The sequence below is a fragment of the Streptomyces sp. NPDC014861 genome, assembly GCF_043081625.1.
Taxonomy (GTDB): Bacteria; Actinomycetota; Actinomycetes; order Streptomycetales; family Streptomycetaceae; genus Streptomyces.
Genome location: NZ_JBIBWV010000004.1, coordinates 192458 through 249766, shown reverse-complemented (window position 1 = coordinate 249766; position 57309 = coordinate 192458). Strand labels below are relative to the sequence as shown.

Here is a 57309-nt window from a genome sequence, read left to right as displayed (position 1 = left end):
CTGCGCGGGCCGCGCCTGGATCGAGTACATGCGCGTCGACGAGGCGCACCACATCCTGGGCCTGCGCCTGAACGTGTGGACCGCGATCATCGTCTTCGTCCTCGCCGTGGTCTACATGGTGGTCTCGGCGCGGATCCGGCCGGGCCGCGAGGAGATCGTGGAGCCGCGCTCCCGCAAGAAGGCGTCCACCGAGGACGCGGACGCCGCGGAGCAGGCGGAGCGCGACGGGGCGGACGCGGAGCCGGAGGCGGCGGACGCCGCCGACGAGGACGTGGAGAACGGCGCCGGGAACGGCGCGGGATCGGCCGCCAAGAGCTGACGCCGACCCCTCACGCACACGAGGGCCGCCGGGACCGGAGAGGTCGCGGCGGCCCTCGCGCGTGCCCGGGCAGCGGTCAACCGGCGCGGTCCGCGAGGGCGAGGACCCGGTGGGCGCCCGCCACCACCGCCGCGTCCACGAACCGGCCGTCCGCCAGGGCCAGCGCGCCCCGGTCGGTCGTGGCCGCCGCCACCACCGCGCGGGCCGCGTCGACCTCCTGCGGGGTCGGCAGATAGGCCCGCTCGATGACCGGGAGCTGCCGGGGGTGGATGGCCGCCCGTCCGAGGAAGCCCAGCGCCCGACCCCGGGCGCAGTCGGCGGCCAGCGCCTCCAGGTCGCCGATGTCCGGGTGGACCGACTGGACCGGTGGCGGCAGCGCGGCGGCGCGGGCGGCGACCACGACCCGGCTGCGCGGCCAGTCCAGGCCGCTGTCGTCCCGTACGCCCAGGTCGGCGCGGAGGTCGGCCTCGCCGAGGGAGAGGCCGCGGACCGCCGGGTGGGCGGTGGCGATCGCGTACGCGTGCTCCACGGCCAGGGCGCTCTCCAGGAGCGGGTGGAGCGGGAGGCCGGGGGCGAGCTCGGTGATCCGGTGGATGTCGGAGGCGTGGGTCACCTTGGGGACACGGAGGCCGGAGAGGCCGGGGAGGGAGGCCAGGACGGGGATGTCGCGCGGGGTGTGGATGCGGACGTGCACCGGGACGGGGTGGACGTCGGAGAGCAGATCGACGGTGGCGTCGAGGGCGTACGCCTTGCGGTCCGGCGCGACCGCGTCCTCCAGGTCCACGATGACCACGTGGGCGCCGGAGCCGAGCGCCTTGCGGACCACCTCGGGGCGGTCCCCGGGGGCGTACAGCCAGGTGAGGGCGGGGCGACGGGGGACGCGGGGCCGGACGTCGGCGCCGGTGCCGGCGGCGGGGACGCTCATACCGACCCCCGCGCGCGCAGGTGGTCGATCTCGTCCGGTGTGAGGCCGGCCGCCGTGAGGACCTCGTCGGTGTCGGCACCGTGCGGGCGGCCTGCCCAGCGGATGGCGCCCGGGGTCTCGGAGAGCCGGAAGAGCACGTTCTGCATGCGGATCGGCCCCAGCTCCGGGTCAGGGACCTCGGTGACGGTGCCGAGCGCCTGGTACTGCGGGTCGGCGAGGACGTCCCGGACGTCGTAGACCGGGGCGATCGCCGCCTCCGCCTTCTCGAAGGCGTCCATGGCCTCGTCGCGGGTGTGGCGGGCGATCCAGGTGCCGACGGCCTCGTCGAGGACCTCGGCGTGCGCGGCCCGGCCGCTGCCGTCGGCGAACCACGGCTCGTCGATCAGCTCGGGGCGGCCGACCAGGCGCAGCACGCGCTCGGCGATGGACTGCGCCGAGGTGGAGACGGCGACCCAGGAGCCGTCGGAGGTCCGGTAGGTGTTGCGCGGGGCGTTGTTGCGGGAGCGGTTGCCGGTGCGCGGCTGGACGTAGCCGAGCTGGTCGTACCAGAGGGGGTGGGGTCCGATGACGGACAGCATCGGTTCGATGATGGCCATGTCCACGACCTGGCCGTGGCCGGTGGCGGTCCTCGCGGTGAGCGCGGTCATCACGGCGTACGCGGTGGCGAGGGCGGCGATCGAGTCGGCGAGGCCGAAGGGGGGCAGGGTCGGCGGGCCGTCCGGTTCGCCGGTGATGGCGGCGAAGCCGCTCATCGCCTCGGCGAGGGTGCCGAAGCCGGGGCGGTGGGCGTACGGGCCGAACTGGCCGAAGCCGGTGACCCGGGCCAGCACCAGGCGGGGGTTGACCGTGGACAGCTCCTCCCAGCCCAGACCCCAGCGCTCCAGCGTGCCGGGGCGGAAGTTCTCCACGATCACGTCGGCGTCGGCGGCCAGCCGGAGCAGGGTGTCCCGGCCGCCGGGGGTGGACAGGTCGAGGGTGATGGTCCGCTTGTTGCGGCCCAGGACCTTCCACCACAGGCCCACCCCGTCCTTGGCGGGGCCGTGGCCCCGGGACGGGTCCGGCTTGCGGGGGTGCTCGACCTTGACGACGTCGGCGCCGAAGTCGCCGAGCATCATGGCGGCCAGCGGCCCGGCGAAGAGCGTCGCCAGATCGAGGACGCGCAGCCCCTGGAGGGGCGGGGCCTGGGCGGCGGGAGGTGCGGTGGTCATACGGGATCGGCCTCCAGGGACTCGGGCGAGCCGAGGGCGGACTCGATCTCGGTGCGGTACGGCATCGAGGTCGAGGCGCCCTCGCGGCGGACGGAGAGGGCGGCGGCCGTGCCCGCCCAGGCGAGCGCGTCCGGCACCGGGCGGCCCTCGCCGAGGGCGACCGCCAGCGCCCCGACGAAGGTGTCGCCGGCCGCGGTGGTGTCGACGGCCCGCACCCGGGGGGCGGGCACGGTGAGCGGATCCCGGCCGCGCGCCGCGTAGAGGCAGCCGGCCGAGCCGAGGGTGACGACGACCTCGGGGACGGCTTCGAGAAGGGCGAGCGCGGCGGCGCGCGGGTCGGAGCGGCCGGTGAGGGTGGCGGCCTCGTGCTCGTTGGGCACCAGCAGGTCGGTGACGTCGAAGAGGTCGGGCGGGAGCGGCTGGGCGGGGGCCGGGGTGAGGACGGTGCGCACGCCGCGGGCGCGGGCGTGGGCGGCGCCGGCGACGACGACGGAGAGGGGGAGTTCGAGCTGGAGGAGGAGCAGGTCGGCCGTGTCGATCAGGGCCTCGTCGCCGTGGGTGAGGGAGGTGACGGTGGCGTTGGCGCCGGGGACGACGACGATCGCGTTGCCGCCCTCGTCGTCGACGACGATGTGCGCGGTGCCGGAGGCGCCCTCGACCGTGCGGAGCAGGTCCGTGTCGACGGAGCAGTGCTCCAGGACGTCCCGGAGCCGGTAGCCGAACTCGTCCGAGCCGACCGCGCCGATCATGGCGACCTCGCCGCCCGCGCGGGCGGCGGCGACCGCCTGGTTGGCGCCCTTGCCGCCGGGGATCGTGCGGAACGACCGGCCGGTGACCGTCTCGCCGCGCTGCGGGGCCCGTCGTACGTAGGCCACGAGGTCCATGTTGGTGCTCCCGAGCACCACGATGCTGGTCATGGGCGTACTGCCTCCAGGTGGGTCAGGTCGGCGAGGGCGTCGAAGCCGATGCCGTCGAAGGTCGGCACCGAGGTGGCGAGCCGGTTCTTCAGGGGGGAGGTCCAGCGGTCCGGGATCCGGTCGGGGTGCCCGGCGAGGAGGCCGGCGACCGAGCCGGCGGTGGCGCCGTTGGAGTCGGTGTCCCAGCCGCCGGAGACGGCCGCGCAGACGGAGCGGGTGAAGTCGCCTTCCGCATGGGTGAGGGCGGCGGCGAGCAGCGCGCTGTTCGGTACGGCATGGACCCAGTGGTACCCGCCGTACCGGGCGTGCAGCCGGTCGACGACGGTGTCGAGGTCGGGGGTGGCGCGGGCGGCGCGGATGCCGTACCGGACGGCCTCGGCGAGCCGCGAGCGGGGCGGGACGACGGAGAGCCCGGCGGCCAGCGCCCGGTGGACGTCGGTGCCGCCGCCCGCGGCGGCGGCCACGGTCGCGGCGACGAACATGGCGCCGTGGACGCCGCACCCGGTGTGGCTGAGGACGGCGTCCCGGTGGACCTGGGCCGCGGCGGCGGCCGGGTCGCCGGGGTGGGTCCAGCCGTGGACGTCGGCCCGGATCTGGGCGCCGATCCACTCCCGGAAGGGATTGCGGCGGACGGCGGTCAGCGGCGGCTCGACGCCGTCGAGGAGGTTGCGGTAGGCGATCCGCTCGGCGGTGAAGGTGCGTCCCGCGGGGAGTTCGTCCAGCCAGAGGCGGGCCAGGTCGGCGGTGGTGAAGCCGCGGCCGTGGCGGCGGAGGAGGAGCAGGGCGAGGAGGGGGTGGTCGAGGTCGTCGTCCTCCGGCATGCCGTCGATGGTCTCGGCGAGCGAGGTGGCGGCGGAGCGGCGGTTCCAGGGGTGGGCCGCGAGGAGTTCCGGCGGGACCCCGCGCGCGGTGAACCAGTCGTCGAGCGGCCAGTTCCCGGCGGCCCGGGCGAGCGCGCGGATCGCGTCGAGCGGCAGCTTCTCGACGGGCTTCCCGAGCAGGCACCCGGCGGCCCGCCCGAGCCAGGCCGCGTGCAGCCGGTCGCGGAGGGCGGGGTCGGCGCGGGCGCCGGGGACGGTCGGGCCCGCGGGCCGGTCGGGGCAGGCGGCGAGGATCGCGTCGAGTGCGGTGGGCTCGTCGGCGGCGAGGGGGGAGGGGAGGGCGGCGAGTTCGTCGAGCAGTTCCTCGGCGAGCGGCCGGAGGTCGGGCCGGGGGACGGGGGAGGCGCCGGCGGCGGGCGGTGCGGCCTGCCCGCCGGCCGCCGACCACCGCGCCGCGATCTCCCGGGCGTCCCGTCCGTCCTCGGCGGCCTGGCGCAGCTCGTGCCCGACCAGATCCTCGGGCTGCACCCAGGTGAGGCGGACGGGCGCGCCGCCTTCCCGGCGGGGTGCCTCCGCGGGCGGGCCCGCGCGCGACGTCCGCCCGGGGCCGCTCCTGCCGGGCGGCTCGCAGACGGTGCCACGGTTGCCGGGGCGGGCGGGGGCGGCGAGGGAGGGGGAGAGGGAGGTGGTCGGGGGTGTGGCCGGGCCGGGCTCGCGCGCTGTGCCGGTGCCGGGGGCCGGGGCGGGGGCGGGGGTCGGCCGGGGGCCGGTGCCGGTGCCGGTGCCGGGGCCGGGGTTCGGGGGTGCGGTGGTCGGGCCGGGGTTCCGGGGTGCGGTGGTCGGGGTGGGGTTCGTCATCGGGCGGGGCCCGTCAGGGCGGCGCGGGCGGACTCGTGGGCGCGGCGGCGGGCGGTGTCGCGGGCGAAGACCTCGTGGGCCACGGCGGCGAGGGCGGTCGCCGGGGCGCGCAGGTCCAGGCGGCTGGCGTCCGCGACCCGCTTCGCCCAGTCGGCGGGGACGGCCGCCTCGCCGTGCAGGGCGCCGGCGATCGCGCCCGCCATGGTGGCGATGGAGTCGCAGTCCCGCCCGTAGTTGACCGCGCCCAGGACCGTACGGCGGTAGTCGCCCTCGCCGACCAGCAGCATGCCGAGCGCGATCGGCAGCTCCTCGATGGAGTGGAGGCGGGAGGGGCGACGGGCGTCGAGACCCGGGGCGCGGTAGTCGGGGCCGACCGAGTCGTACGGGGCGACCGCGCGGCGCAGCGGGGCCAGGGCGGACTCGAAGTCGTGGTGGCGGTCGGCGACTTCGGCGACCGCCTCGATCGCGGCGCGGGTGCCGTCCTTGGCGAGGGCGAGCGCGGTGTCGACGACCGTGCGCGGGGTGGCGCCGGGGACGCAGGCCGCCGCGACCGCCGCCGCGAGGACCCCCGCCGCCTCGCGGCCGTACGAGGACTGGTGGGCGCCGGCGATGTCCAGGGCCTCGGCGTAGGCGCCGTGCGGGTCGGCCGCGTTGACCAGGCCGACCGGGGCCATGTACATCGCGGCGCCGCAGTTGACGATGTTTCCGGTGCCGGCCTCGCGCGGGTCGGCGTGGCCGTAGTGGAGGCGGGCGACGATCCACTTCTCGGCGAGGAAGACCCGCTGGAGGGGGAGGGCCTCCGCCTCCAGCTCGGGGATCCACACGGGCGTGCCCATGAGTTCGGGGACGAGGTGGTCGGCGACGGCGTACGCGTCGAGGTGGTCGCGGACCCGTTCGTACACCCGGATCAGGGCGTGGGTCATCAGGGTGTCGTCGGTGACGTGCCCGTCGCCCTTGTGGTACGGCGCGATGGGGCGGGCGGTGCGCCAGGAGTCGCCGTTCCAGGGCCCGACGATGCCGGTGACGCGGCCGCCGTGGCGCTCGGTGATCTGCTCGGGGGTGTACCCCTCGACGGGGCCGCCGAGGGCGTCGCCCACGGCGGCCCCGAGGAGACTTCCGGTGATCCGCTCATCCAGTGTGGGTGTCATGTCTGAATTGTCCACCTGGGGGTGCCGGTTCCGTGGTTCCCAGGAGCCCGGCGAGTTCCACCAGATCGGTGCCGGCGAGGCGGGGGAGCGCACAGCCGGAGAGCGTCCGGCAGGCGTCCCGCCAGCTCGCCGGCACCGAACGGCCGCCGCCCAGCGCGCCGGTGAGCGCGCCGGCCAGGGCGGGCGCGGAGTCGGCCACCCGGGAGAGGCAGGCCGCCGCCGGGACCGCGGCCGTCATCGCGCCGCGCGCCGCGACGGTCAGCGCGAGCGCGACGGGGACGGTCTCGGCGGCGGCGATGCCGTAGCTGTAGACGTGGTCGACGATCTGGTGCTCCAGGAGCGGGACGAGCTCGAAGGCCGAATCGGCGGTACGGGCCAGCTTCACGGCGTGCCGGGCGTTGCGGCCGATCTCGGTGACGGGCGGGAGTTCGGCGAGCGCGGCGGCCACGGCGGTGTCGGCGTCCGCGCCGCCGAGGGCCGCGGCGACGGCCGCGGCGGTGGCCCGGGCGCCGTGCACACCGTCGCCGTCCTGGGTGTACCGGGCGTCGAACTCGGCGAGTTCGGCGGCGGCGCGCGGGTCGCCGGGGTGGACGACCGCGAGGACGGCGGCCCGGACGCAGGCGGCGTCGTCGAAGTAGTGCGGGTTGTCGTGGCCGGTGGCGGGCGGACGCAGGCCGGTGGCCAGATTGCCCAGGCCCGCGCGGACCGAGATGCGGGCGCGGAGCGGGAGGACGGCGGACTCGATCTCGGGGGCGCGGTCGGCGGCGGCCGCGATCTGGCCCGCGAGGAGGTTCCAGGCCACGTCCACGGCGGCGCGGAGCCGGCGCTCGCGGGGGAGGGAGGCGAAGAGGGGGCCGGCGGCGGCCAGTACCGCCTCCGCCGTGAAGGCCGCCCACTCGGCGTCGTCGGAGGGCCCGAGGCGGAGGGGCTCGGGGGGCTGGTTCAGGGCGATCGGGACGGGGAGGGTGGTCGTGGCGTTCTGCTCCGCGAAGGTGTCGAGCTCGCGGGTGAGGCGGCGGGTCCACTCGGGCATCCGGGCGGCGCGGTGCCGCGCGGCGGGCCACCCGGCGGCGTCGCCCGCGGCGAGGCCCAGCAGGAGGCCCTCGATCCGGTCGCGGACCGCGGGGGCCCGGTCGGCCGGCCGGTCGGCGGCGGCAGCCCGCGGCGAGGGCTTCCGCGCGGCACGGGGGCCGGGGCCGGGGCCGGTGGCGGTGCGGGTGCGGGTGCTGGTGTCCGGCGCCGGGGGCTCCTGCGTGGCGAGGCCCGTGGTGTCCGCGTCCCTCGCCGGGGGCGCCTGCGCGGCCAGGACCGAGGTACCGGCGCCCGGCACCGGGGCGAGGTGGGGTGCGGCGTCGGTCGCGGGGGTGGGGTGGGGTGCGGTGCCGGTCGTCGGGGTGAGGTGTGGTGCGGCCTCGGTCGTCGGGGCGAGGCCCGGCGCGGTGCCGGCTGCCGGCGCGGTGCCGGCTGCCGGGGCGGTGCCCGGCATCGGGGGGCGCGCCCGCCCTCCGCCGAGCTCTCGGCCTCGCTCGGTCAGGAAGAAACCCCATCGCCCCGCCGAACGATCGCCCCGGGCGGGGGCGTCGGGCGGGGCGTCGTGCCCCGGGTGGGCGGCGGCGGCCGTGGAGAGGACTGTGAGGGTGTCGGCGGGGGTGCGCTGGGTGGTCGGGGTGCCTTGGCCGGTCGGGGTGGTCGGGGTGGCCGGCACGTCGGCGTCGGCTGAGGTGGTGAGGGCCGCGGGGACGGCGGAGGTGGTGGAGCCGGGCGGAGCTGCGGAGGCGGTGGAGCCGGGCGGGGCTGCGGGGGCGGCCGTGGCGGCGGAGCCGGTGGGGGCCGCGGAAGCGGCGGCGCAGGCTGGGGCGGCCGTGGGGTCGGTGGTCATCAGGGGGTCTCCTCTTCCGTCAGGAGGTCGGCGATGTCCAGGACGTGGTGGCCGCGCATGGTGGGCAGGCAGCTCCCGGTCACCGGGGTGATCGCGGAGGCCCATTCCTCCGGGATGGCGCCGATGCCGCCCGCCGCTCCGGCCAGCGCGCCGGCCACCGCCGCCGTCGTGTCGGCGTCGCGGCCCATGTTGACCGCGGTGAGGACGGCCGTACGGAAGTCGCCGCGCGCCGCCGCGAAGGCGCCGAAGGCGAGGCCCACCGCCTCCGGCGCCAGGTCGGTCCACGGGTAGCCGCCGATCACGACCGCCGAGCGGACCTGGCGCTCGCGGGTGAGCGGGTCGGGCTGGACGCGCTGCGCCGCGACCACCGCGCGGCGCAGCGAGCGGGCCGTCCAGGAGTCCATGGGGATGACGGAGAGGGCCGCCGCGATGACCGACGTGACGGTCGCGCCGGACATCGCCGCCGCGACCCCCGCCGCCACCGCCTGGCCGCCGTAGATGCCCTCGCCCTCGTGGCTGACGCTGCCGTCGATGGCGACGAGCCGGGCGGCCTCGGCGGGCCGGCCGGCCGCGAAGACGCCGAAGGGCGCGGCCCGCATGGCCAGTCCGTCCGACCAGGCGTGCCGGTGCTGCGCGGAGATGGGGGCGGCGAGGCCCCGCCGGAGGTTCTCCAGGGTGCCGCGCTCGGAGAAGCCCGCGCCGCGGAACGGGCCCTCGTCGAGGTCGGCGATCCAGCGGTGCCACGCCCGCTCGACGTGGGCGACGGTGAGCGCCGAGCCGTGCCGGGCGAGCAGCAGCGCCGAGAAGATCGCGTACTCGGTGTCGTCGGTGCCCGCGGGACGGTTCGTCAGGAAGCCCTCGATCCGCCCCCACCTGCGGCGGATCTCGGAGGGCTTCATGTTCTCGGCGGGGGCGCCGAGCGCGTCGCCGACGGCGAGGCCGAGCAGCGCCCCCCTCGCCCGTTCACGGGTGTCGCATGTCGTGGTCACCATCTCCGCGCCCCTTTCCTCGGTGCGGGCACCTCTTCGGCGGTACCCCTTCGCCTGGATCTGTGCCACCGCGGGCGGACGACTCGCCGACGGACGGCTTCTGTCACCCGTCTGTCAGTGGGGCGCGTGGTGCTGACGGTGCGCCAGGGAAGGGTCGCCACACTGAGGCGGGCCTTACTAAGTACGGCCTGCCTTGCTGGCGAGCCCCTTACATCGCGCGTATTTTCGAGGGTGTTGGGGGGCGGCGGGAGCGACCCGGCCCGCCGGAACGAGGGGAGAGCCATGTCCATCATCGAAGCCCAGGCACCACTGCACGAGGCCCACCGCGACAACCACACCCACCGCGACGTCAACGGAGGCTGGCTGCGGCCCGCGGTCTTCGGCGCGATGGACGGCCTGGTCTCGAACCTCGCCCTGATGACCGGCGTCGCCGGCGGCTCCGTCTCCTCGCAGACCATCGTCATCACCGGTCTCGCGGGACTGGCCGCCGGAGCCTTCTCCATGGCGGCCGGCGAGTACACCTCGGTCGCCTCGCAGCGCGAGCTCGTCCAGGCGGAACTGGACGTGGAGCGCCGCCAGTTGCGCAAGCACCCGATCGACGAGATGGAGGAGCTGGCCGCCCTCTACGTCTCCCGGGGCGTCGAGCCCGCCCTCGCCCGCGAGGTCGCCATGCAGCTCTCCCGGGATCCCGAGCAGGCGCTGGAGATCCACGCCCGCGAGGAGCTGGGCATCGACCCCGACGACCTGCCGTCGCCCGCGGTCGCCGCCGTCTCGTCCTTCGGCTCCTTCGCGCTCGGCGCGCTGCTGCCGCTGCTGCCGTACCTGCTCGGCGCCTCCGCGCTCTGGCCCGCCGTGCTGCTCGCGCTCCTCGGCCTCTTCGGCTGCGGCGCCCTGGTCGCCCGGGTCACCGCGCGCAGCTGGTGGTTCAGCGGCCTGCGCCAGCTGGTGCTCGGCGGTGCCGCCGCGGCCGTCACGTACGGCCTCGGGATGCTCTTCGGTGCCGCGCTCTGACCGTCGCCCGCGGCCTCCGTGCCGACGGAGACGCCCGAGAGGCCCCCGTGAGGGGCCTCTCGGGCGTTTCGGGGTGCCTTGTCGGGACGAAGGCCGCATCCTCGCTGTGACGAATATCCCTGGCCGGAACCCTCGCGGCGGTGAGACACTATGCACGACGCCACATATGTAGCCGGTTACCCGGCGGTTTCGAACCCGTGTCCAGCGGGAAAGAGGCAGAGGCGTCATCGGGCAACGAAGCCCTCCCGAGACGGACCGGCATCATCCTCGCGGTTCCGTCCCCCCAGCGGAGCAGTCACGGTGCAGTCACTGCCCCCGCACCCAGAGAGAACAGGTGAACGCGCACCACCGCTCCGTATCGGTGGTGTCCGCATGCTGGAACGCGCTATCCACTAGGCGAGAAACACTCCATCATGTAACCTGCACGAAATTTCGCGGAGGGCCAACGTCGTCCCTCGGCAGCAGCTCCCCCAGACGTGGTCTGGGAGAAGCCCCCAGCCACGACGACGACGGGAGAGCCGATGCGTTCCGACGCCTGGTCGCCCATGGATGGTCGCCCCGCCCCCCAGGGCATGTACGACCCCCGTAACGAGCACGACGCCTGCGGTGTCGGGTTCGTGGCCACCCTCACCGGTGTGGCCAGCCACGCGCTGGTCGAGCAGGCGCTGACCGTACTGCGCAACCTCGAGCACCGCGGCGCCACCGGCTCCGAGCCGGACTCCGGCGACGGCGCCGGCATCCTGCTCCAGGTCCCGGACGCCTTCTTCCGCGAGGTCACCGACTTCGAGCTGCCCGAGGCCGGCGCGTACGCGGTGGGCACCGCCTTCCTCCCCGTCGACTCCGCCGACGAGTCCGCCGCCGCGGTCGAGGCGATCGCCGCCGACGAGGGCCTCACCGTCCTCGGCTGGCGCGAGGTCCCCGTCGCCCCCGCCCTGCTCGGCGCCACCGCCCGCTCCACCATGCCGGCCTTCCGCCAGGTCTTCGTCACCGACGGCGAGAGCACCGGCATCGCGCTGGACCGCAAGGCGTTCGTCTTCCGCAAGCGCGCCGAGCGCGAGGCCGCGACGTACTTCCCGTCGCTCTCCGCCCGCACCCTCGTCTACAAGGGCATGCTCACCACCGGCCAGCTGGAGCCCTTCTTCCCGGACCTGTCGGACCGGCGCCTGGCCTCCGCCGTCGCCCTCGTCCACTCCCGGTTCTCCACCAACACCTTCCCGAGCTGGCCGCTCGCCCACCCGTACCGCTTCGTCGCCCACAACGGCGAGATCAACACGGTCAAGGGCAACCGCAACTGGATGACCGCCCGCGAGGCCCAGCTCGCCGGCGACGTCTTCGGCGAGAGCCGGGGCGGCAAGGGCCTGGAGCGGATCTTCCCGATCTGCACCCCCGACGCCTCCGACACCGCCTCCTTCGACGAGGTCCTGGAGCTGCTTCACCTCGGCGGCCGCTCGCTGCCGCACGCCGTCCTGATGATGGTCCCCGAGGCGTGGGAGAACCACGACTCCATGGACCCCGCGCGGCACGCCTTCTACCAGTACCACTCCACGATGATGGAGCCCTGGGACGGCCCCGCCTGCGTCACCTTCACCGACGGCGTCCAGGTCGGCGCGGTCCTCGACCGCAACGGCCTGCGTCCCGGCCGCTACTGGGTCACCGACGAGGGCCTCGTCGTCCTCTCCTCCGAGGTCGGCGTCCTCGACATCGACCCCGCCAGGGTCGTCCGCAAGGGCCGCCTCCAGCCCGGCAGGATGTTCCTCGTCGACACCGCCGAGCACCGCATCATCGAGGACGACGAGATCAAGGCCGGCCTCGCCGCCGAGCAGCCGTACGCGGAGTGGCTGGAGACCGGCGAGATCGAGCTCTCCGACCTCCCCGAGCGCGAGCACATCGTGCACACCCACGCCTCGGTCACCCGCCGCCAGCAGACCTTCGGCTACACCGAGGAAGAGCTCCGCGTCATCCTCGCGCCGATGGCCCGCACGGGCGGCGAGCCGCTCGGCTCCATGGGCACCGACTCGCCGATCGCGGCCCTCTCCGCACGCCCCCGGCTGCTCTTCGACTACTTCACGCAGCTGTTCGCGCAGGTCACCAACCCGCCGCTGGACGCCATCCGGGAAGAGCTCGTCACCTCGCTCCGCTCCTCCCTCGGGCCCCAGGGCAACCTGCTCGACCCGACCGCGGCCTCCTGTCGCTCGGTCACCCTGCCCTTCCCGGTGATCGACAACGACGAGCTCGCCAAGCTCATCCACATCAACCACGACGGCGACATGCCGGGCATGAAGGCCGCCACGCTCTCCGGCCTCTACCGCGTCTCCGGCGGCGGCGAGTCCCTCGCCGCCCGCATCGACGCCATCTGCGCCGAGGCCGACGCGGCCATCGAGGGCGGCGCCCGCCTGATCGTCCTCTCCGACCGGCACTCCGACGCCGAGCACGCGCCGATCCCGTCGCTGCTGCTCACCGCCGCCGTCCACCACCACCTCATCCGCACCAAGCAGCGCACCATGGTGGGCCTGCTGGTCGAGGCCGGCGACGTCCGCGAGGTCCACCACGTCGCCCTGCTCATCGGCTACGGCGCCGCGGCGGTCAACCCGTACCTCGCCATGGAGTCCGTCGAGGACCTGCTCCGCGCCGGCACCTTCCTCAGCGACATCGAGCCCGAGCAGGCCATCCGCAACCTGATCTACGCCCTCGGCAAGGGCGTCCTCAAGGTCATGTCGAAGATGGGCATCTCCACGGTCGCCTCCTACCGCGGCGCCCAGGTCTTCGAGGCCGTCGGCCTCGACACCGAGTTCGTCTCCCGGTACTTCAACGGCACCGCCACCAAGATCGGCGGCGCCGGCCTGGACGTCGTCGCCAAGGAGGTCGCCGCCCGCCACGCCAAGGCCTACCCGGCCACCGGCATCGCCTCCGCGCACCGCGCGCTGGAGATCGGCGGCGAGTACCAGTGGCGCCGCGAGGGCGAGCCGCACCTCTTCGACCCGGAGACCGTCTTCCGCCTCCAGCACGCCACGCGGAACAAGCGGTACGACATCTTCAAGCAGTACACGGACCGGGTGAACGAGCAGTCCGAGCGCCTGATGACGCTCCGCGGCCTGTTCGGCTTCGCGAGCGAGGGCCGCACCCCGATCTCCGTCGACGAGGTCGAGCCGGTCTCCGAGATCGTCAAGCGCTTCTCCACCGGCGCCATGTCGTACGGCTCCATCTCCCAGGAGGCGCACGAGACCCTCGCGATCGCCATGAACCAGCTCGGCGGCAAGTCGAACACCGGTGAGGGCGGCGAGGACCCGGAGCGCTTGTACGACCCGGCGCGCCGCTCCTCGATCAAGCAGGTCGCCTCCGGCCGCTTCGGCGTCACCTCCGAGTACCTGGTCAACGCCGACGACATCCAGATCAAGATGGCCCAGGGCGCCAAGCCCGGCGAGGGCGGCCAGCTGCCCGGCCACAAGGTCTACCCGTGGGTCGCCAAGACGCGTCACTCGACGCCCGGCGTCGGCCTCATCTCGCCGCCGCCGCACCACGACATCTACTCCATCGAGGATCTCGCCCAGCTGATCCACGACCTCAAGAACGCCAACCCGCAGGCCCGCATCCACGTGAAGCTGGTCTCCGAGGTCGGCGTCGGCACGGTCGCGGCCGGCGTGTCCAAGGCCCACGCGGACGTCGTCCTCATCTCCGGCCACGACGGCGGCACCGGCGCCTCCCCGCTCACCTCGCTGAAGCACGCGGGCGGCCCCTGGGAGCTCGGTCTCGCCGAGACCCAGCAGACGCTGCTGCTCAACGGCCTGCGCGACCGGATCGTCGTCCAGACCGACGGCCAGCTCAAGACCGGCCGCGACGTCGTCATCGCCGCGCTGCTCGGCGCCGAGGAGTTCGGTTTCGCGACCGCGCCGCTCGTCGTCTCCGGCTGCGTCATGATGCGCGTCTGCCACCTGGACACCTGCCCGGTCGGCATCGCCACCCAGAACCCGGTCCTGCGCGACCGCTTCTCCGGCAAGGCCGAGTACGTCGTCAACTTCTTCGAGTTCATCGGGCAGGAGGTCCGCGAGCTCCTCGCCGAGCTGGGCTTCCGCTCCATCGAGGAGGCCGTCGGCCACGCCGAGCTGCTCGACACCAGCCGCGCCGTCACCCACTGGAAGGCGCAGGGCCTCGACCTGGAGCCGCTCTTCTACGTGCCGGAGCTGCCCGAGGGCGCGGTCCGCCACGCCCTGATCGAGCAGGACCACGGTCTGGAGAAGGCGCTCGACAACCAGCTGATCCAGCTCGCCGCCGAGGCGCTGAACGCCCCCTCCGCCGAGCAGGCCCAGCCGGTCCGCGCCCAGGTCGCGATCCGCAACATCAACCGCACGGTCGGCACCATGCTCGGCCACGAGGTGACGAAGAAGTTCGGCGGCGCCGGCCTCCCGGCCGACACCATCGACCTCACCTTCACCGGCTCCGCCGGCCAGTCCTTCGGCGCCTTCCTGCCGTCCGGCGTGACCCTCCGCCTGGAGGGCGACGCCAACGACTTCGTCGGCAAGGGCCTCTCCGGCGGCCGTGTGATCGTCCGCCCGGACCGCGGCGCCGACCACCTGGCCGAGTACTCCACCATCGCGGGCAACACCATCGCGTACGGCGCCACCGGCGGCGAGCTCTTCCTGCGCGGCCGCACCGGCGAGCGCTTCTGCGTCCGCAACTCCGGCGCCCTGGTCGTCTCGGAGGGCGTGGGCGACCACGGCTGCGAGTACATGACCGGCGGCACGGCGGTCGTCCTCGGCGAGACCGGCCGCAACTTCGCGGCGGGCATGTCCGGCGGTGTCGCCTACGTCATCGACCTCGACATCGACCACGTCAACTCCGGCAACCTCGAAGCGGTCGAGGCGCCGTCGGACGACGACAAGGCGTGGCTGCACGATGTCGTGCGCCGCCACCAGGAGGAGACCGGCTCCACCGTGGCCGAGAAGCTCCTGGCCGACTGGGACGCGGCGGCGAGCCGCTTCAGCAAGATCATCCCGACCACGTACAAGGCAGTGCTCGCCGCCAAGGACGCCGCTGAGCTCGCCGGTCTCTCCGAGCAGGAGACCACCGAGAAGATGATGGAGGCGGCGACCCATGGCTGACCCGAAGGGCTTTCTCACCACCGGCCGCGAGGTCGCCCGGACCCGTCCCGTCGCGGAGCGCGTCCGCGACTGGAACGAGGTCTACGTCCCCGGCTCCCTGCTGCCGATCATCAGCAAGCAGGCCGGCCGCTGCATGGACTGCGGCATCCCGTTCTGCCACAACGGCTGCCCGCTCGGGAACCTGATCCCCGAGTGGAACGACTACGCCTACCGCGAGGACTGGTCGGCCGCGTCCGAGCGCCTCCACGCCACCAACAACTTCCCGGAGTTCACCGGCCGCCTGTGCCCGGCTCCGTGCGAGTCGGCGTGCGTGCTCGGCATCAACCAGCCGGCCGTCACCATCAAGAACGTCGAAGTCTCCATCATCGACAAGGCGTGGGACGCCAACGACGTGAAGCCGCAGGCGCCCGAGCGCCTCTCCGGCAAGACCGTCGCCGTCATCGGCTCCGGCCCGGCGGGTCTCGCCGCCGCCCAGCAGCTGACCCGGGCCGGCCACACCGTGGTCGTGTACGAGCGCGCCGACCGCATCGGCGGCCTGCTGCGCTACGGCATCCCCGAGTTCAAGATGGAGAAGCGGCACATCAACCGCCGCATCGAGCAGATGCGCGCGGAGGGCACCAAGTTCCGCACCGGCATCGAGGTCGGCCGCGACATCACCGCCACCGACCTGCGCAAGCGGTTCGACGCGGTCGTGGTCGCCGCCGGCGCCACCACCGCCCGCGACCTGCCCGTGCCGGGCCGCGAACTCCAGGGCATCCACCAGGCGATGGAGTACCTGCCGCTCGCCAACAAGGTGGTCGAGGGCGACTTCGTGGCCGCGCCGATCACCGCCGAGGGCAAGCACGTCGTCGTCATCGGCGGCGGCGACACCGGCGCCGACTGCGTCGGCACCGCCCACCGCCAGGGCGCGGCCTCCGTCACCCAGCTGGAGATCATGCCCAGGCCGGGCGAGGACCGGAACGCCAACCAGCCCTGGCCGACCTTCCCGATGCTGTACAAGGTCACCTCGGCGCACGAGGAGGGCGGCGAGCGGGTCTACTCCGTCTCCACCACCCACTTCGAGGGCGACGAGGACGGCAACGTCCAGTACCTCCACCTCATCGAGGTCGAGTTCGTCGACGGCAAGCTGACCCAGAAGCCGGGCACCGAGCGGAAGATCCCCGCCCAGCTGGTCACCCTCGCCATGGGCTTCACCGGCACGGACGTCGCCAACGGCCTGGTCTCCCAGTTCGGCGTCGACCTGGACGAGCGGGGCAACATCGCCCGCGACGCCGACTTCGCCACCAACGTCGACGGCGTGTACGTCGCCGGTGACGCCGGCCGCGGCCAGTCGCTGATCGTCTGGGCCATCGCCGAGGGCCGCTCCGCCGCCCGCGGGGTGGACCGCTTCCTGACCGGTGCCAGCTCCCTGCCGGCCCCGATCCGCCCGACGGACCGCTCGCTGCTGGTCTGACGCGTCCCCGGATGTCCCGTACGACGAGGTACGGAACCGTACGACGCCCGCCCCGCCCGTCCTCGCAGGAGGACACCGGGGGCGGGCGTCGCCGCGTGTTCAGTCGGTGCCGGTGCCGGTGCCGGTGAGGGCGGGGCGGAAGTGCGGGATGACCCGCTCGCCCCACTGGCGGATCGTCTCCAGGCAGACCTCCTGCGGGACCGTGCCCATCTGGATCAGGCACATCACCTCGTCGACCCCGATCCGGCGGAGCCGGTCCACGTGGGCGATCGCGGTGGCCGCGTCGCCGTAGGCGTGGTCGGTGTGGAAGGTGCCGGTGTCGACGGGGCGGGCCGGGACGTCCGCCGCGTGGAGCCGGGCCACCAGCTCGTCCCGCCGGCCGGCGAGCGCCGCGGTGTGGTCCTCGTCCTCCGCGTAGCCGGTGGGCGCGGGCCCGCCGCCGTACCAGTGCGCGATCGACTCGGCGAAGAAGCGCTGGCCGCGGGTGCCGAGCCGGAGCGCGCGGGCCGCGTCGTCGAGGACGACCGTCGGGCAGAGCGCCGAGAAGTGGTCGTTGGCCTCGGTGGAGACGAACCGCGAGCCGTCCCGGGCGGCCAGCGCCTCGTCGTACACCTTCCGCATCGCCCGCACGTCGTCGGCGCCGGCGAAGCCCAGCACCAGCGCCCCGACGCCGAGTTCGGCCGCCTGCCGCAGCGAGTCGTGCTGCGAGCAGGCCAGGAAGAGCGGCGGATGCGGCGTCTGGACCGGGCGGGGCAGCACCGCGCCGGGACCGATGTCGAGGGTGCCGTGCCACTCGAACTCCTCCTCCCGCCACGCCGCCGCGAGGATCCGCAGCGCCTCCTCGGTCTGCGGCCTGGTGTCCTCCGGACGCACCCCGAACATGCGCATCTCCTGGCGGGTCGCGCCCCGCCCGGCGCCGATGTCGACCCGCCCGCCGGAGAGCACGTCGAGCATCGCGGTCCGCTCGGCCGTCCGGACCGGGTGCTGGTAGCCGAAGGGCATGGTCACCACGCCGTGACCGACGCGGATCCGCTCGGTCCTGGCCGCCACCCAGGTCAGGAAGACCTCGGACGCGCTCATGTGCGCGTACCGGGTGAGCGAGTGGTGCTCCACCGCCCAGATCCGGTCGAAGCCCATCTCCTCGGCGAGGACGGCCTGTTCGACGCAGTCGCGGAGCACCTGGTGCTCACGGGCGGGGGTCGGGTCGACGAGCTGTGCTTCGAAGATCATGGAGAACTTCACGGGCGCTCCTCCCGCTCGATGGCACGTATGCCTAGTCGAAATACTTCTAGCAGGCATAGGGGGAAGGGGGAAGAGCCGTAGACTGCGGCCCGTGGCGGACGGGGTGGACGCAGTGGGCGACGGAGCGGTGCCGGGACTTCCCGCGACCGGCTGGGCCGTGCTCGGACTGCTCTCCTTCGGGCGGGAGCTGTCCGGCTACGACTGCAAGAAATGGGCGGACCGCTCGCTGGGACTCTTCTACTGGAGCCCCTCCTTCAGCCAGATCTACAGCGAGCTGCGCCGCCTGGAGGCGGCCGGATACGCCACCTCCCGTCTGGTCGCACCCGACTCCGGCAGCCGCGACAAGCGGGTCTACCGCATCACCGGCGAGGGTCTGGCCGCCGTCCGCGCCTGGGCGGGAACCGCCCCCGTCGATCCGCCCGTCCTCAAGCACGGGCCGCTGCTGCGGCTCTGGCTCGGCCACCTCCTCGAACCCGACCGGGTCCGGGAGATCCTGACCGGCCACCGCGACCACGCCGAGACCCTGCGCGGCCGCGCCGCCGCCGACGCGGCCGAGGCCGGGACGGAGGAGGCGTGGGCGTACCCGCTGCTCACCCTCACCTGGGCGGAGCGGTACTACGCCGCCGAACGCGACCTGGCCGACGCCATGCTCGCGGACATCGAGAGGGCCGAGCGGGCCGAAAGGGCCGAGCCGGCCGAAGGAGCCGGGCCGGCCGCAGGAGCCGGGTCGGCCGAGGAGCCCGGGAGAGCCGAGGGGGAGCGCTGACATGGCACTGAGCCTGCGCAAGGTGGAGGAGACCGCGCCCGCGCTGGTCAGCCTGTACAAGGCGGCGGGGGAGTCGCTGCGCCGGCACGGCGTCGACGGGCAGCGGGTCGCCGTCTATCTGGTGGTCGACCACTCCGGCTCCATGAAGCCGTACTACAGGGACGGCAGCGTCCAGGCCCTCGCCGACCGGGTCCTCGGGCTCTCCGCCCACCTCGACGACGACGGACGGGTGCCGGTCGTCTTCTTCTCCACCGACGTCGACGCCGAGACCGAGATCAGGCTCGACGACCACCGGGGCCGGGTGGAGCGGATCGTCGCCGGCCTCGGCCACATGGGCAAGACGAGTTACCACCTCGCCATGGACGCGGTCATCGACCACTACCTCGACAGCGGGGCCACCGCGCCCGCCCTCGTGGTCTTCCAGACCGACGGCGGCCCCATCAACCGCCTCGCCGCCGAGCGGTACGTCTGCAAGGCGGCCCGGCTGCCGATCTTCTGGCAGTTCGTCGGCTTCGGCGACCCCGGCAGCAAGCAGTTCGACTTCCTGCGCCGGCTCGACGAGCTCGCCGTCCCCGAGCGGCGGTGCGTCGACAACTCCGGCTTCTTCCACGCGGGGAGGGAGCCCGGCCGGGTCGCGGACGCCGAGCTGTACGACCGGCTGGTCGCCGAGTTCCCCCGCTGGCTCGCCGCCGCCCGCGCCCAGGGGATCGTCCGCGCCTAAACCGGATGACCGCGCCCGGCCCCGGGTGGATCATGGGCGGATGAGTTCTCTCGTACGCCACGTGACGATCGACTGCGCCGACGCCTACGCCCTCGCGGAGTTCTGGGCGCGTGTGCTCGACAGCGAGGTCTCCGGCGACGACGCGCCCGGCGACCCCGAGGCCCTCGTCGAGTCGGAGGGGGCCGGCCTCCTCTTCATCCAGGTCCCGGAGCCGAAGACGGTCAAGAACCGGGTCCACCTCGACATCCAGCCGCAGGACCGCACCCGCGACGAGGAGGTCGAGCGGCTGCTCGCGCTCGGCGCGACCCTCGTCGGCGACCACCGCAACCCGGACGGGACGGGCTGGGCCACCCTCGCCGACCCGGAGGGCAACGAGTTCTGCGTCGAGCGCGGCGGGGCGGAGCGCGCCGGCTCCTAGCCGTCACCGTCCGGGCGCCCCCACCACCGTCCGGACGCCACGTGTTCCGGGCGGAGCCCGCCGGGACCGTACGGACCCGGTTCGTCGACGTACGGGATCCGGGGCCGTACGGCGGCGGGCACCCCCGGACCGGCGGGGACCGACGACAATGGGCGGGTGTCTGCGACCAAGAAGAAGAACCCGGTGAACGCCGCCGCGCCCGAGCGGCGCCGCGAACTCCTCGACACCGCCGCCGAGGTGTTCGCCGCCCAGGGGTACAACGCCACCACCGTCCGCAAGATCGCGGACGCCGCCGGCATGCTCGCCGGCAGCCTCTACTACCACTTCGACTCCAAGGAGTCGATGCTGGACGAGATCCTCTCGACCTTCCTCACCGAGCTGTGGGAGGGGTACGACGCCGTCCTGGCCGCCGCGCTCGGCCCCCGGGAGACCATCGAGGCCCTCGTCACCGAGTCCTTCCGCGAGATCGACCGGCACCGCGCCGCCGTCGCCATCTACCAGAGGGAGTCCCGCCACCTCACCGACCTCCCCCGCTTCGGGTACCTCACGGACTCGCAGAACCGGTTCGAGAAGGCGTGGCTCGGCACCCTGGAGCGGGGGGTGGCGGACGGCGTGTTCCGCGCCGACCTCGACGTCCGGCTCACCTACCGCTTCGTCCGCGACACCGTCTGGGTCGCGGCCTCCTGGTACCGGCCCGGCGGACACCACAGCCCCGAGGAGATCGCCCGCCAGTACCTGTCGATGGTCCTGGACGGCATCGCCGTCCGCGCCTGAAGGGCGGGGTCCGGACGCGGGCGGCGAGGGCGCGGGCGCGGCGCGGCCCCCGCACGGGCCGCGCCGCCCCCGCGTCAGCCGACCAGCCGCTCCCGCAGACCCGCCAGGGTGCGCGGGTCCAGGCCCAGGCCGGCCGTCACATAGCGGTACAGGCCCCCGTAGCCGGAGCGCACCTCCGAGAGCGCCGCGTCCAGGTACTCCTGACGGACCTCCTGCAGGGGCACGATCAGTTCGGGGTTCACCATCATCCCGGCCTGCCGCAGGCCCTCGCGGACCCGGGCGTCGTGCGCGGCGCGGAGCGCGTTGGAGGCCAGGTAGTCCTCGGCGGCGAGGCGCTCCGGCACGCCGACGAGCCGCAGGAGCAGCCAGCTCGTCCAGCCCGTGCGGTCCTTGCCCGAGGTGCAGTGGTACAGCGCCGGGCCCGCGCCCCGCGCGGCGAGCTCGCGCAGGGTCCGCCCGAAGGCGTCCCGGTTCGCGGCGTCGGTGACGAAGGTGCGGTAGACGCCCGTCATGAAGGCCGCGCCCCGGCCGCCGCCCAGCGCCTCCTCCTGGCGGACCGGGTCGCGGGAGCCGATCACGGCGTGCAGCTGTGCGTAGAGGCCGTTGTCGGTGATCGGCCGGGAGACGGCGGTGACCCCGGCGGGCAGCCGGTCGGCCCCGTCGGAGGCGACCTCCAGCGGGATCCGGAAGTCGACCGCCCGGGTGAGCCGGAGCCCGGCGAGGGTGGTGAGGTCGGCGTCGGTCAGCTTGCCGAGGTGGTCGGCCCGGTGGACGAGGCCGTACCGGACCCGCTCGCCGTCGAGGGTGCGGTAGCCGCCCAGGTCGCGGACGTTCACGGCGCCCTGGAGCGGGATCTGCCGGAGCGTACGGGGGGTGCGGGGGCTCCGGGGGCGGGCCGCGGCGGCGGGCGGGGCGACCGTCGCCACGACGGCGGCGGCACCGGCGGTGCTCAGCAGTGCGCGTCTCGACAGAGACATGGCTGACTCCCTTACTGAGGGGGAAAGGGGTGCGGACGGAGGCGCACGGCAGCGCGTCGGCTACCTTCAACCAAACGCTTGTTAGGCGACCTCCCGGGGAGGAAGGTAGCAGCCGGGGGATCCCGGCGGGAGGGTTCGCGCCCGCCCCCGTGGGAACAGCCGTGGAGTCCGAACAGGCCGGAAGGGGAGTGGAGATGGGCATGGGTACGGGCACGGGCAAGGGCACGGGCAAGGTCAGGGGTACGGGGATCTGCGAGGGCCGCGTGGTGGTCGTCACCGGGGCGGGCCGCGGGCTCGGGCGGGCGCACGCGCTCGGCTTCGCCGCCGAGGGTGCCCGGGTCGTCGTCAACGACCTGGGCGTCGGCCTCGACGGCACGCCCGGGCCCGACAGCCCGGCCACCGCCGTCGTCGAGGAGATCAGGGCGGCCGGCGGCGAGGCCGTGGCGCACGGCGGTGACATCGCGTCCACCGAGGGCGCCTCCTCGCTCGTCGCCACCGCCCTCGACGCCTTCGGCCGGCTCGACACCCTGGTCTGCAACGCCGGATTCCTGCGCGACCGGATGCTGGTCAACCTCGAGGAGAAGGACTGGGACGCCGTGATGCGGGTCCACGCCAAGGGCCACTTCCTGCCGCTCCGGTACGCCGCCGCGCACTGGCGCGCCGAGACGAAGGCCGGGCGCACGCCCGACGCCCGGGTCGTGCAGACCACCTCCGGCGCGGGGCTCCTCGGCAGTGTCGGACAGGGCAACTACGCGGCGGCCAAGGCGGCCGTCGTCGGCCTCACGCTGGTGGCCGCGGCCGAACTCGCCCGGTACGGCGTCCAGGTCAACGCCATCGCCCCGGCCGCCCGCACCCGGATGACCGAGCAGGTGATCGACGGCCTCCAGGCCCTCCCCGAGGACGTCTCCCCCCTGGTCGTCTGGCTCGGCTCGGCGGGCTCGGCGGGCGTCACCGGCCGTGTCTTCGAGGCCGAGGGCGGCCGGCTGACCGTGATGGAGGGGTGGCGCCCGGGCCCGAGCGAGTCCAGCGGCGGCCGCAGGTCCCCTGCGGAGGCGGGCGAGACGGCCCGCAAACTCCTGGCCCTCGCGGAACCCCCGCACCCGGTGTACGGCACCTGAACCGGCCCTCGCGCGGTCCGGCCTCGGTGCGGTCCGGCCCTCGTGCGGTCCGTTCCCCACGCCGTCCGGCGGTCCGACCCTCGCCCCGTCCGGCCCCGTCGCCGTCCGGTCACCACTCCGTCCGGTCCTCGCCCCGTCCGGTCCCCACCCGGCGACGGGACGGGGGCCCTGTCTCCCGCCCCGCTCAGCGGCCGCGCGGGGGGATCCACTCCAGCCGGGTCCTGACCCGGGCGTCGCGCACGAACTCCAGGGCGGCCAGGGCGGTCTCGCGGGGCGCGCTGTCCGGGTCGCCGTCCGACAGGACCGCCGCCAGCGCGTCCACCGCCCGCGGGTCCTGGCGGATCGCGAGCCCGCGGGCCGCCTCGGCCACCGTCTCGGGGTCGGGGTCGGCGAGCCGCTCCGCCAGCGCCTCCCGCACGAGCGGGGTGTCGTCCGGCAGCTCGGCGAGGGCCAGCACCGCCCAGTCCCGCACCCGCGCGTCCCCGTCCCGGCTCAGTCCGAGCAGCACCCCCAGCGCTCCCATGTCCCCGGCCGGCACGAGCCCCGCCAGCGCGCCCGCCGCCGCCCGCCGCACCTCCGGGTCCGGATGGCCGGCGGCGGCCAGCAGCTCCGGCAGCGCCGCCGGGTCCGCGCACGCCCCGAGCGCCGTCACCACCGAGAGGACCGGTTCCCGCGCCGGGCCCGCCGCCTCCGCCGCGAGGCGCCGCAGCACCGGCACCGCGCTCGCCGCGAACCCGGGCAGCGCCCCGAGGACCCGCGCGCCGAACGCCCGCCGCAGCGGGTCGCGGTAGGCGCACCAGGCGGCCGCCGCCACGAAGGTCTCCTCGTCGGCCCGGCCGGCGAGTTCCGCCACCGCCGTCGTCCAGTCGTCCAGCTCCGGGTCCCCGCAGCGCAGCGCCCGCGCCGCCAGTTCCTCCTGCGGGGTGCGCCGCCCCAGGGCCGCCTCCAGGAGGGTCGCGACGGCCGCGTGCCCGGTCTGCCGCTCGTCGCCGCGCCCCGGCCGGCCGTCCTCCCGGAGCAGTTCGACGACCACGGTCACGCTGCCGTCCTCCCGGACCCGGCGGACCACCGCCTCGTACGTCTCCCCGCTGTCGTTCCCCGCGACCAGGCCGCGCCGCAGCTCGGCCGCCATGTCGACGCCGATCCACCGCCGCGCCTCCCGCAGTGCCGGGGCCGCGCCCCGCGCGCCGTGGTCGAGCAGCGCCCGTACGCACGCGGCGGAGCCGCGCCGGGCCGCGGCGGTCAGCGGGGCGAGGCCGTCGGGGCCGGGGCGGTCGGGGTCGGCGCCGTGGTCGAGCAGGGCCCGTACGGTCTCCGCGTGGCCGAGCCGGACCGCCCAGGCCAGCGCGGTGAAGCCGAACTCCTCCTCCTGGTCGGCCGCCGCGCCCGCCGCGAGCAGCGCCCGTACCGTCCCCGCGTGTCCGCCGCAGGCCGCCCCGCACAGCGGCAGGTCGCCGCCGTCCGGGCCGCTCGCCCGGGCGGGGTCGGCGCCGGCCGCGAGCAGCAGCCGCACGATCCCCGGTTCGTCGGCGACCGCCGCGCGGTAGAGGGCGGTCTCCTCGTCGTCGGTGGCCTCGGGGTCGGCCCCCGCGCGCAGGGCCCGGACGACCGCGTCCTCGTCCCCGCTCGTGATGGCGTCGAACAGCGTGCTCATGTCCCGACCCTGACCCGCCGTCGGTCCTCGGCGCAAATCCGTTCCGGCCGGCTCAGGGCTTGCGCGCCTCGATGAGGAACCGGCTCGTCGTGGCCGTGAACGGTCCTTCCCTGCCGATCCGTTCGTGCAGCTCCCGCAGCCGGTCCCGGTGGGCCTCCACCGTGAAGCCCGGCACCATCCAGATCACCTTCCGCAGGAACCAGACCACCGCGCCGACGTCCAGGAACTCGGTGCGCAGCGTCTCCGCCCGCAGGTCCACCACCTCCAGGCCGGCCGCCTCGGCGTCCCGCCGGGCGTCCTCGGGGTGCCGGGCGCGGCGGACCTCGGCCGGCTGCGGCCCGAGGAAGTACTCGACCAGTTCGAAGACGCTGGCCGGGCCGACCTGCTGGGAGAGGTACGTGCCGCCGGGGCGCAGCACCCGGGCGATCTCGGCCCACCACACCGTCACCGGATGGCGGCTGGAGACCAGGTCGAAGGCGGCGTCGCCGAAGGGCAGCGGCGGCTCGTCCTCGTCGTGGACGACGACCGCGCCGAGCGGGTGGAGCAGCCGGGTCGCCTTCGCCACGTTCGGCGGCCAGGACTCGGTGGCCGCCGTCAGCGGCGGCAGCTTCCCGGCCCCGGCCAGCACCTCCCCGCCCCCGGTCTGGATGTCGAGCGCGGCCTCGGCCGCGCCCAGACGCTCGCCCAGCAGCCGCTGGTAGCCCCAGCCGGGCCGTTCCTCGGTGGCCCGTCCGTCGAGCCAGGAGAAGTCCCAGCCCTCCATCGGCGCGGCCTCGGCCTCGGCCACCAGTTCCTCGAAACTCCGCTCCATGACCGTATTGTCCCGCCCCGGGGTGCGGGGGGCACGGCATTTTCATCCGGCGCAGTCGAGGACCGTCCCGCAGAGCCGGCAGCGGGCCCGCAGCGGGCGTCCGGCCGGGACGCGGAGCCGCTGACGGCAGACGGGGCAGGGGAAGGCGACGCCGGTCGCCGGGGCGCCGCCGTCGAAGGCGTACGGGGCGCCGGGGGCGGCCCGGCCGAGCCGCCGCTCGCGGGCGTAGCGGCGCCGGTCCGCCCACCCCGCCCCGGCCAGCGGGGGCAGCCGCCGTTCCCGGGCGGCCTCGGCCCGGCCGCGCCGCCACGCCTCGTAGGCGGCGGAGCTGGTGAACCAGGGCGAGGGGTCCTCGCCGAAGAGCTCGGCCCGCTGGGCGAGGACCCAGCCGAACTCCTCCGGTGTGAGGTAGCCGAGCTTCTGGCTCTCGGCGCCGTCCTGCCGGAAGGCGTCGAGAAGCAGCCATCCGGCGCCGAGGTAGGCGGTCGTCACGTCGGTGAGGATCTCGTTCCGCCCGGTGTCGGGGAAGCCCAGGCCGAGCCGGTGGAGCAGCACGTGGGTGAGCTCGTGGGCGAGGGCGGCGCCGATGTCCCGGGGGCGGCCCCGGAAGCGTTCGTTGAGCTCGACGGCGTACTCGGGCCCGGCGGCGGGTTCGACGGTGGCGGCGTGCTCCATCCGCCGGAACGACACGACGGCCGGCGCCTCGGGGAGGCGGAGGTGGCGCACCAGGACCCCGGCCACCCGGGTGGCGCCGAGGAGCGGGTCCTCGCCGGGGGAGAGGGCCACGTCGGCGGCGGTCACGCTGGTCGGGTACCGGTCGACGCCGGTGGGGCCGATCCGCCGGTAGAGGGCGGTGAGCGAGGCCCGTACGGCCTCCCGGTGGGGGAAGCCGCGCTCCACCCCATGGGTGTCCTCTCGGACCCGGTCGGCCCCGTGGCGGTCCGTCATACGCGCTCCACCCCCGCTCCCACTGTACGGTCCGAGTTCGGGTCTGGCCGAAAAGGCTTCCTTGTGGCGGCAGTTGAGGGCTGTCCATAATTTGGACATGCCTTGACGGGCTCATGTCATTGCGAACGGGTGCGCGCGACCCGCCGCGCGGCACGGGCGACCCGCCGTCAGGGCCGCACCCCCCATGCAGGAACCCCCCACGAGAGAAGGCAGACCGTGCAGAAGAACCGACTCGTCCGCACCCTGCAGAAACTCGCCGCCGCCGGCGCCGTCGCGCTCGCCGCGCTCAGCCTCCAGCCCGTCTCCAGCGCCACCGCGGCCCCCAACCCGGTCGTCGGCGGCACCCGCGCCGCCCAGGGCGAGTTCCCCTGGATGGTCCGGCTCTCCATGGGCTGCGGCGGCTCCCTGATCACCCCGCAGGTCGTCCTCACCGCCGCCCACTGCGTCGGCGCGACCGGCAACAACACCTCGATCACCGCCACCGCCGGCGTCGTGGACCTCCAGTCGAGCAGCGCCATCAAGGTCCGCTCCACCAAGATCTACCGAGCCCCCGGTTACAACGGCAAGGGCAAGGACTGGGCGCTCATCAAGCTCGCCAGCCCCATCACCTCGCTGCCCACCCTGAAGCTCGCCGAGACCACCGCGTACAACAGCGGCACCTTCACCGTGGCCGGCTGGGGCGCGGCCCGCGAGGGCGGCGGCCAGCAGCGCTACCTGCTCAAGGCGAACGTCCCCTTCGTCTCGGACGCCTCCTGCCAGGCCTCGTACGGCAGCGACCTCGTGCCGTCCGAGGAGATCTGCGCCGGCTACCCCCAGGGCGGCGTCGACACCTGTCAGGGCGACTCCGGCGGCCCGATGTTCCGCAAGGACAACGCCGGCGCCTGGGTCCAGGTCGGCATCGTGAGCTGGGGCCAGGGCTGCGCGCGGCCCGACTACCCCGGCGTCTACACGGAGGTCTCGACCTTCGCCGCCGCGATCAAGTCCGCCGCGGCCACGCTGTAACCCCCCACGGGACGGGGGCCCCGGGGCGGCACAGCGCCCCGGGGCCCCCGTCCGCCCACGCGGAGACAGCACTCCGGGTACCCGTCCACGCATGCGGACACGCCCTCCCGGACCCCCGTCCGCCCACACCACCCCGACCCCTGGGGGGGCTCCCGTCCGCCACGCCGGCGCGACACCCCCTAGCCCAGTTCCACCCGCTCCGGCCCGTCACCCTCCAACTCCAGCACCCACACCTCGTTCGCGCCCTCCCGCAGCACCGGACCCGGCACGAACAGCCCCTCCTGCGGGCCCGCCGCCGGCCAGTACCGGCCCAGACAGAAACCGTTCACCCAGACGAAGCCCCGGCCCGCGCCCGGCAGCCGCAGCTCCGCGTCCCCGGCGCCCGCGACCCGGACCGAGGCCCGGTACAGGCCCCGCCCGTCGGGCCGCCCGGCCGGCGCGCGGAACGGCACCCCGTCCACCGCCTCCGCGGTGAAGGCGTCGAGGCGCAGCCCCCGGGCCCGCACCCCGTGCACGTACTGGCGCTCGTGCAGCAGCCCGCCGGTGATCCCCTTCGGCTCGGCCAGCCGCGGCCCGTAGTTCACCCGGCCCAGCGACTCCACCCACAGCTCCACCACGGCCGGCCCCGCCACCGGCTCCGGCAGCACCGCGTCCTCCTCCGTGAGCACCCCGGCGAAGACGCCGTCCACCCAGACCTGCGACCGGTCCCGCAGCCCCGTCACCGCCAGCGGATACGGCTGCCGGGGCCCCGGCACGGAGAAGCGGTAGCGCACCACGCCCCGGTCCACCCCCAGCTCCTCGAAGGTCGGCGGCACCCCCGACTCCCGCTCCGCGCCGCCCAGCGCCTCGACGACGGCGCCGAGCGGCGCCCAGCCGGCCGCCTCCGCCCGCACCGGAGCCGCCAGCCGGGCCGGCGGCTCCGGCACCTCCGGCAGCGGCCCCGCCGCGTACTTCCCCAGCACCTCCCGGAAGCGGTGGAACTTCTCCGTCGGCCGCCCCCGCTCGTCCACCGGCGCGTCGTAGTCGTACGAGGTCACCGTCGGCAGCAACCGCCCGTCGTGCAGGTCGCCCGAGCGGTTCGCGCCCGCCCAGCCGCCGAAGTTCGAGCCCCCGTGCGCCATGTAGAGGTTCACCGAGGCCCCGCACTCCAGCACCTCCCGCAGCGCCTCCGCCGCGTCCGCCGCGTCCCGCGCCGTGTGCTCCGTGCCCCAGTGGTCGAACCAGCCGCACCAGAACTCCATGCACATCAGCGGCCCCGACGGGCGGTGCCGGCGCAGCACCGCGAAACCCTCCGCCGCCCCCGAGCCGAAGTTCGCCGTCGCCAGGAGCCCCGGCACCGAACCGCCCGTCAGCATGTGGTCCTCGGGCCCGTCCGAGGTGAAGAGCGGCACCGTCACCCCGCACTCCCGCAGCAGCCCCGCCAGCCACTCCAGATAGCGGGCGTCGCTCCCGTAGCTCCCGTACTCGTTCTCCACCTGGACCATCACCACCGGCCCGCCCCGGTGCGCCTGCCGCGCCACCACCTGCGGCAGCAGCCGCCGGAACCACGTCTCCACCGCCCGCAGGTACTCCGGGTCCCGGGTCCGCACCCGCCGCCCCAGCGGCCCCGTCAGCCAGTGCGGCAGCCCGCCGTTCTCCCACTCGGCGCAGATGTACGGCCCCGGGCGCACGATCGCCCGCATCCCGGCCGCCGCCACCGCGTCCAGGAACCGGCCCAGCGCCTCCGGGTCCGCGTACCGGCCCGGCTCCGGCTCGTGCAGGTTCCACGGCACGTACGTCTCGACGCAGTCCAGCCCCATCGCCCGCAGCATCCCGAGCCGGTGCCCCCAGTGCCCCTCGTGCACCCGGAAGTAGTGCAGCGCCCCCGACAGCAGCCGCACCGGCCGCCCGTCCAGCAGAAAGTCCTCGTCACCCACAGCGAACGTGCTCATGCCCCCACCCTCACCCCCTGGCGGCGGGCCGGTCCATGGACAAAGATCGTCGCAGGTTGGACGTTGCAGAGCGCGGGAGAGCGGGACGGCCGGATGTACCACACCTGGATGCGCTACTTCACCCCCGGACCGGTCCACCACCGCCTCGGCCTCGTCTGCCTCGGGGTCGGACTCCAGCACGGCCGGCTCCCCGTCGTCGGCCCCCGCACCCTCGACCACCACGTCGCCGTCGTCGTCTCCGCCGGCGGCGGCTGGTACCGCTCCGCCGACGGCCGCACCACCCCCGTCGCCGCCCCCGCCCTGCTCTGGCTCACCCCCGGAGTCCCCCACCACTACGGCGCCGACCCCGCCACCGGCTGGGACGAGTCCTTCGTCGACTTCACCGGACCCGCCGCCGCCACCTACACCGAGCTCGGCTACATCGAACCCGAGCGGCCCGTCGTCCCCCTCGCCGACGCCGGCCCCGCCCGCGCCGCCATCGGCCGCATCGCCCGCGCCGCCCGCCCCGGCAACCCGCTCCTGGAGGTCGAGACCGCCGCCGCCGTCCACGAACTCCTCGTCGCCCTGCGCCGCGGCCGCGCCGACACCGACGCCGACGGCGACCCCGTCCTCACCGGCCTCGCCCGCGACGCCTTCCAGCCCCTCTCCGTCGCCGAGCACGCCGCCCGGCACGGCATGACCGCCGCCGAGCTGCGCACCGCCGTCCGCCGCGCCGCCGGATGCAGCCCCAAGGACTACCTGCTCACCGTCCGGCTCGGCCGCGCCAAGGAACTCCTCGCGGCCACCGAGCTGCCGGTGGCCGCCGTCGCCCGCCGCGTCGGCTACGACGACCCGGCCTACTTCTCCCGGCTCTTCACCCGAAGGGTCGGACTCGCCCCCGTCCGCTTCCGCGCGCAGCAGGGCCGGGCCGTCCACGGCGGCTGGAGCGACCGTGTACCGGATCCCGAACACCCGCCGACCCTCACCGGAGACTCCGTCTAAGCTCGCTGACCATGAGCGACACCAGGAACGACGCCCACGACATCGACCCGTCCGTCCGCGCCGAGCTGACCCGGCTGCGCGAATCGATCGACAACATCGACGCCGCCGTCGTCCACATGCTCGCCGAACGCTTCAAGTGCACCCAGCAGGTCGGCGTCCTCAAGGCGGAGCACCAGCTGCCGCCCGCCGACGCGGCCCGCGAGGCCCGTCAGATCGCCCGGCTGCGCGAACTCGCCGAGAGCGCGAAACTGGACCCGGCCTTCGCGGAGAAACTGCTCAACTTCATCATCGCCGAGGTCATCCGCCACCACGAGACGATCGCGGACGGAGCACGCTGATGAGCCGGGTCACGGTCTTCACCCTCGGCGGGACCATCTCCGCGCGCGGCGGTGAGCTCGGCCGTATGACCGGACCCGAGGTGCTCGCCGCCCTCGGCGCCCCCGAGGACGTCGAAGTCCGCGACTTCCGCCGGCTCCCCTCCTCCTCCCTCACCCCCGAGGACCTCACCGCCCTCGCCGCGGAGGTGAACGACACCGTCGCCGCCGGCTCCGGCGTCGTCGTCGTCCAGGGAACCGACACCCTGGAGGAGACCGCCTTCCTCCTCGACCTGCTCTGCCCCACCGAGCGCGCCGCCATCGCCGTCACCGGCGCCATGCGCCGCCCCGACCTGCCCGGCGCCGACGGCCCCGCCAACCTCGCCGCGGCGCTCGCCGTCGCCGCCGACCCCGCCTGCCGGGGCCTCGGCGTCCTCGTCGTCCTCGCCGACGAGATCCACGCCGCCCGGCACGCCCGCAAGACCCACACCACCTCGATCGCCACCTTCGCCTCGCCCGGCGCCGGCCCCCTCGGCACCGTCGTCGAGGGCACCCCGCGGATCCTGCTCCGCCCCGCCGCGCCCACCACCCCCTGCCGGCTCTCCTACGACCCCACGGTCCGGATCGCCCTGCTCACCCTGAGCCTCGGCGACCGAGGCGAACTCCTCTCCGCCGTCGACGACCGCTTCCAGGGCCTCGTCGTCGCCGCCTTCGGCGCGGGCCACGCCCCCTCCTGGCTCGTCGAACCCCTCGCCGCGATCGCCCGCCGCATCCCCGTCGTCCTCGCCTCCCGCACGGGAGCCGGCACCGGCCTCAGCGACACCTACCGCGGCCCCGGCTCCGAGCACGACCTCCTCCACCACGGCCTCGTCCCGGCCGGCCCGCTCGACCCCGCCAAGGCCCGGCTTCTGCTCGCCGCCCTCGTCTCCAGCGGCGCCGCCGGCCCCACCGGCTACGACCGGCCCCGGATCACCGCCGCCTTCGCCCACCTCGACGGCAGCGGCCTCGCCTGACCCGCCGCCCCTCCCGGGAGCGGCCCCGCTGATCACCTCGGGCACCACCCCTGCCCCCCGACCGGACGATCGGGCAGCATAGGGCCCATGTCCGTACTGACGCGCGACGAAGCGCAGACCCGTGCCCAGCTGCTCGACGTCCACCACTACACGGTGGACCTCGACCTCACCGGCGGCGACGAGACCTTCGGGTCCACCAGCCGCATCCGCTTCACCGCCCGCGCCGCGGGGGACACCTTCGTCGAAGTCAAGCCGGACACCCTCCACTCCGTCACCCTCGACGGCAAGCCCCTCGACCCCGCCGCCCTCGACGGGAACCGGCTCGCGCTCGGCCTCACCGAGGGCGAGCACGAGCTGACCCTCACCGCCACCATGCGCTACTCGCACACCGGCGAGGGCATGCACCGCTTCCTCGACCCCACCGACGGCGAGTCCTACGTCTACACCCAGCTCTTCATGGAAGACGTCCAGCGCGTCTTCGCCGCCTTCGACCAGCCCGACCTGAAGGCCGTCTTCGAGGTCTCCGTCACCGCCCCCGAGGGCTGGACCGTCCTCTCCAACAGCGTCACCGAACGCCGGCCGGACGGCCGCTGGACCGCGGCCCCCACCCCGCCGGTCTCCACCTACCTCGTCTGCGTCGCCGCCGGCCCCTGGCACTCCGTCCGCACCGAGCACGCCGGACTGCCCTTCGGCATCCACTGCCGCCGCTCCCTCGCCCCCTACCTCGACGCCGACGCCGACGAGATCACCACCGTCACCAAGGCGTGCTACGACCGCTACCACGAGAAGTTCGACGAGCCCTACCCCTTCGACTCCTACGACCAGGCGTTCGTCCCCGAGTTCAACGCCGGAGCCATGGAGAACCCCGGCCTCGTCACCTTCCGCGACGAGTTCGTCTTCCGCTCCGCCGTCACCGCCACCGAGCGGATGACCCGCGCCATGGTCATCGCCCACGAGATGGCCCACATGTGGTTCGGCGACCTCGTCACCCTCCGCTGGTGGGACGACATCTGGCTGAACGAGTCCTTCGCCGAGTACATGGGCTACCAGACCGTCAACGAAGCCTGCTCCGACCTCTTCGCCGACACCTGGATCGACTTCGGCGTCGCCCGCAAGGCCTGGGGGTACGACGCCGACCAGCGCCCCTCCACCCACCCCGTCGCCCCGGACCCCGAGGCCGTCCCCGACACCGCCTCCGCCCTCCTCAACTTCGACGGCATCTCCTACGCCAAGGGCGCCTCCGCCCTCCGCCAGCTCGTCGCCTGGCTCGGCGAGGAGGACTTCCTCGCCGGCATCAACATCCACTTCAAGCGGCACAGGTTCGGCAACGCCACCCTCGCCGACTTCATCGACAACCTCGCCGCCGCCACCGACCGCGACGTCCACGCCTGGGCCGAGCGGTGGCTGCGCACCACCGGCGTCGACACCCTCACCCCCCGCCTCACCGGCGAGAGCAACCGCTGGGACCTCGCCGTCGACCGCGCGGGCAGCCGCCCCCACCGCATCGAGGCCGGCCTCTACGACCGCCGCCCCGACGGCGAACTCGCCCTCCGCGAGCGCGTCGCCCTCGACGTGCCGCAGCCCGAGCCCGTCCGGCTCACCGGCCCCCGCCCCGCCCTCGTCGTCCTCAACGACGGCGACCTCAGCTACGCCAAGCTCCGCTTCGACGACACCTCCCAGGAGTCCGCCCTCCACGGCCTCTCCCGCATCCCCGACCCGCTCACCCGGGCCGTGGTGTGGAACGCCGTGCGCGACATGGTCCGCGACGGCGAGCTGGAGCCCTCCGCCTACCTGGAGACCGCCCGCGCCCACCTCACCGAGGAGAACGAACTCGGCATCGTCCAGGGCGTCCTGGCCTTCGCCCGCACCCAGGTCGCCGACCGGTACGTCACCGCCGAGCAGCGCCCCGCCGCCCTCGCCGGCCTCCGCGAGACCGCCCGCGCCCTGCTCCGCCGCACCGAGGACGGCGACGACCCGGGCCTGCGCCTCACCGCCGTCCGCGCCCTGATCGACAGCGCCACCACCCCCGACCAGATCGCCTCCTGGCTCGACGAGGGCACCGTCCACGGCGGCCCCGAGCTCGACCCGGAGCTGCGCTGGCGCATCCTCGCCCGGCTCGCCGTCCTCGGCGCCACCGACGAGACCGCCATCGCCGCCGAGCTGGCGCGCGACCCCAGCGCCACCGGCCAGGAAGGCGCAGCCCGCTGCCGCGCCTCCCTCCCCGACCCGGCGGCGAAAGCGACCGCCTGGGCCGCCATGTTCGACTCCGACGACCTGTCGAACTACCTGTTCACCGCCACCGCCCTCGGCTTCTGGCAGCCCGAGCAGGCCGAGCTGGTCGAGGAGTACGTCGAGCGCTTCTACGACGCGGCCATCGCCCTCGGCGACCGCCGCGGCCCCGCCATGGCCGAGGCCGCCGGCCGCCACGCCTTCCCGGCGTACGCCGTCGACGCCGACTCCCTCGCCCTCGGCGAGCGCCGCCTCGCCGACGGCACCATGATCCCCGCCCTCCACCGCAGGCTCACCGACCAGCTCGACGACCTCTCCCGCGCCCTCCGCGTCCGCCAGAGCTGACCCCTCCGGGGCGCGGCGCACCCGCCGCGCCGCGCCCCGGTCCGCAAGCCGCCGTCCCTCGTTCGGGTCACGTCCTCGCGGTCGCCGGACAGGGCCCCCACCGGCCCGGCACCCTGTCGTCCATGCGTGCCGCACCCCCGCCACCCCTCGCCGCCCAGCCCACCCCGCTCAGCCGCCTCCTCGGCATCGCCCTGGACGCCCTGCGCACCGGCGCGGAGGAACGCGGCGGCCCGCTGCCGGCCGGCGGGCCCCTCGCCGTCACGGCCCGGGTCCGCGACACGCTCGGAGCCGTACTCCCCGAGACCGGCAGCGGGCCCGACGAGGCCCTGCGCACCCTGGTCCACCTGATCGCCGCCGGCGCCGCCGACCCCGCCCACCCGCTGTGCGCCGCCCACCTGCACACCCCGCCGCTCGCCGTCGCGGCCGCCGCCGACCTCGCCGCCACCGCGCTCAACCCCTCCATGGACTCCTGGGACCAGGCGCCCGCCGCCTCCGCCCTGGAGGCCGAGGTCACCGCCGCGCTCGCCGCCGAGGTCTTCCCCGGAGCGACCCGCCCCGACGCGCTCGTCACCACCGGCGGCACCGAGGCCAACCAGCTGGCCCTGCTCCTCGCCCGCGAGCGGCACGGCCCCGCCCTCACCACCGTCACCGGCGCCCACGCCCACCACTCCGTCCGCCGCGCCACCTGGCTCCTCGGCCTCCCCGAACCGGTCACCCTCCCCACCCCGCACGGCGTCCTCGACCCCGAGACCGTGGCCCGCGCCCTCGCCGGCCTGGAGGGGCCCGTCCTCCTCGCCGCCACCGCCGGCACCACCGACGAGGGCCTGATCGACCCCCTCCCGGAACTCGCCGACGCCTGCGCCGCGCACGGCGCCGAACTCCACGTCGACGCGGCCTACGGCGGCCCGCTCCTCCTCAGCCGCACCCACCGCCCCCTCCTGGCGGGCCTGGACCGGGCCCGTACGGTCGGCCTCGACCTGCACAAGCTCGGCTGGCAGCCGGCCGCCGCCGGACTCCTCGCGGTCCGCGACCGCGCCGACCTCACCGCCCTCGCCCACACCGCCGCCTACCTCAACGCCGGCGACGACACCGAGGCCGGCCTCCCCGACCTCCTCGGCCGCTCCCTGCGCACCACCCGCCGCCCCGACGTCCTCAAGGCCGCCGTCACCCTGCGCGCCCTCGGCCGCACCGGCCTCGGCGCCCTGGTCGACCTCTGCATGGAACGCGCCCAGGACCTCGCCGACCTCGTGGAGAAGGCCCCCGGCCTGGAACTGCGCGCCCGGCCCGCCCTCACCACCGTCCTCTTCCGCCCCGCCGGCGCCGAGGACGCGCGGGTCGCCGCGGTCCGGCGCACCCTCCTCACCGACGGGCGCGCCGTCCTGGGCCGCGCCGAGGCGGACGGCCGGCTCTGGCTGAAGGCCACCCTCCTCAACCCCCACACCACCCCCGACGACCTGGCCCAGCTCATCTCCCTCGTGGAACTCGCGGAAGGCGGCACCGACCGATGACCGGCAGCACCCCCCAGCAGGACCTCGACCGCCCGCACGATCTGGTCGGCGTCGGCATCGGCCCGTTCAACCTCTCGCTCGCCGCCCTCGCCGACGGCGTCCCCGGCGGCATCGCCGCCACCTTCTTCGAGCAGCGCCCCGCCTTCCACTGGCACCCGGGCCTCCTCATCGACGGCGCCACCCTCCAGGTCCCCTTCCTCGCCGATCTGGTCACCCTCGCCGACCCCGCCAGCCCCTGGTCCTTCCTCAGCTACCTGCGCAGCCTCGAACGGCTCTTCCCCTTCTACTTCGCGGAGAAGTTCCACATCCAGCGCGCCGAGTACGACGCCTACTGCCGCTGGGCCAGCGAGCGGCTCCCCGGCCTCCACTTCGGCCACCAGGTCGACTCGGTCCGCTGGAACCCCGAACGGAAGCTGTTCGAGGTCGACTTCACCCAGCTCGACCAGGACGGCGAGGCCGCCGCCCTCGGCCGCGCCTACACCCGGAACGTGGTCCTCGGCGTCGGCACCGAGCCGTACGTCCCCGAACCGCTGCGCCCGCTCGCCGACGCCCCCGGCGTCCCGGTGATCCACTCCGCCGACTACCTCGACCACCGGGACCGGCTGCTCGCCGCGGGCCACGTCACCGTCATCGGCTCCGGCCAGTCCGGCGCCGAGGTCTTCCTCGACCTGCTCCGCGCCCGCCCGGTCGGCGCCGAGCGGATCAGCTGGCTCTCCCGCACCGAGGCCTTCGCGCCCATGGAGTACTCGAAGCTGGGCCTGGAGCACTTCACGCCCGACTACACCCGCTACTTCCACGCCCTGCCCGAGCCGGTCCGCGGTGAACTGGTGCCCCGCCAGTGGCAGTTGCACAAGGGCATCGACGCGGACACCATCGCCGCCCTCCACGACGAGCTCTACCGGCGCACCCTGCACGGCGGCTGGCCGGACGCCGTCCTCACCCCCGGCGTCCGCGTCCGCACGGCGGGCCGGGTCGCCACCACCCAGGTCGAGCTCCACCTGGAACACGTCCAGCAGGGCTCCCGCTCCCGGCTCACCACCGACGCGGTCGTCCTCGCCACCGGCTACCGGGAGCGCCCGGTGGACCGGATGCTGGCCGGGCTCGACCCGTATCTGCGGCACGACTCGGCGGGCCGGGCGAGGATCGACGAGCGGTACCGGCTGGTGCTCGACCCCTCGGTCACCGGATCGGTGTACGTGCAGAACGCCGAGCGCCACACCCACGGCGTGGGCGCCCCCGACCTGGGTCTCGCCGCCTGGCGCAGCGCGGTCATCCTCAACTCGGTGACGGGGAAGGAGCCGTACCCGCTGCCGCGGCGGACCGCCTTCACCAGCTTCGGCCTGGACGCGCGAGAGGCGCGAGAGGCGCCGGGCATCCCGGCCCAGGGCCGGAAGCTGACGCCTCTCGTGGAGCACTGAGCGGTCAGAGGACCGGCACGCCGTCCCGGGTCAGCCTCCAGCCCACCGACGCGAACCGGCCGGGGTCGACCGTGCCCTCGGCCCGCACCCACTGGATGATCGTGTTGCGGATCTCGTCCGAGTCCGCCCACAGCTGCTGGGCGCCGGCGACGTGCGGGAAGGCACCGCCGCCGGCGGCGCGGTAGTTGTTGACGGCGAGCACGAACCGCGCCGCCGGGTCGAGGGGTGCGCCCTCGAAGGAGAGACCGGTGATCCGCTGCCCGGCGGGCTTGGCGATGTCGATGTCGTAGGTCAGGCCGGAGACGGCGTCGTAGTTGTAGTCCGGGGTGTTGTCCGCGTTGGTGAGCTTCGCGGTGTCGACGGGGGCGCCCGCCGGGGTCCGGACGTAGTACTTCGCCGAGTACTCCAGGTACTCCTTCAGCTGGGCGCCCGTCATCAGTCGGGCCTCCAGGGTGTTCTCGAAGGGGTAGAGCCCGGCGGCGTCCTTGATGGTGATCGCGCCGGCCGGGATGCGGGCGGTGCGGGAGAAGCAGGACGCCTGCGAGAGCACCGGCAGCTCCGCGTACGCGCCGCCGGCCAGCGCCGCCTTCACGGTCTCGGTCTGGACGACGTTGATCAGGTCGATGATCGGCTCGTCCTTCCACGGCGCGTCGGCCGTGGTCATGTCGGCGGTGGAGGTGCCGATGACCGTGTTGACGTACTCCACGACCTTCCTGTGCTCGTCGGCGAGCAGTCCGGTGATCTTCGGGTCCTCCTCGACGGTGTTGGAGTTGAGGACCTGGGCGGCGACCCGCTCCACCGTCCAGCGGCCCCTCGCCCACACGAGGTCGAAGTCGAAGAGGGTGAGGCGCTGGCCCCACTTCAGCGGCTCGGAGAGGACGACCTCCTCGCCGGTCTCCTTGTTGGCGATCCGGTACTCGGGGATCTCGGTGTGGGCGTGGCCGACGAGGATCGCGTCGATGCCGGGGACCTGCTCGGCGACGAGCCCGGCCGCGTTCTCGACGTGGGGGAGCTGGTCGCCGTAGGAGGAGGTGCCGCTGGAGCCGGAGTGGGCGGAGACGATCACCACGTCGGCGCCCATGGAGCGCAGCTTCGGCACCCACTTCGCGGCCTGCTCCTCCAGGCCGGGGAAGACCATCTTCCCGCTGACGTTGGCCTTGTCCCAGATCGCGATGCCGGGGTTGGTCAGGCCGAGGACCGCGACCCGGACGTCCCTGCCGTGCGGGGTGCGCAGCCGGTGGACGCTGTACGGCGGGAAGGCCGGGCGCAGCGTCCTGGCGTCGAGCGCGTTGGCGCCGAGCAGCGGGAAGTCGCACTGCTCCTCGAACTTCCGCAGCACCGGGATGCCGTAGTTGAACTCGTGGTTGCCGAGCGCGGCGGCGTCGTAGCCGATGGCGTTCATGGCCTGGGCCATCGGGTGGACCGGGCCGCCCTTGCGGGTGATGGGGTCGATCTTGGCGTAGTAGTACGAGAGCTGGGTGCCCTGGATGGTGTCGCCGGCGTCGATGAGCAGGGTGTTGCGGCGGCCCTTGGCGGCGCGGACCTGGTTCACCAGGGTGGAGATCTTCGCGAGGCCGACGTCGTTGTGCGCCTTGTCGTCGAACTCCTTGTCCGTGAAGTAGTCCCAGTTGAGGACGTTGCCGTGCAGGTCGGTGGTGCCCATGACGGTGAAGGAGTACCGCTTGGCCGGCTTGGGGCGGTGCCCGTGCGCCGCGGCGGGGGAGGCGGCCCCGGCGGTGAGGGCGGCCCCGGCTCCGACGGCGGCGGAGCTCTCCAGGAAGGTCCGGCGGTTCAGCGGCATGTGCGTACTCCTCGGTTCGTGACGCGCTGTCCCCGGTGCACAACGCGCGTAGATTCTGGCTCAGACCTTTCCGCGGCAACAGCCCTTTCGGGTTACGGAGTGGGAAAGTGTTCGCATGCCACCGATCCCCGTTCCCGAGGAGTCCGCCGTGTCGCAGCCGCATCCCACCCCGCAGGCCCCGCAGGTGACGGTCCGTGGCGAGGGCCGACTGGAGGTCGAGCCCGAGCTGGCCAGGATCGCGGTGGCCGTCACCGCGCGGGGCGCCGACCGGGCCGGCGTACTGGCCGATCTGACCCGTCGCAACGCCGAGGTCCTCGACCTGATCAGGGCGCGCGGTGCGGCCGTGTCGAAGCTGGAGACGGGCGGCCTCTCGGTCGCCCCGGAGCGGCCCCGCCGGGGGAAGGGCGAGGCGCGGCTCCACCGGGGGCACGTGCGGATCACCGTCGAGCTCACCGACTTCACCGCCCTCGGCGAGCTGGTGCCCGAACTCGCCGACCGTGAGGAGACGGAGGTGAACGGCCCCTGGTGGGAGCTGTGGCCGGACTCGCGGGCGTACGCGGAGGCGCGCCGGCTCGCGGTGACGGAGGCCGTGCGGCGGGCGCGCGCCTACGCGGAGGCGCTGGGCACCTCGCTGGGCTCACTCCTCGAACTGTCGGACGCCGGAGCGGCGGAGGCGGGTGCGTACCGGCGCGGCGGCTTCTCCCCGGTCTCCGCCGCCTACGCGGTGGAGGGCATCGGCGGGGCTCCCTCCCTGGACCTCGCACCGCAGCGACAGGAGGTGACCGCCGAGGTCGTCGCGCGGTTCACGATGCTGCCGCCCGCACTCTGAGACGGGGCGCCCGGGGGCGCGGAAAACGCTCATCGGAGCAGTGCGGCGCACAGATTCAAGTCTTGTCAACAACGTTTCACGCAAAGGTTGTTGAGTAGTCATGCCCATCCCACCGGCTACTGATGGGTAAGGCCCTAGGCTCGCCTCATGCGCCGAGCGAAAATCGTTTGTACCCTTGGGCCCGCCACCGAAACATACGACCAGATCAAGGCGTTGATCGAGGCCGGAATGGACGTGGCCCGCCTCAACCTCAGCCACGGCACCTACGCCGAGCACGAGGAGCGATACCAGCGGGTCCGCAAGGCGGCCGACGAGGCGGGCCGCAGCGTCGGCGTCCTCGCCGACCTTCAAGGCCCGAAGATCCGGCTCGGCCGATTCCGCGAGGGTCCGGTACTCCTTGAACGCGGCGACGAGTTCACCATCACCGTCGAGCCGATGGAGGGCGACCGCCACTGCTGCGGCACCACCTACTCCGGCCTCGCCGCGGACGTCACCGCCGGTGAGCGGATCCTCGTCGACGACGGCCGGGTGACCCTGGAGGTCACCTCCGTCGACGGGCCCCGGGTGGTCACCCGGGTCGTCGAGGGCGGCATGGTCTCCGACCACAAGGGGCTCAACCTGCCGGGCGTCGCCGTCTCGGTCCCCGCGCTCTCCGAGAAGGACGTCGAGGACCTCCGCTGGGCGCTGCGCACCGGAGCGGACGTCATCGCCCTCTCCTTCGTCCGCTCGGCCCGGGACATCGACGACGTCCACCGGATCATGGACGAGGAGGGCCGCCGCCTCCCGGTCATCGCCAAGATCGAGAAGCCGCAGGCGGTCGAGAACATCGAGGAGATCGTCGCCGCCTTCGACGGGATCATGGTCGCCCGCGGCGACCTCGGCGTCGAGATGCCGCTGGAGCAGGTCCCGATCGTCCAGAAGCGCGCGGTGAAGCTGGCGAAGCGCAACGCCAAGCCGGTCATCGTCGCCACCCAGATGCTCGACTCGATGATCGAGAACTCGCGGCCCACCCGCGCCGAGGCGTCCGACGTCGCCAACGCCGTCATCGACGGCACCGACGCCGTCATGCTCTCCGGCGAGACCAGTGTCGGCCGCCACCCGGTCGAGACCGTCCGCACGATGAGCCGGATCGTGGAGGCGGCCGAGGAGGACGTCCTCGCCAAGGGCCTCCCGCCGCTGACCGAGCGGAACAAGCCCCGCACCCAGGGCGGCGCGGTGGCCCGTGCCGCCGCCGAGATGGGCGACTTCCTCGGCGCGAAGTTCCTGGTCGCCTTCACCCAGTCCGGCGACACCGTGCGACGGCTCTCCCGCTACCGCTCGCCGATCCCGCTGCTGGCCTTCACCCCGGACGCGGCGACGCGGGCGCAGCTCAATCTGACCTGGGGCGTCGAGACCTTCCTCGGCCCGCACGTCGACTCCACCGACGCCATGGTGGCCCAGGTCGACGAGGAGCTGCTGCGGATCGGACGCTGCGCGAAGGGCGACATCGTGGTGATCACGGCCGGCTCCCCGCCCGGGGTCTCCGGCTCCACCAACCTCGTCCGCGTCCACCACATCGGGGATCCGCTCTCGTAGTCGCGCGACGGCACACCGAGAAGAGCCCCGCCACCACCCCGGTGGCGGGGCTCCGGCGTTCCGCGCGGACGAGGAGGACCGGGCCGAGGTGATCCGCCCGGGGCGCTGCGGCGGCATGGAGTGCCTCGCCGAGCGGGCGATCGCGCGCACCGGCGTCCCTGTCGTGGACGGCGTCGCGGCCGCCGGGGAAGACGACCTGACGCAGAATCCGACTCCGGAGCCGGGCGGCGGTCGTCAGTGCTTGGGACCCACGTGGGTGTCCATGAGTGCGACTGAGGCCCTACGGGCTATGGAGATGTTCTGCGCGATCCTCGACTGGTTCGTGGCCTTCCACTCGACGCCGACGCGGTCGAGGGCGTGGGTGAAGAGCCCGAGGATGTCGGTGGACGAGTTGGTGAAGAAGTAGCGGGGGTACTCGTACCGCCTCCGCTCACCGCCGACGAGCCGGGTCGTCCAGTTCGTGATCCGGCTCCCGTCCGAATGGATGAGTCCCCGGATGAAGGCCCAGGGGTGGGTGTCGACGATCTCCCGCTGCCAGGCTTCGAGCGAGATGCGCCGCTCGTGCTTCTTGCCGGGGCCGTGCTGCGGGAAGAGGCAGGCGAGGTGTTGGGAGTAGACCTTGACCTCGGTGCACCCCTGTCTCGGGACCTTCGACGCGTGATTGCCGGGCAGGACGGATTGCATGACCCGCACGCAGGCGTCGATGAGGCCGGGCCAGCTGTCGGTGCAGGAGATGGACAGACTCGGCACCCGCATGGCAGGGCTCTGAGCGATATGGCCGTCGCCGAGGTAGAGCCCGAGCAGGTACGCGTAGGCGACTTCGTCGAGCTCGGATCCGTCGCACCTGGGACACAAGGGGCTGCCCCTGCCCGGGCACTCGCCGCGCTTCGCGCGGTCCATGTGCTTCCAGTAACCGATCGTGCCGAGTGGCACGCTCAACATCTTGGCGACAGCCGAGTTTCTCGCGCCGCTCCGCAACAGGTCGAGTGCCTGCCGGCGTGTTCCCATGTCGTACATGCAGCCGAGCGTGACCGGCCCGCCTCAATGGCTGGCTGGGAACGGGAGTGGTTCACGCGTGTGGGTGACGATCATTCACTGCCCGGCTACCTTCGAATCGAAGGAAAAGTGCCCCGGGTCGGACTCGAACCGACACTGTGTGGGTTTTGAATCCACTGCCTGCTGCCAATTGGGCTACCGGGGCCCGCAGAATCAAAGGTTTACCCTGGCCCTCTGCGCGTCCACCATACCGCAGCTAGGTAGGCTCATGGGGAGCTGTATCCGCCTCGGAACGAGGCCATCGAACGAGGAGCCCGCGTGACTGCCCCCGAGTCGCCCCAGCCCGCCGACACCGCCGACGACGCGTCGCACGTCCCGCCGCTGACCACCCGCGTCGTCATCGCCGAGGACGAGGCCCTCATCCGCCTCGACCTCAAGGAGATGCTGGAGGAAGAGGGCTACACGGTCGTCGGCGAGGCCGGCGACGGCGAGGCCGCCGTCGAGCTGGCCCGCGAACACCGCCCCGATCTCGTCATCCTCGACGTGAAGATGCCCAAGCTCGACGGCATCTCCGCCGCCGAGAAGATCGCCGGCGAGTCCATCGCCCCCGTCCTCATGCTCACCGCCTTCTCCCAGCGCGACCTCGTCGAGCGCGCCCGCGACGCCGGCGCCATGGCCTACCTGGTCAAGCCCTTCAGCAAGAGCGACGTGGTGCCCGCCATCGAGATGGCCGTCTCCCGCTTCGCCGAGCTGCGCGCCCTGGAGCAGGAGGTCGCCGACCTCTCCCAGCGCCTGGAGACCCGCAAGCTGGTCGACCGTGCCAAGTCGATCCTCCAGACCCAGTACGGCCTCGCCGAGCCGGCCGCCTTCCGCTGGATCCAGAAGACCTCCATGGACCGCCGCATGTCCATGCAGCAGGTCGCCGAGGCCGTCATCGAGGACGCCGAGGAGAAGAAGGCCGCCAAGGGGCAGTAGCCCCCGGCCCGTACACGGCGGAAGGCCCGCCCCGCGTCACGCGGGGCGGGCCTTCTCGTGCACGCGGGGTGTCAGTCCTCGCCGAGGTACGCCTTGCGGACGGACTCGTCGTGGAGGAGGTCGCCGCCCGTGCCCGAGAGCACGATCTTGCCGATCTCCATCACGTGACCGTGGTCCGCGAGCGCCAGCGCGGCCTGGGCGTTCTGCTCGACGAGCAGGATCGTGGTGCCCTGGGCCTTCAGCTCGGCGATGGTCGCCATGATCTTCTGCATCATGATCGGCGAGAGGCCCATGGAGGGCTCGTCGAGCATGAGCAGCTTCGGCTGGGACATCAGCGCCCGGCCCATGGCGAGCATCTGCTGCTCACCGCCGGAGAGCGTGCCGGCCGCCTGCTTGCGACGCTCGCCCAGGATCGGGAAGAGGTCGTAGGCGCGCTGCACGTCCTTGGCGATGCCGGCGCTGTCCTTCCGGAGGAAGGCGCCGAGGAGCAGGTTCTCCTCGATGCTCATGCGCGGGAAGATGTGCCTGCCCTCGGGGGAGTGGGCCAGACCCAGCGAGACGATCTTGTGGGCGGGGATCTTGCGGAGGGACTTGCCCTCGAACTTGATCTGTCCGCCGACCGGCTTGAGGAGCCCGGAGAGGGTCCGCAGGGTGGTGGTCTTCCCGGCGCCGTTGGTGCCGATGAGGGTGACGACCTCGCCCGCCTCCACGGAGAAGGAGATGCCCTTGACGGCCTCGATCTTTCCGTAGGCGACGCGCAGGTCCTCGACTTCGAGCAGTGCGGTCATGCGTCGTTCTCCTTGCCCGGAGCGGCGTCCTTCGCGGTCTTCGCCGCGTCCGCCGGGGTGTCGTCCTCGGCCGGGGTCTCCTCCGCCGGAGCGTCGTCGGCGACGTCCGCCGGAGCGTCGTCCGCCGGAGCGTCCTCGGCCGCGGTCCCGTCCTCCGGCGCCTCGGCCTCGGGGGCCGGGGCCTTCGCCGCCGGGGTCTCGTCGATCGGCTCGCCGAGGTACGCGGCGATGACCCGCTCGTCGCTCTGGACGGTCTGGCTGTCGCCCTCGATCAGCTTCTGGCCCTGCACGAGCACGGCGACCCGGTCGCAGAGGTTGAAGATGAACCGCATGTCGTGCTCGATGACGAGCACGGCGATGCCCATGTCCCGGATCGCGAAGATGAGCTCCTCGGCCGCGCGGGTCTCCTGCGGGTTCATGCCGGCGGTCGGCTCGTCCAGCAGGATCAGGCCCGGGTCGCTCGCCAGCGCGCGGGCGATCTCCAGCTTGCGCTGCTCGCCGTACGGCAGGTTCTTGGCGAGGTGCTGCGCCTTGTGCGCCAGGCCGATGAACTCCAGGAGTTCCATCGCGCGCTTCTCGGAGGCCGCCTCGGCCTTCTTGAAGCCCGGGCCGCGCAGCAGGGCGGACCAGAGGCCCTCCTTGGTGCGGGTGTGCCGGCCGACGAGCACGTTCTCCAGGACCGTCATGTTGTTGAAGAGACGGATGTTCTGGAAGGTACGGGCGATGCCGGCCGCGGTGACCTTGAAGGACTTCGGCGGCAGGACCTGGCCCTTGTAGCGGACCTCGCCCTCGGTGGGCACGTACAGGCCCGTCAGGCAGTTGAAGAAGGTGGTCTTGCCGGCGCCGTTCGGGCCGATCAGACCGACGATCTCGCCGCTGTTGACGGTCAGGTCCACGTCGCGGACGGCGGTCAGGCCGCCGAAGCGCATGGTGACCCCGCGTGCGTCGAGCACGGTCTCGCGGGCGGCCGGCTCCGCGCCGGCCCCGGCCTTGGTGGTGGTCGTCGTCATGGTTCAGGCACCTGCCTTGGCGGGCGTAGCGACCGGCTCGTTCTTCTCTTCGTGCTCGTGGAACTCGAGCTGCCGCCGCTTGTCCGCGATGATGCCCTCCGGGCGGAAGCGCATGATCAGCACGAGCGCGACACCGAAGGCGAAGAGCTGGTACTCGCCCATGAACTGGAGCTTGTTCGGGATGAGGAAGAGCAGGGCCGCGCCGACCAGCGGACCGCTCATCGTGCCCATGCCGCCGAGGACGACGGCCGCGAGCAGGAAGGCGGAGTTGGGCGGGATCGGACCGGCGAAGAGGTACTGCTCCGGCGTCACCGTGTAGGTGACGTGGGCCTGCACCGTACCGGCCAGACCGGCCAGACCGGCGCCGAGCGCGAAGGCGATCAGCTTCACCCGGAAGCCGTTGATGCCCATGGCCAGCGCGGCGGTCTCGTCCTCGCGGATCGCGACCCAGGCGCGGCCGATGCGGGAGTTGCCGGAGCGCTTGAAGACCAGCACGACGACCGCGGTGATCAGCAGCATCAGGAAGAAGTAGTTGGCGAACCGGCCGATGGTGAAGCCGGCGATGGTGTGCGCCTGCCCGAAGTCGAACCCGAAGAAGTTCAGGTTCGGGATGGACGCGATGCCGTTGGAGCCGTTGGTGATGTCCGGGCCCGAGGTGCCGTCGGTGTTCATCACCGTGATGCGGAAGATCTCACCGAAGCCGAGCGTCACGATGGCGAGGTAGTCGCCGCGCAGCCGCAGGGTCGGGGCGCCGATCAGGACGCCGAAGACCACCGAGGCCGCGGCGCCGACCAGGATCGCCGCCCAGAAGGGGAGGTGCACGCCGAACGGCGAGGTCGGGGCGCCCGAGACGAGGGCCGCCGCGTAGGCGCCGACGCCGAGGAAGGCGACGTAGCCGAGGTCGAGGAGACCGGCGAGGCCGACGACGATGTTCAGGCCCAGGGCGACCGTGGCGAAGATCAGGATGTAGACGCCGAGCGTCGCGTACTGGTCGTCGGTCTGGGTGAAGGGGAACAGCGCCGCGGCGATGAACGCGCCCGCGATCGACAGGTTCTGGTGCTTCGAGGTGAGCTGCGTGAGCTGCTTGAGCAGACCGGAGGCGCTGATCGCGGCGAAGCCGAGGCCGGCCGTGATCAGGAAGCCGAGGAACAGCTCGTCGTACTCGGTGCCGATGCCGTACGTGAAGACGCTCAGGGCGAGGCCGAGGGCGACCGCGATGATCAGGATCTCGACGGCCGACGGCAGCGGCGGAAGCTTCCGCGCCGCGCGCGGGGCGGCGAAGGCGGCCTTGGTGACGGCCCACTTGTTGCGACGACGCTGCGTGAGCTGGTCCCAGAAGGTGTCCTCCGGGTCGACCGGCTGCACGTCCGGGCGCGTGAAGGGGAGCGACAGGGCGGCCAGCAGGGTGACCAGGGAGGTGACCGCGACGATCACGCCGCCGGGCTCCAGGTTGACGAGGCCGCCGAGCTCGATGCTGATCGCGTCGACCGTGAACTGGGCGGTCGCGAAGGTGGCGAGCGCGGCGAAGCGGATCGCCCCGTCGGCGCCGGCCGGGGTCAGCCAGCCGATGCCCTTGATCCCGTACGAGGAGAGGACGAAGAGGGCGGTCAGGACACCGAGCAGCAGGACCTGGAGCTGGAGTCCGGCCGGGTAGCCGTACACGGTGAGGTCGCCCGGGAAGCTGGCGTCCCAGGTCCAGGCGAGGAAGCAGCTCGCCACGGTGAGGACGGAGCCGCCGAGGACGACGGCGCGGGCGATCGGCTCCGGGAGGAGGCCGATCAGACCACGGTCGGCGGTCTTCGCGGGCTCCTCGGCGGCGGGTGCCTGGGGGTTCTCGGAGATGGTGGTCATGGTGCTCACGCCCTGTCCGCGACGCGCTCGCCGAGCAGACCCTGGGGCCTGGCGAGGAGGACGACGATGAGGAGTACGAAGGCCCAGACGTTGGCCCAGGACTGGCCGCCGAGCTGCTCCATACCGGGGATCTGGTCGATGTAGGCGGTCGCCATGGTCTCGGCGACACCGAGGACGAGACCGCCGATCATGGCGCCGTAGATGTTGCCGATGCCGCCGAGGACGGCGGCGGTGAACGCCTTCAGTCCGAGGAGGAAGCCCATCTTGTAGTCGACGACGCCGTACTTGAGGCCGTAGGCGACGGCGCCGACGGCGGCGAAGATGGCGCCGAGGGCGAACGCGATCACGATGATCCGGTCGGTGTTGACGCCCATGAGCTTCGCGGTGTCCGGGTCCTGCGCCGTGGCCTGCATGCCGCGCCCGGTCCGGGTGCGCATGACGAAGAAGGCGAGGAAGGCCATGCAGATCGGGGCCGCGATGACGAGGAAGATGTCACCGGTCTGGATCGTGACGGGACCCAGCTCGATCGGGCCGCCGGGGATCTGCGGGAAGGTCCGCGCGGACTTGGCCTCCGGGTACCAGACCCAGACGGCGTACTGCAGGGCGAGCGAGAGGCCGATGGCCGTGATGAGGGGCGCGAGGCGTGGGCCGCCGCGGAGCGGACGATAGGCGAATCGTTCCGCTCCGACGGCTATCGTCGTCGCGACGATCACGGCGCCGATGATCATGAGGGGAAGCGCGACCCACATGCTGGTGCCGCCGGGCAGGATGAGCCAGACCGTGAGGGCACCGAAGCCGCCGGTCATGAAGATCTCGCCATGGGCGAAGTTGATGAGCTGGACGATGCCGTAGACCATCGTGTAGCCGACGGCGACCAGCCCGTACATGGATCCCAGTAGCAGGCCGTTGACCAGCTGCTGCGGCAGTTCGTTCACCGCATTGTCCTCCGAGACTTTCGACGGATATGACACCGCGCGGGGTGCCGGTTGTGTGCGGCCCCCCGCGCGGTGAAAGGTGGTGCTGAGTGGGGTGGAGCTGAGGGTTCAGCTGCCGGAGTGCTCGGTCACTCGCCGAAGGTGCCGGACTTGACCGGGGCGAAGGCGCCGCCCTTGACCTGGTAGGCGGTCAGCTGCTTGTTGGTGGTGTCACCGAACTCGTCGAAGGCGACGGAGCCGGTCACGCCCTCGAAGGAGACACCCTGCAGGGCCTCGACGACCTTGCCGCGGGCGTCCTCGGGGAGCTTGCCGCCGTTGCCGTCGACGACCTTCTTGACGGCCTCGATGATCGACCAGGTCGAGTCGTAGGAGTAGCCGCCGTAGGCCTCGAAGGCCTCCTTGTAGTTCGCGGCCTTGTAGTTGGCCAGGAACTCCTTGGCGGAGGCGAGGGTCTCGATCGGGGCGCCGACGGAGGTGGCGATGTCGCCCTCGGCCGCGGTGGCACCCGCCAGCTTGACGTACTCGGGGGAGAAGAGCGCGTCACCGCCGACGACGGTGACCTTGGCGCCGGCCTCCTTGATCTGCTTGGCCAGCGGGCCGGCGGCCGGGTACTCGCCACCGTAGTAGACGACGTCCGCGCCGGAGCTCTTGACCTGGGTGGCGACCGCGGAGAAGTCCTTGGTCTCGGGGTCGATGTGCTGGGTGCCGACGACCTTGCCGCCGAGCTTCTCCCACTCGCCCTTGAAGGTGCCCGCGAGGCCGGCGCCGTAGGTCTTCTTGTCGTCGATGATGAACGCCTTGGTCTTCTTGGCGTCATTGAAGACGTACTGGGCCGCGAACGGGCCCTGGATGGCGTCGGTGGTGGCGGTGCGGAAGTACGACTTGTAGCCGCGCTTCTTGTCGCCGGAGGCCCAGTTCGGGCCCTGGGAGAGCGCCGGGTTGGTGTTGGCCGGGGAGACCTGCACCAGCTTGGCGTCGTCGAAGACCTTCTGCATCGACTCTGCGACGCCGGAGTTCAGCGGGCCGACCACGCCGAGGACGGTCTTGTCGGCGACCAGCTTGGTGGCGTTCTGCTGGCCGGCCGAGGGCTGGGCCTGGTCGTCCAGGGAGACCAGCTTGAAGGTCACGCCCTCGACGTACTTCTTCTTGTTGGCCGTGTTGACCGCGAGGTCGGCCGAGTTCTTGATGCCGAGGCCGAGGGCGGAGAGCTCACCGGTGAGCGGGGCGTCCAGACCGATGGTGACGGTCACGCCGTCGCCGTTGCCGGAGCCACCGTTGCCGCCCTTGTCGTCGCGCGAACCGCAGGCGGTGAGAGTGAGTGCTCCCGCGGTGACCGCGGTGGTGAGTATGAGCAACGAACGGTTTCGCACGAAGGGTCCTTTCCCTGGCGCGGCCCCCTCTGCCGAGGCGGTGCCGTGGAGCTGCGGAGCAAGAGGTGCCGTTGGTGATTGCCGGGCCGTACTGAGTGCCGGTACGAGGCCGTGCAGTAGGTCGCGCCCAGTGGCGCGGTGACTGGCGGTGACTCTAAGCGCAGGTGGGGAGGGTCGGGGAGCGGCGAGGGAAGGATGTGACTGTCTTGTTATGCCGACGGCTCGGCGGGGGCTGAGAGGTCCGGGTAAATCAGGGCATAGCGGCCTGTAACACGGTGTTCACATCGTGAGAACGCCCAGTTCCGCTAAGGGGCTTGAGGGAATCTTGGTACTGACCGGAAACTTCGCCGACTCTCCGGATATCGGACGCGGCGCCCGAACTGAGCGGACGGATGTCAAGCTTCGGCCTCCGTCCGGACATCTCCCCCCTTGATCACGGAGTGTGACGAAAACGGCTTGCCGGCCGGGTGGGCGGAGGCCCTCCCCGGACCCTCGGAGTCGGCCGGAACCCACCACTTTCGAACGTACCTCCGAGGCCCGGGGGTTGGGAGGTGCTGGCGTGAAAACGACATGCGGGGACGGGAGTTCGGAGTGCGGACGGTGACCGGCCGCGCGACGGCGGCCCGGCCCCGCCGCGGAGCCCGTTCCCGGGAACGCCGAGGGGGCGGTACGCCTCCGCGTACCGCCCCCTCGCGAAACCGGCCGACCGGCCCCGGATCAGGCGCCGTTGAGCCTCGCCTGCTCCGGCAGGTTCCCCGCGTCCCCCGGGCCGATCTCCCGCAGCATGCACGTCAGGCGGGCGGAGCAGACCCGGCGGCCCTCCTCGTCGCTGATGACGATCTCGTACGTCGCCGTGGACCGGCCGCGGTGCACCGGGGTCGCCACGCCGGTCACCAGACCGCTCCGTGCCCCACGGTGATGGGTGCAGTTCAGGTCCACGCCGACCGCGATCTTCGACGAGCCGCCGTGCAGCATCGAGCCCACCGAGCCGAGGGTCTCCGCGAGCACCGCCGAGGCGCCGCCGTGCAGCAGCCCGTACGGCTGGGTGTTCCCCTCCACCGGCATGGTGCCGACGACCTTCTCCGCCGACGCCTCCAGGATCTGGACGCCCATCCGGTTGCCCAGGTGCCCCGCCGAGAACAGCGCCGGCAGATCCACGCCGAGCGCTGCGTACTCGTCGATGACCTCCTGCGGGAACTTCACGTGCTGCTGCTCACCCATGACCCGGCTCCGTTCGTCGTCGTACGGCTGATCCTTCCCGTCCTCCCACCGGCTGAGCAAGCGCTTAGGCGGACGGTCGCGGTGATTCTTCCAGACGCACGACGACGGACTTGCTCGCGGGGGTGTTGCTGATGTCGGCCGTCGACCCCAGCGGCACCAGCACGTTCGTCTCCGGGTAGTACGCCGCCGCGCAGCCCCGGGCCGTCGGGTAGTGCACCACCCGGAAGCCGGGCGCCCGCCGCTCGACGCCGTCCGTCCACTCGCTCACCAGATCCGCGTACGCCCCGTCCTCGAACCCGAGCGCCGCCGCGTCCGAGGGGTGCACCAGCACCACCCGGCGACCGCCCCTGATCCCTCGGTAGCGGTCGTCCAGACCGTAGATCGTGGTGTTGTACTGATCGTGCGAGCGGAGCGTCTGCAGGAGCAGCCGCCCCTCCGGCACCCTCGGGTACTCCACCGGCGCCGCCGTGAAATTGGCCTTGCCGGTCCTCGTCGGGAAGCGCCGCTCGTCCCGCGGCGCGTGCGGCAGCGCGAAACCGCCCGGGTCGGCCGCCAGGCGCGCGTTGAAGTCCTGGAAGCCGGGCACCACGCGCGCGATCCGGTCCCGCACCGCCGCGTAGTCCGCCTCGAACGCCTCCCACGGCGTCGCCGACCCGCTGCCGAGCACCGCCCGCGCCATCCGCGCCACGATCGCCGGCTCGGAGAGCAGGTGCGGGCTCGCCGGCGGCAGATTGCCGCGCGAGGCGTGCACCAGGCCCATCGAGTCCTCGACCGTCACGAACTGGCGCCCGCTCCTCTGCACGTCCTTGTCGGTCCGCCCCAGCGTCGGCAGGATCAGCGCCCGCCGGCCGGTCACCGCGTGCGAGCGGTTCAGCTTCGTCGACACGTGCACGGTCAGCCGGGCGTTGCGCATCGCCGCCTCGGTGACCTCGGTGTCCGGGGTCGCGCCGACGAAGTTCCCGCCCATCGCGAAGAAGACCTTCGCCTCGCCGTCCCGCAGCGCCTCGATGGACCGCACCACGTCGAAGCCGTGGTGGCGCGGCGAGACGATCCCGAACTCCTTGTCCAGCGCGTCGAGGAAGGCCGGCGCCGGGCGCTCGAAGATGCCCATCGTCCGGTCGCCCTGCACGTTCGAATGCCCGCGGACCGGGCAGACGCCCGCGCCGGGCCGTCCGATGTTCCCCCGGAGCAGCAGCAGGTTGACCACCTCGCGGATGGTCGGCACGGAGTGCTTGTGCTGGGTCAGGCCCATCGCCCAGCAGACGATCGTCCGCTCCGAGGCCAGCACCATCCCCAGGGCCCGCTCGATCTCCTCGCGGGACAGCCCCGTCGCGGCGAGGGTCTCCGCCCAGTCGGCCTCCCCGGCCGCCGCCGCGAACTCCTCGAAGCCGTGGGTGTGCTCCCGTACGAACTCCTCGTCGACCGCGCCGGGCGCCTCCAGGACCAGCTTGTTGAGGAGCCGGAAGAGGGCCTGGTCGCCGCCGATCCGGATCTGGAGGAAGAGATCGGTGAGCGCCGCCCCCCGGAGCATGCCCTGCGGGGTCTGCGGGTTCTTGAACCGCTCCAGGCCCGCCTCCGGCAGCGGGTTCACCGAGATGATCCGCGCCCCGGCCGCCTTCGCCTTCTCCAGCGCCGACAGCATCCGCGGATGGTTGGTGCCCGGGTTCTGCCCGGCCACGATGATCAGGTCCGCCCGGTGCAGGTCCTCCAGGGAGACGCTGCCCTTGCCGATGCCGATCGTCTCGGTCAGCGCCGAGCCCGAGGACTCGTGGCACATGTTGGAGCAGTCCGGCAGGTTGTTGGTGCCGAACTCGCGCGCGAAGAGCTGGAGCAGGAACGCGGCCTCGTTGCTGGTCCGGCCCGAGGTGTAGAAGAGGGCCTCGTCGGGGGAGGAGAGCGCGGTCAGCTCCTCCGCGATCACCGCGAAGGCCCGCTCCCAGCTCACCGGCTCGTAGCGGTCGCCGCCCTCCGGCAGGTACACGGGCTCGGTGATCCGGCCCTGCTGCCCCAGCCAGTAGCCGCTGCGCTCCGCCAGCTCCGCCACCGGGTGCGCGGCGAAGAACGCCGGGGTCACCCGGCGCAGCGTCGCCTCCTCGGCGACCGCCTTCGCGCCGTTCTCGCAGAACTCGGCCAGGTGCCGCTTGTCGCCCTCGGGCCAGGCGCAGCCCGGACAGTCGAAGCCGTCCTTCTGATTGACCTTGAGCAGGGTCCGGGCCGTCCGCAGGGTGCCCATCTGCTCCTGCGCGATCCGCAGGGTGTGCCCGATGGCGGGCAGGCCCGCCGCGGCGTGCTGCGGCGACGTGACCTGCGGTGCGTCCTGGACCGGGTCGCCCGCCGGCGGCTTGCTGACCATCGCGCTCTCCCTTGAGCGATCGACCTGTGGCGTACGTCTCCGATCCTGTCACGCGGCGCCGACAACCCGGCACCCCGTTCGCTGTGGACGGGATTGTCGGTGGTCCGTGGCAGGATCGTCCCGTGGCCGAGACAGCATCGAAGAACCCCGCAGACACCCGCCCCCGCCTGCTCCTCATGGACGGGCACTCGCTCGCGTACCGGGCGTTCTTCGCGCTGCCCGCGGAGAACTTCACCACCGCGACCGGGCAGCCGACGAACGCGATCTACGGCTTCGCGTCGATGCTGGCGAACACCCTGCGCGACGAGGCGCCCACGCACTTCGCCGTCGCCTTCGACGTGTCCCGCAAGACGTGGCGCTCGCAGGAGTTCCCCGAGTACAAGGCGAACCGCTCCAAGACCCCCGACGAGTTCAAGGGCCAGGTCGAGCTGATCGGCGAACTCCTCGACGCGATGAACGCGCCGCGGTTCGCCGTCGACGGCTTCGAGGCCGACGACATCATCGCCACCCTCGCCACCCAGGCCGAGGCCGCCGGCTTCGAGGTCCTCATCGTCACCGGCGACCGGGACTCCTTCCAGCTGGTCTCCGACCACACCACCGTGCTCTACCCCACCAAGGGCGTCTCCGAGCTGACCCGCTTCACCCCGGAGAAGGTCCAGGAGAAGTACGGCCTCACCCCCTCCCAGTACCCCGACTTCGCCGCCCTGCGCGGCGACCCGTCGGACAACCTGCCGGGCATCCCGGGCGTCGGCGAGAAGACCGCCGCCAAGTGGATCAACCAGTTCGGCTCCTTCGCCGAGCTGGTCGAGCGCGCCGAGGAGGTCAAGGGCAAGGCCGGGCAGAACTTCCGGGACCACCTGGAGTCCGTCAAGCTCAACCGCGTCCTCACCGAGATGGTCCGGGACGTCGAGCTGCCGAGGACCGTCGCCGACCTCGCCCGCGAGCCGTACGACCGCAAGGCCGTCGCCCTCGTCCTCGACACCCTGGAGATCCGCAACCCCTCGCTGCGCGAGCGCCTCCTCGCCGTCGACCCCGGCTCCGCCGAGGAGACCGCCCCGGCCCCCGCACCCGGCGTCGAGCTCGACTCCACCGTCCTCGGCTCCGGCGAGCTCGCCCCCTGGCTCGCCGCCCACGGCGAGCAGCCCCTCGGCGTCGCCACCGTCGACAGCTGGGCGCTGGGCACCGGCAGCGTCTCCGAGGTCGCCCTGGCCGCCGCCGGCGGCGAGGCCGCCTGGTTCGACCCCAGCGAGCTGGACGAGGCCGACGAGCGGGCCTGGGCCGCCTGGATCTCCGACCCGGCCCGCCCCAAGGTCCTGCACAACGCCAAGGGCGCCCTGCGGGTCTTCCCCGAGCACGGCTGGAGCGTCGCCGGCGTCACCATGGACACCGCGCTCGCCGCCTACCTGGTCAAGCCCGGCCGCCGCTCCTTCGCCCTGGACGCCCTCTCCCTGGAGTACCTCGGCCGCGAGCTCGCCCCCGCCGCCGCCTCCGAGGGCCAGCTCGCCTTCGGCGCCGAGGACCATGCCGAGGCCGAGGCCCTGATGACCCAGGCCCGCGCCGTCCTCGACCTGGGCACCGCCTTCGAGTCCAAGCTCGACGAGGTCGGCGCCCGCGAGCTGCTCCACGAGGTGGAACTGCCCACCTCCGTCCTCCTCGCCCGCCTGGAGCGGCACGGCATCGCCGCCGACCGCGACCACCTGGAGGCGATGGAGCAGCAGTTCGCCGGGGCCGTCCAGCAGGCCGTCAAGGAGGCCCACGCCTCCGTCGGCCACGAGTTCAACCTCGGCTCGCCCAAGCAGCTCCAGGAGGTCTTCTTCGGCGAGCTCAACCTCCCGAAGACCAAGAAGACCAAGACCGGCTACACCACCGACGCCGACGCGCTCGCCTGGCTGGCCGGCCAGACCGAGCACGAGCTGCCGGTCATCATGCTCCGCCACCGCGAGCAGGCCCGGCTCCGCTCCACCGTCGAGGGCCTGATCAAGACGATCGCCGCCGACGGCCGGATCCACACCACCTTCAGCCAGACCGTCGCCGCCACCGGCCGCCTCTCCTCCACCGACCCCAACCTGCAGAACGTGCCGGTGCGGACGGACGAGGGCCGCGCCATCCGGCACGGCTTCGTCGTCGGCGAGGGCTTCGAGTCCCTCATGACCGCCGACTACAGCCAGATCGAGCTGCGCGTCATGGCGCACCTCTCCGAGGACGAGGGCCTGATCGAGGCGTTCACCTCCGGCGAGGACCTGCACACCACCGTCGCCTCCCAGGTCTTCGGCGTCGAGCGGTCCGCCGTGGACGCCGAGATGCGCCGCAAGATCAAGGCCATGTCGTACGGCCTCGCCTACGGCCTCTCCGCCTTCGGCCTCTCGCAGCAGCTGAACATCGACCCCGGCGAGGCCCGCGGCCTGATGGACACCTACTTCGAGCGCTTCGGCGGCGTCCGCGACTACCTGCGCCGGGTCGTCGACGAGGCCCGCGCCACCGGCTACACCGAGACCATGCTCGGCCGCCGCCGCTACCTCCCCGACCTCAACAGCGACAACCGCCAGCGCCGCGAGGCCGCCGAGCGGATGGCGCTCAACGCCCCGATCCAGGGCACCGCCGCCGACATCGTCAAGGTCGCCATGCTCAAGGTCGACCAGGCCCTCGGCGAGGCCGGCCTCGCCTCCCGGATGCTCCTCCAGGTCCACGACGAAATCGTCCTGGAGGTCGCCCCCGGCGAGCGCGAGCGGGTCGAGGCCCTGGTCCGCGAGCGGATGTCGGCCGCCGCCGAGCTCCGCGCCCCGCTCGACGTCTCCGTCGGCGTCGGCCCGGACTGGGACTCCGCCGCGCACTGACCCACCCCGCCCCACCGGTGGCCGCACCCCCTCGCGGGGTGCGGCCACCGGCGTGTGCGCCGGGTGGAGCGCGAGCGCGCCGACGGCTCCGCCCGGGCGGAGCGGATCAGCGCACGCCGGGACGGGCACGCTCCGTCCGCCCGCCCGCGGCTCCCTCCCCGGCCCCTTCGGGACCAGGACCAGGACCGGGGCCGGGACCAGGATCGGGACCGGGGCCGGGACCGGAGGACGGTGCCGCTCCCCGCGCCCGCAGCCGGGCCGCCGCCCCGTACAGCAGGAGTCCCGCGAAGAGCCCCGCGCCCGCGCCGAAACAGGCGGTCGGGACGATGTCGAGCGGGTTCTCGACGCGGTCCCAGCCCCAGTACGCCGCCCAGCGCAGCACCCGGTGCGCGATGCCCGCCAGGACGCAGCCCCCGATCAGCAGCAGCGCGGCCCGCCGCCCGCGCCGGCCCGGCACCCGCACCGCCGCGGGCGTCCGGGTCCCGGCCGGCACCGCCCGCACCGCCCGGGCGGCGAACCAGCCGAGCAGGCCCAGCGCCAGCGCCGAACCCCCGTACTGCGCGTACTGGTAGACGGGGAACCCGGCCACGATCTCCGCCAGGAACGGCAGCTTCCGCGTCCCCCAGCGGTCGATGTGGGTGAAGGCGTCCCAGACGACATGGGTGGTCGCGCCGAGTGCCGCCGACACGACGAACCAGACCGCGAGCCCGGCCGGCCGCCGCTCCCGCCACGGCCGGCCGCGCACCACCGCGTACACCCGCCCGCGCCACCGCTCCGGCAGCAGCCCCGCCAGCGGCTCACGGACCGTCAGCCAGAGGCCCACCAGGGCGGCGGCGATGGCCACGTCGACGGTGACGAGCCCGACGGGGGAGTGGGTCACGTCCCCGAACGCCATCGCCTCCGGCACCACCGTCGCCGCGAAGTAGGTGAGGTCCGGGGAGAAGCTGCCGGCGACCAGGGCGGAGGCGACCAGCGGTCCGCGCGCCGTCCCGTCCCGCCGCAGTCCCGGCAGGACGGCGGCGGCGTGGCTCAGGGTGAAGGGCACCGGAGGAACCTCCTGGTCGTACGGATGATCGGCCCGCATGATCTAGAGGCCGCACACCGGTGCGACGGTTCCCGGTACGGCCCGGAACCCGGAGCGCGGACTTCCGTGTCCGGCCGCCGGGCGTCCGAGGGGTGACGAAAGCGTGAAACTCGGTCAGGCCCTGGTGTTCCGTGATACGGACATCGCATAGGGTCGCCTGAGGCCATGCGCGGGGAGCGTGCGGCCGCAGTCGACTGGGGAGGGGAGCACGGTATGGCAGAGCAGTTCGGCCGCCGTCTGCGCAGGGGCGCCACGAGCGGAGCGATCGTCGCCGCCGCGGTCGCGGCGCTGGCCGCCTCGCAGGGTCCGGGCGCGATCGCGCCACCGGCCGACGGCCTCAACGGCGACCACGCCGTCGGCGCCGGCGACGCCACATCCCCGAACGGCGGTGCGGACGGCGGTTCGGCGACCGGCAACTCGCCGTACTTCCTCGACCTGCCGCCGCTGAAGCCGCCGAACCCGGCCGGCGTGCCCACCGCTCCGCAGGTCCCGGTCGTCACCGGCCCCGCCGAGGCCGGCATACCCGCGACCGTCCTCGCCGCCTACCGCCGCGCCGAGGCGTCGGTCCGCGCCACCGACCCCTCCTGCAACCTGCCCTGGCAACTCCTCGCCGGCATAGGCAAGGTCGAGTCCGGTCAGGCCCGCGGAGGCCGCGTCGACGGCAACGGCACCACCTTCTCCCCGATCCTCGGCCCCGCCCTGAACGGCGTCGGCTTCGCCCGGATCACGGACACCGACGGCGGCGCCTTCGACGGCGACACCACCCACGACCGCGCCGTCGGCCCCATGCAGTTCATCCCGTCCACCTGGGCCGTCTGGGGCCAGGACGCCAACGGCGACGGGAAGAAGGACCCCAACAACATCTACGACGCCGCGCAGGCGGCGGGCATGTA

The 57309-nt window shown here is 73.5% G+C and carries 44 protein-coding genes, 1 tRNA gene and 1 pseudogene (2 of these 46 only partly in view); 22 read left to right on the top strand and 24 right to left on the bottom strand.

The genetic code is table 11. The annotated features are described in order from the left end of the window. A protein-coding gene (gene lgt, locus ACF1BN_RS10620; protein WP_392331216.1) for a prolipoprotein diacylglyceryl transferase crosses the window boundary here: on the top strand, positions 1–319 show its 3' portion. The gene continues 641 nt to the left of window position 1, outside the view; 319 of the gene's 960 nt are visible here — the last part of the coding sequence; the start codon falls outside the window, past its left edge; its stop codon occupies positions 317–319. A gap of 76 nt (positions 320–395) precedes the next feature. On the opposite strand, the gene ACF1BN_RS10615 is transcribed toward lgt, so the two are convergent. The 7 genes from ACF1BN_RS10615 to ACF1BN_RS10585 form a co-directional block, all read right to left on the bottom strand. Then, positions 396–1244: an HpcH/HpaI aldolase/citrate lyase family protein gene (locus ACF1BN_RS10615; protein ID WP_392331215.1), complete on the bottom strand. Its 849-nt coding sequence runs from the start codon at positions 1242–1244 to the stop codon at positions 396–398. Continuing rightward, positions 1241–2452 (bottom strand): CaiB/BaiF CoA transferase family protein, encoded by a 1212-nt coding sequence (locus ACF1BN_RS10610; protein WP_392331214.1) that lies wholly within the window; start codon positions 2450–2452, stop codon positions 1241–1243. Before ACF1BN_RS10610 ends, ACF1BN_RS10615 begins: the two co-directional genes overlap by 4 nt. Continuing rightward, positions 2449–3369: a ribokinase gene (rbsK, locus tag ACF1BN_RS10605; RefSeq protein ID WP_392331213.1), complete on the bottom strand. Its 921-nt coding sequence runs from the start codon at positions 3367–3369 to the stop codon at positions 2449–2451. The genes ACF1BN_RS10610 and rbsK overlap by 4 nt, the downstream gene beginning before the upstream one ends. Then, positions 3366–5048: an ADP-ribosylglycohydrolase family protein gene (locus ACF1BN_RS10600; protein WP_392331212.1), complete on the bottom strand. Its 1683-nt coding sequence runs from the start codon at positions 5046–5048 to the stop codon at positions 3366–3368. The genes rbsK and ACF1BN_RS10600 overlap by 4 nt, the downstream gene beginning before the upstream one ends. Then, positions 5045–6196, bottom strand: a complete 1152-nt coding sequence (locus tag ACF1BN_RS10595; RefSeq protein ID WP_392331211.1) for an ADP-ribosylglycohydrolase family protein — start codon at positions 6194–6196, stop codon at positions 5045–5047. The genes ACF1BN_RS10600 and ACF1BN_RS10595 overlap by 4 nt, the downstream gene beginning before the upstream one ends. Further along, complete coding sequence (locus ACF1BN_RS10590) at positions 6177–7682, bottom strand: ADP-ribosylglycohydrolase family protein (RefSeq protein WP_392331457.1); 1506 nt, start codon at positions 7680–7682, stop codon at positions 6177–6179. The genes ACF1BN_RS10595 and ACF1BN_RS10590 overlap by 20 nt, the downstream gene beginning before the upstream one ends. A 392-nt stretch (positions 7683–8074) precedes the next feature. Then, complete coding sequence (locus ACF1BN_RS10585; protein ID WP_392331210.1) at positions 8075–9067, bottom strand: ADP-ribosylglycohydrolase family protein; 993 nt, start codon at positions 9065–9067, stop codon at positions 8075–8077. Positions 9068–9346: 279 nt separating this feature from the next. Here ACF1BN_RS10585 and ACF1BN_RS10580 point away from each other — a divergent pair, with 279 nt between their 5' ends. The 3 genes from ACF1BN_RS10580 (at position 9347) to ACF1BN_RS10570 (ending at position 16624) form a co-directional block, all read left to right on the top strand. Beyond that, a complete protein-coding gene (locus ACF1BN_RS10580) occupies positions 9347–10075 on the top strand; it encodes a VIT1/CCC1 transporter family protein (protein ID WP_392331209.1) in 729 nt (242 codons plus the stop codon). A 521-nt stretch (positions 10076–10596) separates the two neighbouring features. Continuing rightward, a complete protein-coding gene (gltB, locus tag ACF1BN_RS10575; protein ID WP_392331208.1) occupies positions 10597–15171 on the top strand; it encodes a glutamate synthase large subunit in 4575 nt (1524 codons plus the stop codon). Further along, positions 15164–16624, top strand: coding sequence for a glutamate synthase subunit beta (locus ACF1BN_RS10570; protein WP_392331207.1), 1461 nt, complete (start codon positions 15164–15166; stop codon positions 16622–16624). Before gltB ends, ACF1BN_RS10570 begins: the two co-directional genes overlap by 8 nt. Positions 16625–16723: 99 nt before the next feature. Here ACF1BN_RS10570 and ACF1BN_RS10565 read toward each other — a convergent pair whose 3' ends face one another. Next, a complete protein-coding gene (locus ACF1BN_RS10565) occupies positions 16724–17866 on the bottom strand; it encodes an LLM class flavin-dependent oxidoreductase (RefSeq protein ID WP_392331206.1) in 1143 nt (380 codons plus the stop codon). Positions 17867–17948: 82 nt separating this feature from the next. Here ACF1BN_RS10565 and ACF1BN_RS10560 point away from each other — a divergent pair, with 82 nt between their 5' ends. The 4 genes from ACF1BN_RS10560 to ACF1BN_RS10545 all read left to right on the top strand — a co-directional run bounded on the left by ACF1BN_RS10560 (position 17949) and on the right by ACF1BN_RS10545 (position 20545). Next, positions 17949–18632 carry a PadR family transcriptional regulator gene (locus ACF1BN_RS10560; RefSeq protein ID WP_392331456.1) on the top strand — a complete coding sequence of 228 codons (684 nt, stop codon included), beginning with the start codon at positions 17949–17951 and terminating at the stop codon, positions 18630–18632. A 1-nt stretch (position 18633) separates the two neighbouring features. Beyond that, on the top strand, positions 18634–19353 hold the full coding sequence (locus ACF1BN_RS10555; protein WP_392331205.1) for a VWA domain-containing protein: 720 nt from the start codon (positions 18634–18636) through the stop codon (positions 19351–19353). A 40-nt stretch (positions 19354–19393) separates the two neighbouring features. Beyond that, entirely contained in the window at positions 19394–19771 is a 378-nt protein-coding gene (locus ACF1BN_RS10550) for a VOC family protein (protein ID WP_392331204.1), read from the top strand. A gap of 156 nt (positions 19772–19927) precedes the next feature. Continuing rightward, positions 19928–20545, top strand: coding sequence for a TetR/AcrR family transcriptional regulator (locus tag ACF1BN_RS10545; protein WP_392331203.1), 618 nt, complete (start codon positions 19928–19930; stop codon positions 20543–20545). A 74-nt stretch (positions 20546–20619) separates the two neighbouring features. Here the strand turns inward: ACF1BN_RS10545 and ACF1BN_RS10540 are convergent, their stop codons facing one another. Next, positions 20620–21522 (bottom strand): tyrosine-protein phosphatase, encoded by a 903-nt coding sequence (locus tag ACF1BN_RS10540; protein WP_392331202.1) that lies wholly within the window; start codon positions 21520–21522, stop codon positions 20620–20622. Positions 21523–21722: 200 nt separating this feature from the next. Here ACF1BN_RS10540 and ACF1BN_RS10535 point away from each other — a divergent pair, with 200 nt between their 5' ends. Beyond that, entirely contained in the window at positions 21723–22640 is a 918-nt protein-coding gene (locus tag ACF1BN_RS10535) for an SDR family oxidoreductase (protein ID WP_392331201.1), read from the top strand. Between the two features lie 184 nt (positions 22641–22824). Here ACF1BN_RS10535 and ACF1BN_RS10530 read toward each other — a convergent pair whose 3' ends face one another. Genes ACF1BN_RS10530 through ACF1BN_RS10520 form a run of 3 tightly spaced genes read right to left on the bottom strand, consistent with a single transcriptional unit; the run spans position 22825 to position 26053 of the window. Then, entirely contained in the window at positions 22825–24294 is a 1470-nt protein-coding gene (locus ACF1BN_RS10530; RefSeq protein ID WP_392331200.1) for an ankyrin repeat domain-containing protein, read from the bottom strand. A 52-nt stretch (positions 24295–24346) separates the two neighbouring features. Beyond that, the gene (locus tag ACF1BN_RS10525; protein ID WP_392331199.1) at positions 24347–25105 is read right to left on the bottom strand and encodes a methyltransferase domain-containing protein; all 759 of its coding nucleotides are present in this window, start codon (positions 25103–25105) and stop codon (positions 24347–24349) included. 42 nt (positions 25106–25147) lie between these two features. Continuing rightward, positions 25148–26053: a hypothetical protein gene (locus ACF1BN_RS10520; RefSeq protein WP_392331198.1), complete on the bottom strand. Its 906-nt coding sequence runs from the start codon at positions 26051–26053 to the stop codon at positions 25148–25150. A gap of 216 nt (positions 26054–26269) precedes the next feature. Here ACF1BN_RS10520 and ACF1BN_RS10515 point away from each other — a divergent pair, with 216 nt between their 5' ends. After that, complete coding sequence (locus tag ACF1BN_RS10515; RefSeq protein ID WP_392331197.1) at positions 26270–27055, top strand: S1 family peptidase; 786 nt, start codon at positions 26270–26272, stop codon at positions 27053–27055. A 179-nt stretch (positions 27056–27234) separates the two neighbouring features. On the opposite strand, the gene ACF1BN_RS10510 is transcribed toward ACF1BN_RS10515, so the two are convergent. After that, a complete protein-coding gene (locus ACF1BN_RS10510; protein WP_392331196.1) occupies positions 27235–28986 on the bottom strand; it encodes a beta-galactosidase family protein in 1752 nt (583 codons plus the stop codon). A 93-nt stretch (positions 28987–29079) separates the two neighbouring features. Here ACF1BN_RS10510 and ACF1BN_RS10505 point away from each other — a divergent pair, with 93 nt between their 5' ends. From ACF1BN_RS10505 to ACF1BN_RS10480, 6 genes are all read left to right on the top strand, one after another. Then, positions 29080–29967: an AraC family transcriptional regulator gene (locus tag ACF1BN_RS10505; RefSeq protein ID WP_392331455.1), complete on the top strand. Its 888-nt coding sequence runs from the start codon at positions 29080–29082 to the stop codon at positions 29965–29967. An 11-nt stretch (positions 29968–29978) separates the two neighbouring features. Then, positions 29979–30305 carry a chorismate mutase gene (locus ACF1BN_RS10500; RefSeq protein ID WP_392331195.1) on the top strand — a complete coding sequence of 109 codons (327 nt, stop codon included), beginning with the start codon at positions 29979–29981 and terminating at the stop codon, positions 30303–30305. After that, entirely contained in the window at positions 30305–31294 is a 990-nt protein-coding gene (locus ACF1BN_RS10495; protein WP_392331194.1) for an asparaginase domain-containing protein, read from the top strand. Before ACF1BN_RS10500 ends, ACF1BN_RS10495 begins: the two co-directional genes overlap by 1 nt. Positions 31295–31381: 87 nt before the next feature. Continuing rightward, entirely contained in the window at positions 31382–33868 is a 2487-nt protein-coding gene (gene pepN / locus ACF1BN_RS10490) for an aminopeptidase N (RefSeq protein ID WP_392331193.1), read from the top strand. A gap of 122 nt (positions 33869–33990) precedes the next feature. Further along, the gene (locus ACF1BN_RS10485) at positions 33991–35376 is read left to right on the top strand and encodes a pyridoxal phosphate-dependent decarboxylase family protein (RefSeq protein WP_392331192.1); all 1386 of its coding nucleotides are present in this window, start codon (positions 33991–33993) and stop codon (positions 35374–35376) included. Beyond that, positions 35373–36794, top strand: a complete 1422-nt coding sequence (locus tag ACF1BN_RS10480; protein ID WP_392331191.1) for a lysine N(6)-hydroxylase/L-ornithine N(5)-oxygenase family protein — start codon at positions 35373–35375, stop codon at positions 36792–36794. The genes ACF1BN_RS10485 and ACF1BN_RS10480 overlap by 4 nt, the downstream gene beginning before the upstream one ends. A gap of 4 nt (positions 36795–36798) precedes the next feature. Here the strand turns inward: ACF1BN_RS10480 and ACF1BN_RS10475 are convergent, their stop codons facing one another. After that, positions 36799–38595, bottom strand: a complete 1797-nt coding sequence (locus tag ACF1BN_RS10475) for a bifunctional metallophosphatase/5'-nucleotidase (RefSeq protein ID WP_392331190.1) — start codon at positions 38593–38595, stop codon at positions 36799–36801. Between the two features lie 148 nt (positions 38596–38743). Here ACF1BN_RS10475 and ACF1BN_RS10470 point away from each other — a divergent pair, with 148 nt between their 5' ends. The 3 genes and pseudogenes from ACF1BN_RS10470 to ACF1BN_RS10460 all read left to right on the top strand — a co-directional run. Continuing rightward, positions 38744–39424 carry an SIMPL domain-containing protein gene (locus ACF1BN_RS10470; RefSeq protein WP_392331189.1) on the top strand — a complete coding sequence of 227 codons (681 nt, stop codon included), beginning with the start codon at positions 38744–38746 and terminating at the stop codon, positions 39422–39424. A 147-nt stretch (positions 39425–39571) separates the two neighbouring features. Further along, positions 39572–40999, top strand: a complete 1428-nt coding sequence (gene pyk / locus ACF1BN_RS10465) for a pyruvate kinase (protein WP_392331188.1) — start codon at positions 39572–39574, stop codon at positions 40997–40999. Between the two features lie 55 nt (positions 41000–41054). Continuing rightward, positions 41055–41183: pseudogene (locus tag ACF1BN_RS10460) on the top strand (Asp/Glu/hydantoin racemase); the annotation flags it as partial. A gap of 50 nt (positions 41184–41233) precedes the next feature. On the opposite strand, the gene ACF1BN_RS10455 reads toward ACF1BN_RS10460, so the two are convergent. Together ACF1BN_RS10455 and ACF1BN_RS10450 are read right to left on the bottom strand one after the other, a co-directional pair. Beyond that, the gene (locus ACF1BN_RS10455; RefSeq protein WP_392331187.1) at positions 41234–42016 is read right to left on the bottom strand and encodes a helix-turn-helix domain-containing protein; all 783 of its coding nucleotides are present in this window, start codon (positions 42014–42016) and stop codon (positions 41234–41236) included. Positions 42017–42125: 109 nt separating this feature from the next. Next, positions 42126–42200, bottom strand: a tRNA-Leu gene (locus ACF1BN_RS10450). A 113-nt stretch (positions 42201–42313) separates the two neighbouring features. On the opposite strand from ACF1BN_RS10450, the gene ACF1BN_RS10445 reads away from it, so the two are divergent. Beyond that, complete coding sequence (locus tag ACF1BN_RS10445; protein ID WP_392331186.1) at positions 42314–42970, top strand: ANTAR domain-containing response regulator; 657 nt, start codon at positions 42314–42316, stop codon at positions 42968–42970. Positions 42971–43041: 71 nt separating this feature from the next. On the opposite strand, the gene ACF1BN_RS10440 is transcribed toward ACF1BN_RS10445, so the two are convergent. The 7 genes from ACF1BN_RS10440 to ACF1BN_RS10410 all read right to left on the bottom strand — a co-directional run bounded on the left by ACF1BN_RS10440 (position 43042) and on the right by ACF1BN_RS10410 (position 52498). After that, on the bottom strand, positions 43042–43758 hold the full coding sequence (locus ACF1BN_RS10440) for an ABC transporter ATP-binding protein (RefSeq protein WP_376603425.1): 717 nt from the start codon (positions 43756–43758) through the stop codon (positions 43042–43044). After that, the gene (locus tag ACF1BN_RS10435; RefSeq protein WP_392331185.1) at positions 43755–44768 is read right to left on the bottom strand and encodes an ABC transporter ATP-binding protein; all 1014 of its coding nucleotides are present in this window, start codon (positions 44766–44768) and stop codon (positions 43755–43757) included. Before ACF1BN_RS10435 ends, ACF1BN_RS10440 begins: the two co-directional genes overlap by 4 nt. Before the next feature lie 3 nt (positions 44769–44771). Next, complete coding sequence (locus tag ACF1BN_RS10430; RefSeq protein ID WP_392331184.1) at positions 44772–46628, bottom strand: branched-chain amino acid ABC transporter permease; 1857 nt, start codon at positions 46626–46628, stop codon at positions 44772–44774. Beyond that, positions 46625–47554 (bottom strand): branched-chain amino acid ABC transporter permease, encoded by a 930-nt coding sequence (locus ACF1BN_RS10425; RefSeq protein ID WP_376603419.1) that lies wholly within the window; start codon positions 47552–47554, stop codon positions 46625–46627. Before ACF1BN_RS10425 ends, ACF1BN_RS10430 begins: the two co-directional genes overlap by 4 nt. 128 nt (positions 47555–47682) lie before the next feature. After that, the gene (locus ACF1BN_RS10420) at positions 47683–48924 is read right to left on the bottom strand and encodes a branched-chain amino acid ABC transporter substrate-binding protein (protein ID WP_392331183.1); all 1242 of its coding nucleotides are present in this window, start codon (positions 48922–48924) and stop codon (positions 47683–47685) included. A 717-nt stretch (positions 48925–49641) separates the two neighbouring features. Continuing rightward, complete coding sequence (locus tag ACF1BN_RS10415; protein ID WP_392331182.1) at positions 49642–50145, bottom strand: PaaI family thioesterase; 504 nt, start codon at positions 50143–50145, stop codon at positions 49642–49644. A 64-nt stretch (positions 50146–50209) separates the two neighbouring features. Then, positions 50210–52498: an FdhF/YdeP family oxidoreductase gene (locus ACF1BN_RS10410; RefSeq protein ID WP_392331181.1), complete on the bottom strand. Its 2289-nt coding sequence runs from the start codon at positions 52496–52498 to the stop codon at positions 50210–50212. Between the two features lie 122 nt (positions 52499–52620). Between ACF1BN_RS10410 and polA the strand changes: the two genes are divergently transcribed. Continuing rightward, positions 52621–55332, top strand: coding sequence for a DNA polymerase I (polA, locus tag ACF1BN_RS10405; RefSeq protein ID WP_392331180.1), 2712 nt, complete (start codon positions 52621–52623; stop codon positions 55330–55332). Between the two features lie 106 nt (positions 55333–55438). Here polA and ACF1BN_RS10400 read toward each other — a convergent pair whose 3' ends face one another. Then, complete coding sequence (locus ACF1BN_RS10400; protein ID WP_392331179.1) at positions 55439–56377, bottom strand: DUF4184 family protein; 939 nt, start codon at positions 56375–56377, stop codon at positions 55439–55441. Between the two features lie 252 nt (positions 56378–56629). On the opposite strand from ACF1BN_RS10400, the gene ACF1BN_RS10395 reads away from it, so the two are divergent. After that, positions 56630–57309 carry the 5' portion of a lytic transglycosylase gene (locus tag ACF1BN_RS10395; RefSeq protein ID WP_392331178.1) on the top strand. It continues 1231 nt past the right edge of the window, so 680 of the gene's 1911 nt are visible here — the first part of the coding sequence; its start codon is at positions 56630–56632; its stop codon lies off the right edge, out of view.

Coding starts and splice junctions, on each gene's coding strand:
- ACF1BN_RS10615 (WP_392331215.1), bottom strand. CDS start 1,244: ATGAGCGTCCCCGCCGCCGGCACCGGCGCCGACGTCCGGCCCCGCGTC.
- ACF1BN_RS10610 (WP_392331214.1), bottom strand. CDS start 2,452: ATGACCACCGCACCTCCCGCCGCCCAGGCCCCGCCCCTCCAGGGGCTG.
- rbsK (WP_392331213.1), bottom strand. CDS start 3,369: ATGACCAGCATCGTGGTGCTCGGGAGCACCAACATGGACCTCGTGGCC.
- ACF1BN_RS10600 (WP_392331212.1), bottom strand. CDS start 5,048: ATGACGAACCCCACCCCGACCACCGCACCCCGGAACCCCGGCCCGACC.
- ACF1BN_RS10595 (WP_392331211.1), bottom strand. CDS start 6,196: ATGACACCCACACTGGATGAGCGGATCACCGGAAGTCTCCTCGGGGCC.
- ACF1BN_RS10590 (WP_392331457.1), bottom strand. CDS start 7,682: ATGCCGGGCACCGCCCCGGCAGCCGGCACCGCGCCGGCAGCCGGCACC.
- ACF1BN_RS10585 (WP_392331210.1), bottom strand. CDS start 9,067: ATGGTGACCACGACATGCGACACCCGTGAACGGGCGAGGGGGGCGCTG.
- ACF1BN_RS10580 (WP_392331209.1), top strand. CDS start 9,347: ATGTCCATCATCGAAGCCCAGGCACCACTGCACGAGGCCCACCGCGAC.
- gltB (WP_392331208.1), top strand. CDS start 10,597: ATGCGTTCCGACGCCTGGTCGCCCATGGATGGTCGCCCCGCCCCCCAG.
- ACF1BN_RS10570 (WP_392331207.1), top strand. CDS start 15,164: ATGGCTGACCCGAAGGGCTTTCTCACCACCGGCCGCGAGGTCGCCCGG.
- ACF1BN_RS10555 (WP_392331205.1), top strand. CDS start 18,634: ATGGCACTGAGCCTGCGCAAGGTGGAGGAGACCGCGCCCGCGCTGGTC.
- ACF1BN_RS10550 (WP_392331204.1), top strand. CDS start 19,394: ATGAGTTCTCTCGTACGCCACGTGACGATCGACTGCGCCGACGCCTAC.
- ACF1BN_RS10540 (WP_392331202.1), bottom strand. CDS start 21,522: ATGTCTCTGTCGAGACGCGCACTGCTGAGCACCGCCGGTGCCGCCGCC.
- ACF1BN_RS10535 (WP_392331201.1), top strand. CDS start 21,723: ATGGGTACGGGCACGGGCAAGGGCACGGGCAAGGTCAGGGGTACGGGG.
- ACF1BN_RS10530 (WP_392331200.1), bottom strand. CDS start 24,294: ATGAGCACGCTGTTCGACGCCATCACGAGCGGGGACGAGGACGCGGTC.
- ACF1BN_RS10525 (WP_392331199.1), bottom strand. CDS start 25,105: ATGGAGCGGAGTTTCGAGGAACTGGTGGCCGAGGCCGAGGCCGCGCCG.
- ACF1BN_RS10520 (WP_392331198.1), bottom strand. CDS start 26,053: ATGACGGACCGCCACGGGGCCGACCGGGTCCGAGAGGACACCCATGGG.
- ACF1BN_RS10510 (WP_392331196.1), bottom strand. CDS start 28,986: ATGAGCACGTTCGCTGTGGGTGACGAGGACTTTCTGCTGGACGGGCGG.
- ACF1BN_RS10505 (WP_392331455.1), top strand. CDS start 29,080: ATGTACCACACCTGGATGCGCTACTTCACCCCCGGACCGGTCCACCAC.
- ACF1BN_RS10500 (WP_392331195.1), top strand. CDS start 29,979: ATGAGCGACACCAGGAACGACGCCCACGACATCGACCCGTCCGTCCGC.
- ACF1BN_RS10495 (WP_392331194.1), top strand. CDS start 30,305: ATGAGCCGGGTCACGGTCTTCACCCTCGGCGGGACCATCTCCGCGCGC.
- pepN (WP_392331193.1), top strand. CDS start 31,382: ATGTCCGTACTGACGCGCGACGAAGCGCAGACCCGTGCCCAGCTGCTC.
- ACF1BN_RS10485 (WP_392331192.1), top strand. CDS start 33,991: ATGCGTGCCGCACCCCCGCCACCCCTCGCCGCCCAGCCCACCCCGCTC.
- ACF1BN_RS10480 (WP_392331191.1), top strand. CDS start 35,373: ATGACCGGCAGCACCCCCCAGCAGGACCTCGACCGCCCGCACGATCTG.
- ACF1BN_RS10475 (WP_392331190.1), bottom strand. CDS start 38,595: ATGCCGCTGAACCGCCGGACCTTCCTGGAGAGCTCCGCCGCCGTCGGA.
- pyk (WP_392331188.1), top strand. CDS start 39,572: ATGCGCCGAGCGAAAATCGTTTGTACCCTTGGGCCCGCCACCGAAACA.
- ACF1BN_RS10455 (WP_392331187.1), bottom strand. CDS start 42,016: ATGTACGACATGGGAACACGCCGGCAGGCACTCGACCTGTTGCGGAGC.
- ACF1BN_RS10440 (WP_376603425.1), bottom strand. CDS start 43,758: ATGACCGCACTGCTCGAAGTCGAGGACCTGCGCGTCGCCTACGGAAAG.
- ACF1BN_RS10435 (WP_392331185.1), bottom strand. CDS start 44,768: ATGACGACGACCACCACCAAGGCCGGGGCCGGCGCGGAGCCGGCCGCC.
- ACF1BN_RS10415 (WP_392331182.1), bottom strand. CDS start 50,145: ATGGGTGAGCAGCAGCACGTGAAGTTCCCGCAGGAGGTCATCGACGAG.
- ACF1BN_RS10410 (WP_392331181.1), bottom strand. CDS start 52,498: ATGGTCAGCAAGCCGCCGGCGGGCGACCCGGTCCAGGACGCACCGCAG.